Annotated in this window: 45 protein-coding genes (1 of these 45 running past the window's edge); 29 read left to right on the forward strand and 16 right to left on the reverse strand. The window is 72.7% G+C overall.

Annotated features, from left to right (window positions below; all coding sequences use genetic code 11):
- Positions 1–255 precede the first annotated feature (255 nt).
- Positions 256–795, reverse strand: a complete 540-nt coding sequence (locus ABGA98_RS27535) for an NAD(P)H-dependent oxidoreductase (protein WP_347621307.1) — start codon at positions 793–795, stop codon at positions 256–258.
- Between the two features lie 514 nt (positions 796–1,309).
- Here ABGA98_RS27535 and ABGA98_RS27540 point away from each other — a divergent pair.
- Positions 1,310–3,319, forward strand: coding sequence for a zinc ribbon domain-containing protein (locus ABGA98_RS27540; RefSeq protein ID WP_347621308.1), 2,010 nt, complete (start codon positions 1,310–1,312; stop codon positions 3,317–3,319).
- Between the two features lie 25 nt (positions 3,320–3,344).
- On the opposite strand, the gene ABGA98_RS27545 is transcribed toward ABGA98_RS27540, so the two are convergent.
- Positions 3,345–5,309, reverse strand: a complete 1,965-nt coding sequence (locus ABGA98_RS27545; RefSeq protein WP_347621309.1) for an AarF/UbiB family protein — start codon at positions 5,307–5,309, stop codon at positions 3,345–3,347.
- A 57-nt stretch (positions 5,310–5,366) separates the two neighbouring features.
- On the reverse strand, positions 5,367–6,296 hold the full coding sequence (locus ABGA98_RS27550) for an acyl-ACP desaturase (RefSeq protein ID WP_347621310.1): 930 nt from the start codon (positions 6,294–6,296) through the stop codon (positions 5,367–5,369).
- A 77-nt stretch (positions 6,297–6,373) separates the two neighbouring features.
- Between ABGA98_RS27550 and ABGA98_RS27555 the strand changes: the two genes are divergently transcribed.
- Positions 6,374–6,823 (forward strand): NUDIX hydrolase, encoded by a 450-nt coding sequence (locus tag ABGA98_RS27555; protein WP_347621311.1) that lies wholly within the window; start codon positions 6,374–6,376, stop codon positions 6,821–6,823.
- Positions 6,824–6,826: 3 nt separating this feature from the next.
- Here the strand turns inward: ABGA98_RS27555 and ABGA98_RS27560 are convergent, their stop codons facing one another.
- The 3 genes from ABGA98_RS27560 to ABGA98_RS27570 all read right to left on the reverse strand — a co-directional run bounded on the left by ABGA98_RS27560 (position 6,827) and on the right by ABGA98_RS27570 (position 8,810).
- On the reverse strand, positions 6,827–7,249 hold the full coding sequence (locus ABGA98_RS27560) for a hypothetical protein (protein WP_347621312.1): 423 nt from the start codon (positions 7,247–7,249) through the stop codon (positions 6,827–6,829).
- 114 nt (positions 7,250–7,363) lie between these two features.
- Positions 7,364–7,987, reverse strand: a complete 624-nt coding sequence (locus ABGA98_RS27565; protein WP_347621313.1) for a hypothetical protein — start codon at positions 7,985–7,987, stop codon at positions 7,364–7,366.
- A gap of 43 nt (positions 7,988–8,030) precedes the next feature.
- Positions 8,031–8,810 (reverse strand): HAD-IIA family hydrolase, encoded by a 780-nt coding sequence (locus tag ABGA98_RS27570; RefSeq protein ID WP_347621314.1) that lies wholly within the window; start codon positions 8,808–8,810, stop codon positions 8,031–8,033.
- A gap of 110 nt (positions 8,811–8,920) precedes the next feature.
- Here ABGA98_RS27570 and ABGA98_RS27575 point away from each other — a divergent pair, with 110 nt between their 5' ends.
- The 8 genes from ABGA98_RS27575 (at position 8,921) to ABGA98_RS27610 (ending at position 17,872) form a co-directional block, all read left to right on the forward strand.
- Positions 8,921–10,117: a M20 family metallopeptidase gene (locus ABGA98_RS27575; protein ID WP_347621315.1), complete on the forward strand. Its 1,197-nt coding sequence runs from the start codon at positions 8,921–8,923 to the stop codon at positions 10,115–10,117.
- A 1-nt stretch (position 10,118) separates the two neighbouring features.
- Positions 10,119–11,087: a zinc-binding alcohol dehydrogenase family protein gene (locus ABGA98_RS27580; RefSeq protein WP_347621316.1), complete on the forward strand. Its 969-nt coding sequence runs from the start codon at positions 10,119–10,121 to the stop codon at positions 11,085–11,087.
- A gap of 162 nt (positions 11,088–11,249) precedes the next feature.
- Entirely contained in the window at positions 11,250–13,070 is a 1,821-nt protein-coding gene (locus tag ABGA98_RS27585) for an ABC transporter substrate-binding protein (RefSeq protein ID WP_347621317.1), read from the forward strand.
- 12 nt (positions 13,071–13,082) lie between these two features.
- Positions 13,083–14,093, forward strand: coding sequence for an ABC transporter permease (locus ABGA98_RS27590; protein WP_347621318.1), 1,011 nt, complete (start codon positions 13,083–13,085; stop codon positions 14,091–14,093).
- Positions 14,090–14,989 carry an ABC transporter permease gene (locus ABGA98_RS27595; protein WP_347621319.1) on the forward strand — a complete coding sequence of 300 codons (900 nt, stop codon included), beginning with the start codon at positions 14,090–14,092 and terminating at the stop codon, positions 14,987–14,989. Before ABGA98_RS27590 ends, ABGA98_RS27595 begins: the two co-directional genes overlap by 4 nt.
- A 2-nt stretch (positions 14,990–14,991) precedes the next feature.
- Positions 14,992–15,990 carry an ABC transporter ATP-binding protein gene (locus tag ABGA98_RS27600; protein WP_347621320.1) on the forward strand — a complete coding sequence of 333 codons (999 nt, stop codon included), beginning with the start codon at positions 14,992–14,994 and terminating at the stop codon, positions 15,988–15,990.
- A complete protein-coding gene (locus ABGA98_RS27605) occupies positions 15,987–16,997 on the forward strand; it encodes an ABC transporter ATP-binding protein (RefSeq protein ID WP_347621321.1) in 1,011 nt (336 codons plus the stop codon). The genes ABGA98_RS27600 and ABGA98_RS27605 overlap by 4 nt, the downstream gene beginning before the upstream one ends.
- Before the next feature lie 11 nt (positions 16,998–17,008).
- Positions 17,009–17,872, forward strand: coding sequence for a GNAT family N-acetyltransferase (locus ABGA98_RS27610; RefSeq protein WP_347621322.1), 864 nt, complete (start codon positions 17,009–17,011; stop codon positions 17,870–17,872).
- A gap of 68 nt (positions 17,873–17,940) precedes the next feature.
- On the opposite strand, the gene ABGA98_RS27615 is transcribed toward ABGA98_RS27610, so the two are convergent.
- On the reverse strand, positions 17,941–19,068 hold the full coding sequence (locus ABGA98_RS27615) for a DUF1343 domain-containing protein (RefSeq protein ID WP_347621323.1): 1,128 nt from the start codon (positions 19,066–19,068) through the stop codon (positions 17,941–17,943).
- Between the two features lie 57 nt (positions 19,069–19,125).
- Here ABGA98_RS27615 and murQ point away from each other — a divergent pair, with 57 nt between their 5' ends.
- From murQ to ABGA98_RS27675, 12 genes are all read left to right on the forward strand, one after another.
- Positions 19,126–20,025: an N-acetylmuramic acid 6-phosphate etherase gene (gene murQ, locus ABGA98_RS27620; protein ID WP_347621324.1), complete on the forward strand. Its 900-nt coding sequence runs from the start codon at positions 19,126–19,128 to the stop codon at positions 20,023–20,025.
- Between the two features lie 35 nt (positions 20,026–20,060).
- Positions 20,061–21,116, forward strand: coding sequence for a serine hydrolase domain-containing protein (locus tag ABGA98_RS27625; RefSeq protein WP_347621325.1), 1,056 nt, complete (start codon positions 20,061–20,063; stop codon positions 21,114–21,116).
- Positions 21,117–21,311: 195 nt separating this feature from the next.
- Positions 21,312–22,613, forward strand: coding sequence for an MFS transporter (locus tag ABGA98_RS27630; protein WP_347621326.1), 1,302 nt, complete (start codon positions 21,312–21,314; stop codon positions 22,611–22,613).
- 2 nt (positions 22,614–22,615) lie between these two features.
- Complete coding sequence (locus tag ABGA98_RS27635) at positions 22,616–22,819, forward strand: MbtH family protein (RefSeq protein WP_347621327.1); 204 nt, start codon at positions 22,616–22,618, stop codon at positions 22,817–22,819.
- A complete protein-coding gene (locus ABGA98_RS27640) occupies positions 22,816–26,355 on the forward strand; it encodes an AMP-binding protein (RefSeq protein ID WP_347621328.1) in 3,540 nt (1,179 codons plus the stop codon). Before ABGA98_RS27635 ends, ABGA98_RS27640 begins: the two co-directional genes overlap by 4 nt.
- Positions 26,356–26,583: 228 nt before the next feature.
- Positions 26,584–27,630, forward strand: a complete 1,047-nt coding sequence (locus ABGA98_RS27645) for a MupA/Atu3671 family FMN-dependent luciferase-like monooxygenase (protein WP_347621329.1) — start codon at positions 26,584–26,586, stop codon at positions 27,628–27,630.
- Entirely contained in the window at positions 27,627–32,345 is a 4,719-nt protein-coding gene (locus ABGA98_RS27650; RefSeq protein WP_347621330.1) for an amino acid adenylation domain-containing protein, read from the forward strand. The genes ABGA98_RS27645 and ABGA98_RS27650 overlap by 4 nt, the downstream gene beginning before the upstream one ends.
- Positions 32,342–36,226 carry an amino acid adenylation domain-containing protein gene (locus ABGA98_RS27655; protein ID WP_347621331.1) on the forward strand — a complete coding sequence of 1,295 codons (3,885 nt, stop codon included), beginning with the start codon at positions 32,342–32,344 and terminating at the stop codon, positions 36,224–36,226. The genes ABGA98_RS27650 and ABGA98_RS27655 overlap by 4 nt, the downstream gene beginning before the upstream one ends.
- Positions 36,226–39,441: an amino acid adenylation domain-containing protein gene (locus ABGA98_RS27660; RefSeq protein WP_347621332.1), complete on the forward strand. Its 3,216-nt coding sequence runs from the start codon at positions 36,226–36,228 to the stop codon at positions 39,439–39,441. The genes ABGA98_RS27655 and ABGA98_RS27660 overlap by 1 nt, the downstream gene beginning before the upstream one ends.
- 3 nt (positions 39,442–39,444) lie before the next feature.
- Complete coding sequence (locus ABGA98_RS27665) at positions 39,445–41,421, forward strand: beta-ketoacyl synthase N-terminal-like domain-containing protein (protein WP_347621333.1); 1,977 nt, start codon at positions 39,445–39,447, stop codon at positions 41,419–41,421.
- Positions 41,418–42,626: a cytochrome P450 gene (locus tag ABGA98_RS27670; RefSeq protein WP_347621334.1), complete on the forward strand. Its 1,209-nt coding sequence runs from the start codon at positions 41,418–41,420 to the stop codon at positions 42,624–42,626. The genes ABGA98_RS27665 and ABGA98_RS27670 overlap by 4 nt, the downstream gene beginning before the upstream one ends.
- Positions 42,627–42,635: 9 nt before the next feature.
- Positions 42,636–43,019, forward strand: a complete 384-nt coding sequence (locus ABGA98_RS27675; protein WP_347621335.1) for a VOC family protein — start codon at positions 42,636–42,638, stop codon at positions 43,017–43,019.
- Here ABGA98_RS27675 and ABGA98_RS27680 read toward each other — a convergent pair.
- Positions 43,016–43,903 carry a TIGR03619 family F420-dependent LLM class oxidoreductase gene (locus ABGA98_RS27680; RefSeq protein ID WP_347621336.1) on the reverse strand — a complete coding sequence of 296 codons (888 nt, stop codon included), beginning with the start codon at positions 43,901–43,903 and terminating at the stop codon, positions 43,016–43,018. The two genes, ABGA98_RS27675 and ABGA98_RS27680, sit on opposite strands and share 4 nt — an antisense overlap.
- Before the next feature lie 18 nt (positions 43,904–43,921).
- Here ABGA98_RS27680 and ABGA98_RS27685 point away from each other — a divergent pair, with 18 nt between their 5' ends.
- The gene (locus ABGA98_RS27685; RefSeq protein ID WP_347621337.1) at positions 43,922–44,779 is read left to right on the forward strand and encodes a phosphotransferase; all 858 of its coding nucleotides are present in this window, start codon (positions 43,922–43,924) and stop codon (positions 44,777–44,779) included.
- Positions 44,780–44,838: 59 nt separating this feature from the next.
- A complete protein-coding gene (locus ABGA98_RS27690) occupies positions 44,839–45,105 on the forward strand; it encodes a zf-TFIIB domain-containing protein (protein WP_347621338.1) in 267 nt (88 codons plus the stop codon).
- A 157-nt stretch (positions 45,106–45,262) separates the two neighbouring features.
- Here ABGA98_RS27690 and ABGA98_RS27695 read toward each other — a convergent pair whose 3' ends face one another.
- The 4 genes from ABGA98_RS27695 to ABGA98_RS27710 form a co-directional block, all read right to left on the reverse strand.
- The gene (locus ABGA98_RS27695) at positions 45,263–46,192 is read right to left on the reverse strand and encodes a ferritin family protein (protein ID WP_347621339.1); all 930 of its coding nucleotides are present in this window, start codon (positions 46,190–46,192) and stop codon (positions 45,263–45,265) included.
- Positions 46,193–46,372: 180 nt separating this feature from the next.
- The gene (locus ABGA98_RS27700) at positions 46,373–47,350 is read right to left on the reverse strand and encodes a hypothetical protein (RefSeq protein WP_347621340.1); all 978 of its coding nucleotides are present in this window, start codon (positions 47,348–47,350) and stop codon (positions 46,373–46,375) included.
- Between the two features lie 37 nt (positions 47,351–47,387).
- On the reverse strand, positions 47,388–49,028 hold the full coding sequence (locus ABGA98_RS27705; RefSeq protein WP_347621341.1) for an ABC-F family ATP-binding cassette domain-containing protein: 1,641 nt from the start codon (positions 49,026–49,028) through the stop codon (positions 47,388–47,390).
- A gap of 240 nt (positions 49,029–49,268) precedes the next feature.
- The gene (locus tag ABGA98_RS27710) at positions 49,269–49,790 is read right to left on the reverse strand and encodes a CGNR zinc finger domain-containing protein (RefSeq protein ID WP_347621342.1); all 522 of its coding nucleotides are present in this window, start codon (positions 49,788–49,790) and stop codon (positions 49,269–49,271) included.
- Positions 49,791–49,815: 25 nt separating this feature from the next.
- Here ABGA98_RS27710 and ABGA98_RS27715 point away from each other — a divergent pair, with 25 nt between their 5' ends.
- The 4 genes from ABGA98_RS27715 (at position 49,816) to ABGA98_RS27730 (ending at position 52,529) form a co-directional block, all read left to right on the forward strand.
- Positions 49,816–49,989, forward strand: coding sequence for a hypothetical protein (locus tag ABGA98_RS27715; protein WP_347621343.1), 174 nt, complete (start codon positions 49,816–49,818; stop codon positions 49,987–49,989).
- Between the two features lie 52 nt (positions 49,990–50,041).
- Entirely contained in the window at positions 50,042–51,811 is a 1,770-nt protein-coding gene (locus ABGA98_RS27720; RefSeq protein WP_347621344.1) for a long-chain fatty acid--CoA ligase, read from the forward strand.
- The gene (locus ABGA98_RS27725; RefSeq protein WP_347621345.1) at positions 51,808–51,999 is read left to right on the forward strand and encodes a hypothetical protein; all 192 of its coding nucleotides are present in this window, start codon (positions 51,808–51,810) and stop codon (positions 51,997–51,999) included. Before ABGA98_RS27720 ends, ABGA98_RS27725 begins: the two co-directional genes overlap by 4 nt.
- An 89-nt stretch (positions 52,000–52,088) precedes the next feature.
- Positions 52,089–52,529 (forward strand): YbaB/EbfC family nucleoid-associated protein, encoded by a 441-nt coding sequence (locus ABGA98_RS27730; protein ID WP_347621346.1) that lies wholly within the window; start codon positions 52,089–52,091, stop codon positions 52,527–52,529.
- 47 nt (positions 52,530–52,576) lie between these two features.
- Here the strand turns inward: ABGA98_RS27730 and ABGA98_RS27735 are convergent, their stop codons facing one another.
- The 4 genes from ABGA98_RS27735 to meaB form a co-directional block, all read right to left on the reverse strand.
- Positions 52,577–53,281, reverse strand: a complete 705-nt coding sequence (locus tag ABGA98_RS27735) for a hypothetical protein (protein ID WP_347621347.1) — start codon at positions 53,279–53,281, stop codon at positions 52,577–52,579.
- Complete coding sequence (locus ABGA98_RS27740) at positions 53,265–53,474, reverse strand: hypothetical protein (protein ID WP_347621348.1); 210 nt, start codon at positions 53,472–53,474, stop codon at positions 53,265–53,267. Before ABGA98_RS27740 ends, ABGA98_RS27735 begins: the two co-directional genes overlap by 17 nt.
- Before the next feature lie 296 nt (positions 53,475–53,770).
- Positions 53,771–54,712, reverse strand: a complete 942-nt coding sequence (locus ABGA98_RS27745; protein ID WP_347621349.1) for an acyltransferase domain-containing protein — start codon at positions 54,710–54,712, stop codon at positions 53,771–53,773.
- A 27-nt stretch (positions 54,713–54,739) separates the two neighbouring features.
- Complete coding sequence (gene meaB / locus ABGA98_RS27750) at positions 54,740–55,699, reverse strand: methylmalonyl Co-A mutase-associated GTPase MeaB (protein WP_347621350.1); 960 nt, start codon at positions 55,697–55,699, stop codon at positions 54,740–54,742.
- A 111-nt stretch (positions 55,700–55,810) separates the two neighbouring features.
- Here meaB and ABGA98_RS27755 point away from each other — a divergent pair, with 111 nt between their 5' ends.
- Positions 55,811–57,671: the 5' portion of a protein kinase gene (locus tag ABGA98_RS27755; RefSeq protein WP_347621351.1), read on the forward strand. It continues 722 nt past the right edge of the window; only the first 1,861 of its 2,583 coding nucleotides appear in the window; it begins with the start codon at positions 55,811–55,813; the stop codon falls past the right edge of the window.

Below are 57,671 nucleotides of genomic sequence, written 5' to 3' on the forward strand. Positions count from 1 at the left end.
GGTCTACAGTGTCGGCCACGGCCATCACGCGATCGTCAGATGTCTTCACAAACTCCGAATGATCACGTGGTGGCCGTCTTCATGCCACCTCCAGGCCCAAGATCGCGAAGTGTCACTGGAGTACTAGGGCGGCCCTCAGGGCGACCCTCAGGGCGACCCTCAGGGCGACCCTCAGGGCGACCCTCAGGGCGACCCTCAGGGCGACCCTCAGGGCGACCCTCAGGGCGACCCTCAGGGCGACCCTCAGGGCGACCCTCAGGGCGACAACGAGAGCACAGGTTCCAGGATCCCGGCGGGGCAGAGTTGACGGATCACCGCGCGCACCTGGTCCCGCAGGGCGGCGGGCCTGAGGCGTCCGTACTCGTCGAAATGGGGGCAGGCGGGGGAGATCACCAGCTCGGCGCCCATGACGACCGCCCCGGCGCTCTGGAGCCGCTTGTAGAGCTCCGCCTGGGCCCACATGGCGCCGCAGGCGCGGGCGCTGGCGCTCATGACCGCGACGTGCTTGCCGGACAGGCCGTCGCGGGCCGCCATCCAGTCCAGCGCGTACGCCAGCTCGGGCGGCAGCAGGCTGTGCTCGGGCGCGGTCAGCAGCACGGCGTCACCGGAGGCCACCAGGCGGGCCAGCGCGCCCGCCGGCGCGGGAACCGGACCTCGGGTGTACGGCGGGATCTCGGCCAGCCCGCGCCACTCCTCGAAGGCGATGCCGGGGGGTAGCTCGGCGCCCGCGGCGACGAGCAGCCGGTTGATAAAGGACCCCTTGTTGAGGCTGGCCGCAATCCCGATGATTTTCACCCTCTGCTCCCAAGGGGTTCCGGTGTTACCGGGAAACTGCCCGATGCCTTGGATGTCCAAGACCATCCCTCGGTCAAGAGCCCCACAGGTTCACTAGTTTGATTAAAGATCTTTAGTGATCGTAGTAGCGTGATCGCTGTGGAACTTCTTCGACTCTCAAGGGCTGCGAAGCGTCTTGGTGTTCATCCCGTGACGCTTCGCCTTTGGGCTGACTCGGGGAAGATTCCGGTGACATGGGTCGGTCGTGAGCGTCGCTTCTCCTCGGTCGATGTCGAGGCGATGAAGGTCACGAGCGGTGCGGATGGTGTTCGCTTGGAGGCCCTGTACGTACGCGTCTCCGGTTCTTCTGGGCAGGAGTCCTCTCTTATCGCGCAGGAAGAGGAGCTGCGGGCCACCTCCAGCGGAGAGATCGTCCGTGTTTCAAGGACCGGTCCTCTGGTCTGCGGGAGGATCGGCCGGGGCTCAACCGGTTGCTGGCGGAGTCCGGGCAGTGCCCCGATGGTGGTCAGGCCCGGTGAGCCGGAAGCTGCCGCTCGCCGAGGGCGAGACCTGCCGTACCGCATGCGCCCGTGGCGTGTTGCGTACGGGAGTGGATGAGAACAGCGGTGAACTGCTCAGCTCCTCGGCGTTGAAGGAGCGTGTTGGCTGGGCTGTTGATCTGGTGTCCGGCATGGTCGTCTCGCTGGTGGAAGCGCACTGGAACGCCACTGATGTGCATGTGCTGGCCTGTGGTCGGGACGCGGGCGGCAGGAAGCTGCCGTCCCATGCCTGGATGGCGTTGCGCCGCCTGGGCTGGAGCGCGGCCGCTCCCGAGGGCGTCACAGTGAATGACCGTATCGTGCGCATGGCGCAGGAGCAGGCCGGGCGTATCCTGCGCTCGGTGACGTGGCGGGCCGACCTCACCTGCGGGGTGCTGGCGACGTGGCCCGCCGATCCGGCCAGGCGCACTGCCAAGGAGTGGGATGCCGTCCGTGAGGTGGTAGCGGGCGGGCGGCATCTGCCGGGAGGCGTCATCACGTCCCGTACCCGGCAGATTGCCGCCTTCGAGCGCAAGCATGGGCGGCTGCCCGCCGACGTGTTCGAGGCAGAGGCAGCGCCGCGCACAGCGCGGATGCTGCTGCTGCCGGCGTGCGACGGGCAGCAGGCCGGCATCGAACGCGGCGACGATCCCACGCGGGCGCTGCTGCGCCTGCAACTCCCCACCCGTCCCGACCCGCGCTCCTACCGGGACTGGACGTGGGTGTCCTGCCCGATCGCGCTGCCGCCCACGATCCCGGCCCGCGCGGTGCTGCACCTGCCCACCCTGCGCATCAGCCGGGGAGAAGTCCGCGCTGATCTCGCCTACACCCACGCGGTGCCCAAGACCCGGCGCACTGGTCACACGGTCGCACTCGGCGTGGACTGGGGCCTGAACACGCTCCTCAGCGCCGGCGCCGCCCGTCTGAACGAGGAGGGACGCCTCACCGCCCTCGGCTCCGGCGCCCAGTTCCGGGCCGCGGGCGTGCTGGCCAAGCAGCATCGGCTGCGCCGCCTGTCCGAACACCTCCACGCTAAAATCGACCACTACCAGCGACTGATCAGCCAAGACGCCGGCCATCCCCTGGCCGCCAGGCACGCGGTCCTGACCGGCGAGATGAGGGCGGTGTCGGAGCGCAGGTCGCACCTCAACCAGGCCCTGGCTTGGTCGGCCGCCCGCTGGGCCGTGGACCAGGCCATCGCGGCCGGTGCCACGGTCATCTACCTGGAAGACCTGCGCTCCATGGAAGCCAGGGGCATGGGCCGCAGCATCAACACGCGCTTGTCCCAGCAGGTACGTGGGCAGATCGCCGACCGTATGCGGCACCTGGCCGCCGAGGTGGGCATCGCCGTGGTCACCGTTCCGGCCCGGGACACCTCCCGGCGCTGCCCGCAGTGCCTGACCGTGTTGCGGCACCGCAAGGCACCCGACCGGCCCACTGCTGCGGGCTGGAAGTGGGCGATCTGCCCCGACCGCGACGGCTGTGGCTGGCAGGGCGACCGCGACATGGGTGCATGGCGGCGGATCGCCGCACGCGGCCTGACCCACCAGGCCACAACCGTGACCGACCGCGCCGGCGGGCAGATGGTCATCCGCAGCGTCGCAGACAAGCTCGAAGCCAAGGCGGTCATCACCCCGGCTGCACCACAGGCCAGCCGAAAGGACCGGTCCAAGACCGGCCCCACCCGGCGACGAACCACACGCCCCGCGCCCAGGCGACGCAGGGCACCCTCCCCCACCGGCTCATCGGGTCGGGCGGGCAAGCGTCCGGAGGGACACGCACCCACGGGCCGGACCCGGCTGCCCCGCGCAGCCCACCGGCACCAGAGCGTGACGACGATCAGCACTCCCTCCCCCAGACTCCGTCCGGAGGGCTCCCCATCCAGCCGGCACCGGCCACGCGGGGCGGCATTGGGCGCGGGCTTCCATCTCCACGCTCACGCCACCCGCCCACGATGGGCAATCCCGCTGCCAGACACCACGTCTGACACAGGATCACTTAGCTGATAAGAGACGCTTTACCGGCGAGGGCTCACAGGCGCTCGTCCGAGGCGCGGGGACGGCGGAAGATCAGCGCGAGCACGCGCAGGACGAGGATGGCCGAGATCACCAGCAGGTTGTAGCCGATGAGCTGGAACAGCGACGTCGTGCCCAGCGCGGCGGGCCCGCCGTCGATGCCGAGGAGGATGACCGCCATGATCCCGGCCGTCGCGCCGAGCACCGTGAGCAGCACCTGGTGCAGCAGGCCGGTGAGGTAGGCGCGGTCGCGGTCGTCGGCGAGCAGGCGCACGTTCATGCTGAACCTGCCGTGCTCCGCCGCGCTGGCGATGCGCTCCACACGGCGCGGGAGGCGGCGCAACATTGGCACCAGCGCGGCCAGCTCCTGGGCGACGGACTCCTTGATCGTCTCGGGGCTCACCTGCTCGGCGAGGTAGCGGCCGGCGAACGCGCGGGCCTCGCCGACGAGGTTGAAGCCCGGCGAGAGGCGGATGAGCGTGCCCTCCAGGGTGGCCAGGGCACGGAAGACGGCGGCCACCTCCGGCGGGATCGACAGCCCGTACGCGGAGACGATCCTGAACAGGTCGGTGAACAGCTGCGCGCTGTCCATGCCGCCGGCCAGGTGCCTGGCCATGAACTGGCCGAGGGCGCGTTCGAGCGCGGCCTCGTCGATGTCCTCGGGCCTCGGCACGACCTCCAGCAGCGCGTCGGTCACGCCCAGGGGATCCTGCCGGTTCATGGCCAGCAGGAACCGTTGCAGGGCGGAGCGCACGCCGGCGTCGAGCCGGCCGACCGAGCCGAAGTCGAGCAGGCCCAGCGTGCCGTCGTCGAGCAGCATGAGGTTGCCGGGATGCGGGTCGGCGTGGAAGACGCCTTCGACGAGGATCTGCCTGAGCAGGCAGTCGAGCAGGTCGCGGGCGAGTCCGGGGCCCTGCTCGCGGGTGGCCGCGGTGACCGGCCTGCCGGACAGGCGCTGCATGACGAGCACGCGTTCGGTGCACAGGGCGCTGATCGGGGCCGGGTAGGTGACGCTGCCGCCGCCTGAGGCGGTGACGGCGGCCATGTTGGCGGCCTCGACCCGGAAGTCCAGCTCCTCGCGGATGGCGGTGGCGAACCCCTCGCCCAGGTCGCGCAGGCCGAGCGAGCGGCCCCATCGGGTCCTGGACTCCAGCGTGACGGCCAGCCGCCGGACGATGTCGAGGTCCTTGGCGACGACCGCGCCGATGTCCGGCCGCTGCACCTTGACCACCACGCTCTGACCGTCGTGCAGCCGGGCGACGTGGACCTGCCCGATGGAGGCGGCGGCCAGCGGCGTCCGGTCGAACTCGGCGAACACCTCGTCGACCGGCCCGCCCAGCTCCGCGGCGAGCACCGGCTCGATCCGCTCCCACGGCGCGGGCGCCACCTGGTCCTGCAGCCGCCCCAGCTCCTCGACGAACTCCGCGGGCAGCAGGTCGCGCCGGGTCGACAGGACCTGGCCGAGCTTGACGAACGTGACCCCGCCGTCCTCCAGCGCCTCGCGCAGCGACCTGGCCAGCCGCATCTTGCCCGAGTGGTCCTCCAGGCGCTCGCCCCGGCCCCGCAGGTAGGGGCCGAGGCCGTGCCTGATGGCGATCCTGGTGATCTGCGAGTAGCGCCTGGCCCGGGAGACGCGGCCGCGCACGGAGCGGGACAACTCCAGCGGGCCCGGCACCGAGCCGGGCGGCACCAGCGCCTCGGCCAGCACCAGGATCACCATCGGGATGAGCACCACGCACATGATGACCAGCAGCAGCAACCCCAGCGCGCCCGGGCCGGGAAGCGTCTCCCGGTCGGCCGGGCCGATGAGCCCGATGATCGGCTCCAGCACCGGCTGCGCCAGCCCGAAGGCGACCAGGGCCGCCAGGAACGTGCGGACCATGCCGAACCTGACGTTCAGCAGCCGTTGCGCCGCCACGGCCAGCGCGATGACCGTCAGGAACGTGAAGAACCAGATGAGCAACTGGGCGGGGAGATCCATGGGGCGCCATCATGCCACCGGCGGGCGGCGCTCCGCGCCGGGGTCAGGTGCGGGAGGTCAGGCGCGGGCGGCGGCGCGGGCGCGGCGCTCCTCCCGGCGTTCGACGAACCTGGCGGCGGTGGCGTCGGTCCTGGCCAGGAACGCCGACAGTTCCTCGCGAGCCTGCTCGCCCTCGGCGTCCAGCCCGGTCTTGTCGAACACGGCCCACTGCTTCAGCACCGGCATGAGCACGTCGTCGAGGTGGAGGCGCAGGTCGTAGATGCCCTCGTGGGCGATGATCATGGCCTTGCGGGCGAAGCCGTCCATCCCGGTGCCCGGCATCTGGAACGTCGTGACGACGTCGGTGACCGAGCGCATGGTCTGGTTGGGGTCGAGCTCGAAGGCGGCCTTGAGCAGGTTGCGGTAGAAGAGCATGTGCAGGTTCTCGTCGGCGGCGATCCTGGCGAGCAGCCGCTCGCAGCCCTCGTCGCCGGAGGCCCTGCCGGTGTTGCGGTGCGAGATGCGGGTGGCCAGCTCCTGGAAGGAGACGTACGCGAGCTGCTGGAGCATGGTGCCGTACGCGGTGGCGAAGCCGTGCTCCATGTGGCGCATGCGGGCCCGCTCGAGGGCGACGGGGTCGACGGCGCGGGTCACGGTGAGGTAGTCGCGCAGCGCGGTGCCGTGGCGGTCCTCCTCCGCGGTCCACCGGTGCACCCAGGTGCCCCAGGCGCCGTCGCGGCCGAACGTGGTGGCGATCTCGTGGTGGTAGCTCGGCAGGTTGTCCTCGGTGAGGAGGTTGACGATGAGTGAGACGCGGGCCGCCTCGGGGATCTTGGAGTCGCCTTCCTGCCACGCCTCGCCCCCGTATATGCCGTCGAAGTCGCGGCCTTCGCTCCACGGGATGTACTCGTGCGGGAACCACTCTTTGGCCATTTTCTCGTGGCGGTCGAGCTCCCCCGCCACCACGGGCTCGAGCTCGTGCAGCAGCTCCGTCTGCGTCATCGCCATAAAAGATCTTCTCCTTCAGGTTACGGTACCGTAGGTTAGGCTACCCGAAGGACATACCGGTCAAATAGGGTGGCCGTATGCGACCGAGTGTCCGGGGCGTCCTTCTCGACGACGACGAGCGGCTGGTGCTCTTCAGGCGTACGGTGCCGGGCCGCGACGTCTACTGGTCGGTGCCGGGCGGCCACGTCGAGCCGGAGGACGCCTCGCTGGTCGACACGTTGCGCCGCGAACTGCTCGAGGAGCTCGGCGCCACCGTCTTCGGCGTGACCCCGCTGACCACCGTGTCGTACGCGTGGAAGGACGCGGTCAAGACACAGCACGTCTTCGGCTGCCGGCTGGCCACGATGGACCCCGGGCTGCGGCACGGGCCGGAGTTCGAGGACCCGTCGCGCGGAGTGTACGAGGTGGTGCGGGTGCCGCTGGAGCGCGAGGAGATCACCACACGCCACCTGGTGCCCGAGGCGGTGGCGGACTATCTGTCGTCCGCCATCACCCGGCTCCCCCGGCTCATCGGCCAGGACGCGTGACCTTCAGTCGTTCTCACGCCGCTTCAGCAGGCGGTCGAGCTTGATGCCCAGATCGGTCATCTCGGACCGCAGGGAGTTGAACTCGTGCTCCAGCCCCGACCGGACCGCCGCGAACTCGTCGGCGACCAGGCCCTCACCCGCCTCCGGACCGGGCGGCCAGGCGCTCACCTCCCGCCGGATGGCCGCGATCTCGGTCTCGACGGCCGCGAACTGCTCGACCACCTCGACCCGGCAGTCCGCGAGCGCGGACTTCACCGCCGCGACGTCCGCCCGCAGGCTCTTGGTCCGGTCGCCGATCTCGCGCAGGAACGCCTCCTGGCGGTCGGGCTCGCCGCGGCGCCCGATCGCCACGGCCCCGCGCCGGACGCCCGTCTCAAGCTCTTCGACACGGAGTTTCAGGTCGAGAATCTCCGCCCGCATGTCCACACACGCCTACCTCTGCCATGACCGGATGGGAACGCGGCCGCCGGTACCGGCGGCCGATTTCTGTCATCATATGGTCACAGCGTGTAGCCGTGTCCGGTGTTCTCCGTAAACGGCTCAGCGCCGGTCCTCGATCTCCCAGAGGTGGTCGATGACGTGCCAGGCGATGCGGCGCAGCGCATAGCGGGGCGGCCAGCCCGTCGTCTGGGGCGGCTCCCACGGGCGTGACAGGACCTCCGCCAGTTCCTCGCGCATCGCGTCGCGGTCGCCGCGGGATCGGTAGGGCCGGTGCCGCACGCCGACCTTCCTGGCGAAGGCGCGCTCGGCGTTCTCCACATGATCGACGATCTTCGTGAGGTCGCGCCCGCCGCCCCGCGGGCCCTTGCGCAGCTCCTCGGGCGAGGCGGCGGCTGTCTCGTCGAACAGGCCCCAGGCCGCCCGCAGCAGGGCGACGCCGCGCTCCGCATCAGGAGCGGGCAGCGGCTCGAGGTCGAGGTCGGGCACCGCGTACGGGACCCCGAAGTCGGTCATGTCGCTGCCCGGCACGCGCCCTGCCACCACCAGGTCGCCCGGCGCGAACTCCAGCCCGGCCCGCGCGGCCACCACGCGGTAGCGGGGCGCGTATTCCAGCAGCCGGTCGAGCGCCGCCTCCTCGCCCTTGGCGATCCGGCACCAGCCGGGCCAGTCGAGCGAGCAGGCGAACACCTTCTTCGGGCCGGTCTCCAGGTAAACGCGGGTCATGACGGGTGAGCCTGCCAGGTGTACCTGTCAGGGAACGTCAGGTTCAGATGAGATCGATGAGGTCGGCCACCGAGTCGACCACCAGGGACGGGCGGTAGGGGAACCGCTCGACCTGGTCGCGCGCGGTGACGCCGGTGAGGACGAGGATCGTGTAGAGCCCCGCCTCCATGCCGCACACGATGTCGGTGTCCATGCGGTCGCCGATCATCGCGGTGGTCTCGCTGTGGCCGCCGATGGCGTTGAGCGCGCTGCGCATCATGCGGGGATTGGGCTTGCCGACGAAGTAGGGGGCGACGCCCGTGGCCTTGGTGATCATGGCCGCCACGGCGCCGCAGGCCGGCAGGGAACCCTCGGTGGAGGGGCCGATCGCGTCGGGGTTGGTGGCGATGAAGCGCGCGCCGCCCTCGACGAGCCGGATGGCGCGGGTGATCTGGGTGAAGCTGTAGGTGCGGGTCTCGCCGAGCACGACGTAGTCGGGGTCGAGGTCGGTGAGCACGTAGCCCACCTCGTGCAGCGCCGTCGTCAGGCCCGCCTCGCCGATCACGTACGCCGTGCCGCCCGCCCGCTGGTCGTCGAGGAACTCCGCGGTGGCCACGGCGGAGGTCCAGATGGACGCGGGGGGCACGTCGAGGCCCGCGGCGCTCAGCCGCACCGACAGGTCGCGCGCCGTGTAGATCGAGTTGTTGGTCAGCACCCGGAAGGGTGTTCCGGACTCGCTGAGCCGTTTGATGAATTCGTCCGCACCGGGGATCGGACGCCCCTCGTGGACGAGCACGCCGTCCATGTCGGACAACCAGAAGTCGATCCGTTTACGCTCGGTCACCGCCCCATCCTACCGATGGAGCCGTACCGGCCTCCTGCCCGCGGGGTGTGGCGAACCGCCACCAGCGTGGCATGACTGGACGCGACGGCACGGACATGAACAATGGCCTCATGTCGTTCACTGAATCCGCGCAGGACATGCGGGATGAAATCGTCCAGCTCAGGCACTCGCTGCACACCACTCCGGAGATCGGTCTCCAGTTGCCCCGCACCCAGGAGAAGGTGCTGGCCGCCCTGGACGGGCTGCCGCTGGAGACCAAGACGGGCACGGCGCTGAGCTCCGTGACCGCGGTGCTGAGAGGCGGGCGGCCGGGCCCCGCCGTGCTGCTGCGCGGCGACATGGACGCGCTGCCGGTGACGGAGAAGAACGACCTGCCGTACGTCTCCCGGCTGGCGGGGCAGATGCACGCGTGCGGGCACGATCTGCACACCGCGATGCTGGTGGGAGCGGCGCGGCTGCTCAGCGCGCGGCGCGACGAGCTGGCCGGGGACGTCGTCTTCATGTTCCAGCCGGGCGAGGAGGGCCACGACGGCGCGAAGCACATGATCGCCGAGGGCGTGCTCGACGCGGCCGGCTCCCGCCCCGTGGCGGCCTACGGCATGCACGTGGTCTCCTCGATGTTGCCGCTGAAGTCGTTCGCCTCGCGGCCGGGCCCGATCATGGCGGCGGCGGACACGTTCTCCGTGACGGTCAGGGGGCGGGGCGGCCACGGCTCGAGCCCGCACCGGTCCCTCGACCCGATCCAGGCGGGCTGCGAGATGGTCGCGGCGTTGCAGTCGATGGTGACCAGGACGTTCGACGTGTTCGACCCCGTGGTCGTGACGGTGGGCAGCTTCCACGGCGGGTCGGCGGACAACATCATCCCCGACGACGCCAGGTTCGACGCGACGGTCCGGACCTTCAGCAAGGAGAACAGGACGCTGGTCAAGCGGCGGCTGGTGGAGGTCGTGGAGGGCATCGCGGCGGCCCACGGGCTGCGGGCCGAGGCGTCGTTCGGGATGGGCTACCCGGTGACGGTGAACGACGAGAGCGAGGCGGACTTCCTCGGCAGGACGGCCGGCGAGCTGTTCGGGCCCGGCCGTTACTTCGTCTCGCCGCAGCCGGTGATGGGCTCGGAGGACTTCTCGTACGTGCTGGACTCCGTGCCAGGGGCGTTCGTCTTCCTGGGGGCGTGCCCGCCCGATCGCGACCCGGCCACGGCCCCCTACAACCACTCGCCCGAGGCGGTCTTCGACGACTCGGTCCTGCCGGACGGGGCCGCGCTCTACGCCACCCTCGCCCACGAGCGGCTCGCCGGGGTCGGCTGACGTGCGCGCCTGGGTGGTGAACCGGCCGGGGCCGATGGCGTCGGGGCCGCTGGAGCTCGTCGAGCGGGAGGTGCCCGAGCCGGGGCCCGGCGAGGTGCTGGTGCGGGTGGAGGCGTGCGGCGTGTGCCGTACGGACCTGCATCTGGCGGAGGGCGACCTCGCGCCGCGGCGGCCCCGCACCACGCCGGGCCACCAGGCGGTCGGCCGGGTCGTCGGCACGGACCGGCGGGTCGGGGTGGCCTGGCTCCGCTCCACCTGCGGGAGGTGCCGTTACTGCGTCAGGGGGATGGAGAACCTCTGCCCCGGCTCCACCTACACCGGGTGGGACGCCGACGGCGGGTTCGCCGACTATCTCGTCGCGCCGTCCGCCTACGTCTATCCCCTGCCGGACGAGCCTCCCGCCGAGTGGCTGGCGCCGCTGCTGTGCGCGGGGATCATCGGCTACCGGGCGCTGGCCCGCGCCGACCTGCCGCAGGGCGGGCGGCTGGGCATCTACGGGTTCGGGGCCTCGGCCCACCTGGCCGCGCAGGCCGCCATCGCGCAGGGGGCCACGGTGCACGCCGTCAGCAGGTCCCCCGCCTCCCGCGAGCTGGCGCTGGAGCTGGGAGCGGCCTCGGCGACGGATGGCCCGCCGCCGGAGCCGCTGGACTCGGCCATCCTGTTCGCGCCGGTGGGCACGCTGGTGCCGCCGGCGCTGGAGGCGCTCGACCGGGGCGGGACGCTGGCCATCGCCGGGATCCACCTGACCGACGTGCCGCCGCTGAACTACGAGCGCCACCTTTTCCAGGAGCGGACCGTGCGCAGCGTGACGGCCAACACCAGGGCCGACGGCCGGGCCTATCTGGAGCTCGCGCTGGCCCACCGGCCGCGGGTGACGACGACTCCCTACCCCTTGGAGGAGGCCGCCAGGGCGCTGGCGGATCTGGCGAACGACCAGGTCAGCGGGGCTGCCGTCTTGGTAATGAACTGACGTTTTACTTGACGGCGCTTAGCTCCACTTCGCACACTGATGAAGGAAAGTTACATTAACCTCACAACCCCTGGAGATTATTGACGCCGGTCTGACGCGATCGTAGTGTCCGGTCAACTCCTGCAGATCCCTCAACAGGCTCGACATCCTCCGGAGCGGCAAATGAAGCGACTGGCAGCGGTAGTGGCGTTGCTGGGCCTTGCCACCGCGACTGCGGCATGCAGTGGTGGCACCACCGACAAGTCAGGCGGCTCGGGCGGTGGTGGCGGCCTGTTCACCACGATCGACGTCAACAGGCCGGGCCTCGACGCGAGCGCCCCCGCCAACCCCTGGCACCCGAAGGGTAACTCCTACCTGGGGTACAACGCGATGAAGCTGGGGTGGGTCAAGAACCACGTGACCGACCCCAACCAGTTCTACCCCGGCATCGCGGAGAAGTGGGAGATCGCGGAGGACAACTCCTCGATCACCCTGCACCTGCAGCCGAACGGCAAGTGGTCCGACGGCAAGCCGGTGACGGCCGAGGACGTCAAGCTCTCCATCGCCATCGCCTACACGCAGGGCAGCACCGCGTTCGCGATCACGCCCGGCGCGGCCGGCGCGGCGGCGGACGTGGAGGTCGTCGACGACAAGACCGTCAAGGTCACCCAGGACATGTCGAACCCGAGCTCGAAGTTCGCCCGCGGCGTCATGGACAGCCTGGTCGTGCCCGCGCACGTATGGAACAGCGTGCTGCCCGCCGACTTCTGGGAGAAGCTGAAGACCTCCAGGGGCACCGGCGACGCCGCCGAGAAGGCGCGCGAGGAGATCCTCGCCGTCGGCCAGAAGGTGCTCGCCTTCAAGCCGCCGCAGGACGTCTCCGCCGGCCCGTTCACGCTGGAGCGGGTCAACCCCGGCGAGGCGCTGCTGCTGAAGAACAAGAACTTCTACAACGCCGCCAACGTCGCGCCCGACCAGGTGAAGTTCCTCAACTACAGCGGCAACGAGCAGATCTGGAACTACCTGACCGCCGGCAAGCTCGACCAGTCCGGCTTCGTCGCCGCCCCGACCGACGTGATGAACCGCATCAAGCAGGCCCCCGGCTCCCACCTGATCAAGGGCTTCTCGCCGGTGGCCGTCGGCATGGCGTTCAACCAGTCGAAGAAGCCGTACGACAACGTGCACGTGCGGCGCGGCCTGGCCTACCTGATCGACCGCCAGCAGGTCACCAAGGTGGCCTCGCCCGAGGGCGGCACGGCGGCCGTGACGACGACCGGCATGCACCAGAAGCCCGCCCAGGAGTGGATCGGCGACGAGCTGTCGAAGCTGGAGCCGTACGCGCACGACGTGGCCAAGGCCGAGACGGAGTTCAAGGAAGCCGGCCTGCAGAAGAAGAACGGCAAGTGGACGCTGGCCGACGGGTCGCCCTGGAAGGTGACCATGCACGCGCCCTCCGGCTTCTCCGACTGGATCTCCGCGCAGGAGAACATCAAGAGCCAGCTCATCGAGAACGGCGTGGACGCCGAGGTCGTCACCGTCGCCGACTACCCGATCTACCTGGAGGAGATCGCGGCCGGCAAGTACGACGTCGGCTTCTGGCTGATGGCGCTCGGCCCGGCGCCGTACGACATCTACCAGCGCCTCTACGGCGCCTCCAACGGCTGGACCAACGTCGCGGGCAAGGTCGAGCACAGCCCCGCCGGCAAGGCCGGCAACTGGATGGGCAGCGCCGAGGAGATCGACGTCGAGGGCGTCGGCACGATCAACCCGGGTGAGCTGACCGGCAAGCTCAACGCGGCCTCCGCCGAGGAGGCCAAGCCGATCATGTCGCAGCTCGCCAAGGCCGCCAACCAGGACCTGCCCGCCATCCAGCTCTGGGACTACGTGAACACGCAGTTCACCAACACCAGCCGCTTCACCGGCTGGCCCGAGCAGGACAGCGACCTGCTGCGCCTGCCGGCCGGGGTCTGGATCCAGCTCGGCCTGGTCAAGAAGAAGCAGTAAGAGAAAGAGCCTATGACGGTCATCGCACGCCGACTCGCGGGCCATCTGGCCCGCGGGATCGTCATGATCCTGGTCGTCGCCACGATCAGTTTCTTCATCGTCAGGAGCATTCCCGGTGACCCGGTCGCCGCGAACGTGCAGAAGCTGATCGAGCAGGGCATGGCGCCCGAGGCGGCCGAGCAGGCGACCCGCGTGTTGTACGGGTTCCAGCCCACGGGCTCGCTCTGGGAGCAGTACACCGACTACATGGCGGGCCTGCTCACCTTCGACCTGGGCCAGTCGGTGACCCACGCCGGCGCCCCGGTCACCGAGGTGCTCGGCGAGGCGGCCAAGTGGACCGTGCTCCCGGTGCTGGCGGGCACGCTGCTGAGCTTCCTCGTCGGCATCATCCTGGGCGTCTACGCGGCCATCAAGCGCACGGGCAAGCTCGGCGACGTCCTGGCCGTCTCGGGGTCGCTGCTGCACGGGGTGCCGCAGTACGTGCTGGGCCTGCTGCTCAGCGCGATCTTCGCGACGCTCATCCCGATCCTGCCCGCCGACGGCCCGGTGGACATCCTCTACGAGCCCGGGTTCAACGCCGGCTACATCGGCTCGCTGGCCGAGCACGCGGTGCTACCGGTGGTGACGTACGCGCTGGCCGCGTACGGCGGGTGGATCCTGGCGATGAAGTCGAGCGTGGTGACCGTGCTGGGCGACGACTTCATCCTGGCCGCCGAGCTGCGCGGGATGAAGCGCTCGATCATCTTCAGGTACATCGCGCGCAACGCGATCCTGCCGCTGTTCACGATCCTCGCGCTGTCGCTGGGGCTGCTGCTCGGCGGCGCGGTGTTCATCGAGCGCATCTTCAACTATCCGGGGCTCGGGCTGCTGCTCCTCGACAGCATCACCATGCGCGACTACGCGCTGATGAGCGGGGCGTTCCTGCTGATCACGGCGGCCATCATCGTGGCCAACATTCTCGCGGACCTGTTCTACAGCGTGATCGACCCGCGGGTCCGCAGCGGTGAGGAGGCCGGCGCATGAGTGTGCTGCTGGAGAGCACGTCGACGAGCGCCGCCATGCGGCGCAACTTCTGGTCGGGCGTGTGGCGCGTCATGAAGCGCAAGCCCAGCCGCCTGGTGGGCGTCGTGCTGATGGCCGGGTTCGTCTTCATGGGCCTGTTCGGGCCGCTGTTCTACCCCGACCCGCTGCCCCGCGACCCCGCCATGCTCACCAGGCCGCCGAGCTGGGAGCACTGGCTCGGCACCGACGACCAGGGCAGGGACGTGATCGCCCTGGTGGTCACCGGCTCCCGGTACGTCCTGCTGGCGGCCCTCGTCACCGCCGTCATCACGGTCGTGCTGGGCACCGCCATCGGGCTGTTCTCCGGCTTCAAGCGGGGCCGCTGGGACACCGTGCTCATGCGGCTCACCGACATGAAGCTGACCATCCCCGGCCTGCCGCTGCTGCTGGTGTTGTCGACGGTGTGGAAGTTCAACAGCGCCGTGCAGATGGGCCTGGTGCTGGGGCTGCTCAGCTGGGGCGGCGTGGCGCGGGCCGTGCGGGCGCAGACCCTGTCGCTGCGCGAGCGCGGCTTCATCGAGGCGGCGCGCGGGCTCGGGCTGTCCACCACGCACATCGTGGGCAAGGAACTGCTGCCGAGCATGGCCCCGTACATCGCGATGAACATGCTCATCGCGATCACCGGCGGCGTCTACTCGCAGGTCGGGCTCTTCTTCCTGGGCGTGTTGCCGTACGAGTCGAACAACTGGGGCCAGATGCTCAACACGGCCGTGTTCCGCTCGGGGGCGTTGACCGTGCCGAGCGCGCTCGGCTTCCTGCTGGGGCCGCTGCTGGCGATCCTGCTGCTGACGCTGGCCATCGTGCTCGTGGTCGACGCCATGGACGAGATCTTCAACCCCCGGCTGCGTGAGGAGTGACCGTGACGAGGACTGCGCCGGGAGTGCGCATCGACGGCCTCACGGTCGTCTACAAGACACCCGCGGGCGAGCTGCCCGCGGTCAGGGACGTGGACCTGACGCTGGAGCCCGGCACCATCACCGGCATCGTCGGAGAGTCCGGCTCGGGCAAGTCCACGCTGGCGCTGTCGCTGCTGAACGCGGTGCAGCCGCCTGGCCGGATCTCGGCGGGCAGCGTCGAGATCGACGGGCTCGGCGACGTGGTGGGCCTGCGGAACGAGCAGCTGCGCAAGGCGCGTGGCAAGCACATCGGCTACGTCTTCCAGGCCGCCCAGAACTCACTCAACCCGCTCAAGACCGTCGGCAAGCAACTGCTCGACCTGGGCCGCTCGCACGGCGTGGACGACCTGCGCGCCCTCGTGCGCGAGGCCAAGGAGCTGCTCGGCCGGATGGGCATGGACGGCGCCAGGGTGCTCGACTCGCACCAGCACGAGCTGTCCGGCGGCATGCGCCAGCGGGTCGGCATCATGCTCGCGCTGGTGCTCAACGCGCACCTGGTGGTGCTGGACGAGCCGACGACCGCGCTCGACATGATCACCCAGGCGAACATCCTGAAGATCGTCCGTGAGGTGCACGCGGAGCGCGGCCTGACGACGCTCGTCATCACGCACGACATCGGCGTGGTGGCCGAGGTCGCCGACCGGCTGGCCGTCATGTACGGCGGCCGGCTCGTCGAGCAGGGCCCGACCAGGGAGGTGCTGGGCGCGCCGCGGCACCCCTACACCAGGGGCCTGATCAGGGCCATCCCCCGGCTCGTCGGCGACATCGACGAGGCCCAGGCGCTGCCGGGACGGCCGCCGACGCTGGCCACGGTGCCGGACGAGGGCTGCGTGTTCAGGGAGCGCTGCCCGCTGCGCATGGACGTGTGCGACACCATGGACCCCGAGGCCCGTACCGACGACGGGGCCGGCGGGCCGAGGACGGTGGCCTGCCACGCCGTGACCGTGAAGGAGCACGCATGATCACCGGGACCGGCATCGTCAAGACGTTCAAGCAGCGCGGCAAGGTGCTCGGCGCCCGCGAGGTGCAGGCGCTGCGCGGCGTCGACTTCGCGATCCCGAAGGGCGGCGCGGCCTCGTTCATCGGCGAGTCCGGATGCGGCAAGACGACGCTGGGGCGCATCATCGCGGGGCTGGAGACGTACGACGCGGGCGACGTCGTGATCGGCGAGGTGCCGATGTCGCCGCTCAAGCCGAAGCAGCGCCAGCCGCACTTCCGCAAGATCCAGATGATCCACCAGGACCCCTACTCCGCGCTCAACCCGACCAGGACGGTCCACCAGACGCTGCACGCGCCGCTCAGCCTGCGGGCCAGGCAGACCGGGCGGTCCAGGGCGTGGATGGAGGAGCGGGCGGCCGAGGTGCTGTCGCTGGTGGGGCTCGATCCGGGCTCGGTGTTGTCGCGCTACCCGCACCAGCTGTCCGGCGGCATGCGGCAGCGGGTCGTCATCGCCAGGGCGCTGACCGTCGACCCCGAGATGCTCGTCGCGGACGAGGCCGTCTCGATGATCGACGTGTCACTGCGGCTCGGCATCCTGGCGCTGCTGAAGGACCTGCGCGAGCGGCTGGGCGTGAGCGTGCTGTTCATCACGCACGACGTGGCCACCGCCCGCTACATCGGCGGCGACGGCGAGCTGTACGTCATCTACCGCGGCCAGGTCGTCGAGCGCGGCCCGGTGGACACGATCATCGCCGACCCGGTGCACCCGTACACGCAGTCGCTGCTGTCGGCCATCCCGGTGCTGCACGGCCTGGAGCGGCCGGGCGAGCAGCCGGTGGAGCCGCTGGAGTCGCTGGACGAGAGCCAGGCCGACGAGGGCTGCCTGTTCGCCCGCCGCTGCCCGTTCCGCGGCGAGCGGTGCGAGGATGAGCGGCCGCTGCTGCGGCTGACCGGGGGCGTTCCGCAGGAGCACGCGTGCTTCTTCCCCGAGCGCCGCAGCGTGATCGCCCGGCCTATGAGCGAGGTGTGATGGCGCCCGTCGTGCGTGTAGCCCCGTGGTCCTCAGGTTCGTCCGCCGGGCTCGCCGAGGCGGCCGAGGTCGCCACCGCGGCGCTGACGCTGGACACCGCGGAGGCCGAGGCCCTGATCGGCTACCTTTCGCGGCCCCCCGCCGAGCGGAAGTGGACGGCGCTGACCACGGACGGCGGGGTCGTGATGACCTCGATGTCGGCCACGGACCCGGCCGGGCACATCGATCTGCTGGCCGTGCACCCGTCGGCGCGGGGCCAGGGGCGGGGGCGTGCGCTGGTGCGGGCCGCCGAGGAGTGGCTGGCCGGGCAGGGCGCCCGGCAGGTGCGCTTCTCCGGCAACACGCCGTGCTACGCCTGGCCGGGCATCGACGTGCGCTACACCGCCGCCGCCTGCCTCGCCGAGCGCCTCGGGTACGAGAACTACTCCGTCGCCTGGAACATGACGGCCGACCTGAGCATGGACCTGTCCGTGGAGGACGACCTCGAACGGCTGGCGCGGCAGGGCGTGAGCGTGCGCGCGGCCGGCGGCGACCGCGAGCGGGTCACGGCGTTCGTGCGCGAGCACTTCAACGAGTCGTGGGCCTGGGAGGCGGCGCACGCCGCCGACGTGCACTACGGCGAGCGTGACGGCCGGATCTTGGGCTTCGCCGCATGGGGGGCGCGGCCCGGGTGGTTCGGGCCCACGGGCACCGCGCCGGACGCGCGCGGCCTGGGCCTCGGGCGGGTGCTGCTGCACAGGTGCCTGGCCGACCAGCGGGCCGCCGGGCAGGCCGAATCCCAGATCGGGTGGGTCGGGCCGTTGCGGTTCTACTCGCGCGCCGTCGGCGCGCGAGCGGAACGCGTCTTCTGGCTCTACCGGCGCGATCTGGCGTGATGGCCCGCGGCCGTGGACATCTCGACATCCAAGGGGGGCCGTCGCACACGGCCCCCGCAGGCGCGCGTTCAGCCCTCCGCGGGGCCGCCGTAGAGCAGTGGGCCCTCGGGGTGGGCCGGGGGCGGGCACAGCTCGCGGGGGTCCTCGCCGGCCTCCATGGTGCGGGTCAGCGCGTCGGAGCCCCACAGGTGGTCCATGAACAGGTCGGGGCCCCACCAGCGCAGGTCGCCGGGGTAGAGGGTGCGGGCCACGTGCAACATCGACAGTCCCGTCAGCACCGGCCGGAACGCGTGGCGGTCATGCACGTGGAGCTGGACCCCGCGGACGGGCGTGCCGGCGTGCTTGTGGAACGTGGGCGTGAACCACGTCTCGCGGAAGCGCACGCCCGGCAGGCCGAGCCCGGCCAGCGCGGGGGCGAACCGCCCGTCCACGTACGGCGCCCCGACCAGCTCGAACGGCCTGGTGGTGCCGCGCCCCTCGGAGAAGTCGGTGCCCTCGAACAGGCCGGTGCCCGGGTAGACGAGCGCGGTGTCCACGGTCGGCATGTTGACCGACGGCATCACCCAGGGCAGCCCGGTATCGGCGTACGTCATGTCGCGCCGCCAGCCCTCCATCTCGATCACGTGCAGGTCCAGGTCGAACCCGAACAGCACGGCCAGCTCCCCCACGGTCCTGCCGTGCCGCACGGGCAGCGGGAACCGCCCCACGAAGCTGGCGAACGCCGGGTCGAGCAGCGGGCCCTCCTCCACGGTGCCGCCGAGCGGGTTGGGCCGGTCCAGCACCACGAACCGCAGGCCGAGCCGGGCGGCGGACTCCATGAGGTCGTACATGGTCCAGACGTAGGTGTAGAAGCGGGCACCGACGTCGGCGATGTCGAAGACCAGGGTGTCCACCCCGGAGGCGGCGACGACGCGGTCCAGCGCCTCGCCCGAGAGCTTGTGGGTGTCGTACACCGGCAGCCCGGTCCTCTCGTCCACCGTGTCGCCCTCGCTGCCGGCCGCCTGCGCGGTGCCGCGCATGCCGTGCTCGGGTCCGAACACGGCGGTGAGGCCGGCGCCCGCGGCCATGAGCGCGTCGGGGGTGGGGGTCAGGTCGGGGAGGATTCCGGTGGGGTTCGTGATCAGGCCGAGGCGGGTTCCCCCTGCGAGCGAGGGGGTCGTGGCCAGCCGTTCTGCTCCGGTGCGTACGTGGGTCATGAACCCATTGTCTGAAAGATATTTACAAGAGAGAAGTAAAGGGTGGAAATTAGCGTCATGATTGATCCGCTACCCGAGCTGTCCACCGAGCAGAGCGATCCCCGCTACAGCCAGATCGACCGGCTGCCCACCGAGGAGATCGCCCGACTGATGAACCAGGCCGACACGGCCGTGCCCGCCGCCGTGGCGGCGGCCATCCCGGCCATCTCGGCCGCCATCGACGCCATCGCGGCGCGGATGGCCGAGGGCGGCCGGCTGCTGTACGTCGGCGCGGGAACGTCGGGACGGCTGGCGGTGCTCGACGCCAGCGAGTGCCCGCCCACGTTCGGCACCGACCCTTCGCTGGTGCAGGGGATCATCGCCGGCGGGCCCGAGGCGCTGACCCGGTCCGTCGAGGGTGCGGAGGACGACGCGGAGGCCGGGGCCGCCGCCATCAAGGCCCTGGAGGCCGGGCCGCTGGACTCGGTGCTGGGCGTCTCCGCCAGCGGCCGGGCCCCTTTCGTGCTGGGCGCGCTGGCGGAGGCGGCCGGTCGCGGCGCGCTCACCGCCGCCCTGTCGTGCAACGCGGACGCGCCGCTGTCGGCCGCCGCCGAGCACGCGATCGAGGTGGTCGTGGGGCCCGAGGTGGTGACCGGCTCGACCCGCCTCAAGGCCGGGACGGCCCAGAAGCTCGTGCTGAACATGATCTCCACGATCTCCATGGTCAGGCTCGGCCGCACGTACGGCAACGAGATGATCGAGATGTCGGCGATGAACAACAAGCTGGCCGGGCGGGCGCTGCGCATGGTCAGGGACATCACCGGAGCCGACCGGGAGACGGCCGTGGCGGCGCTGGACGCGGCCGGCGGCCAGGCGAAGATCGCCGTGCTGATGATCCAGCACGGGCTCGACGCCGAGGCGGCCCGCGCGCTGCTGGAGTCGCACGGCGAGCGTCTCAGCGACGCGCTGAGCGGCTGAGGCCGCCACACCACCACGGGGATGAGGGGACGGGGATGAACGACCGGCTGGACACGATCCTGGCCGACGGGGTGTCGCGCGTGTGCTCGGCGGCGGTCGCGCTGATCGCCGTGAACGGCTCCGTGGCCGCCGCCTCGGCGGCCGGCGAGCTCGTACGGTACGCGGACGCGGACGGGACGCCGGCCGGGGAGCGCCCGCCGGCACTCCGCGACTCGATCTTCGACCTTGCCTCGATCAGCAAGCTGTTCACCACGGTCGTGCTGCTCTCGCTGGCCGAGGATGGCCGGCTGGACCTGGACGAGCCCGTGGCGCGCCACATCCCCGTGCGCGACGGGCGGATCACCCTGCGCCACCTGCTCACCCACACGGCGGGCCTGCCGCCGACCCGCCGCATCGACCGGGAGCTGCCCGGCGCGTACGCCGCCGCGCGGATGGCCGCGATGCTGGAGACGCCGATCGTCCATCCGGTCGGCGGGCCCTACCTCTACAGCGACGTCGGCATGGTCATGGCGGGCCGGATCGCGGAGCTGGCCGGCGGCGCGCCGCTGGACGCGCTGGTCCGCGCCCGCATCACCGAGGTGCTCGGCCTGGCCGGCACCGGCTACCGCCCCGCCTCTTCCGCGAGGGTCGCGGCGACCGAGTGGAAACCGGAGCGTTCCGGGCCCGGCTGCGTACGGGGCGAGGTGCACGACGAGACCGCCTACGCGCTGGGCGGCGTGGCGGGGCACGCGGGGCTGTTCGCGACGGCCGGGGACCTGCTCGCCTTCGGCGAGGCGCTGCGGCTCGGCGGCGGCCCGATGCTGAGCCGGGAGAGCGTGGCGGAGATGACGCGCGACCAGGGTGCCGAGGGCGCCCCCTTCCGCCATGGGCTGGGGGTGCGGCTGGGCGATCCGTCCATCGTGGGACCGCTGGACGGCGCGTACGGGCATTCGGGTTTCACCGGCACCTCGCTCGTCGTCGATCCCGCTCGCCGGCTGACCGTGGTGCTGCTGACGAACGCCGTGCACCCGGTGCGCGGCCGCGACGGCATTGGCGAATTGCGCCACGCGGTCGCCGCCGAAGCGCTCCGCGCGGCTGACCTCGCCCTTTGACAGGACGTAATTACAAAACCACAAAAAGCGTATTGCCCCACCCAAAACGGTGTGTGAAGGTACACGTGAGGTGGCTGTGAACGGTAGGCCACCTCAGGGTTCCTTTCATCAGAAGGGCCTCGGGCACACATGGGTGAACCTCCATCGTCCCAACAACCGTCGCAACAGAACCGATTTATCCAGCGATTCTCTGGAATGGGTAGATTCAGCCTGGTTTGGAGTGGCCAGGTCGTCACCCTCATCGGGAATTCCGTTCTCCGCTTCTCCCTGGTCATCCAGGCATGGACGGTCGACCACCAGGTCACCCAGGTGGTGGCGCTGTCGCTCTGCGCGCTGCTGCCCCAGATGTTGCTGAGCCCCACCGCGGGCGCCATCGTCGACCGCTTCCGCAAGCGCACCGCCCTGCAGCTGGCCGACCTCGGCGGGCTCGTGGCCGTCTCCGCCATGACGGCCGTCTATTTCCTCGGCGACCTGCACCTGTGGCAGGTCTACGTCACCGTCGCGCTGCTGGGCGCCGCCGCGGCCTTCCAGTTTCCCGCCCTGTCGTCGGCCGTGCCGCTGCTGGTGGGCAAGGAGCAGTTGCAGCGGGCCAACGGCCTGCTCGCCACCGCCAAGAGCGTCGCCGACGTGGGCGGGCCCGCGCTGGCCGGGCTGCTCGTGGTGACGGGCGGCCTCGGCGTGGTGCTCTGGATCGACCTGCTGAGCTTCGCGGTCGCGCTGCTCACCGTACGCCTGGTGCGCATGGACGGCGACCAGCCCGGCGAGGCCGGGACGCGCAAACGCCTCGGCGCCGACTCGCTGGAAGGGCTGCGCTACCTGTTCGCCCAGCCCAGCCTGCGCGGGCTCATCCTGGTGTTCTTCACGGTCAACCTGGTGATGGTCTTCGGGTTCGCCGTGGTGCAGCCGATGATCCTGGCCAGGACCGGCAGCGACGTCTCCGCGCTGGCCAGTGTGAACGCCGGCATCGGCGCCGGCGGCATCGCGGGCGGCCTGCTGCTGGCCGCGTGGGGCGGGCCGAAGAACCGGGTGCTCGGCATGATGCTCGGCGTCGTCGGCATGTGCGTGAGCGCGCAGATCGCGACGGCCGTGGTGCACGGCGTGGTCGCCTGGACCGCGGCCATGCTCGTCGGCGCGATGATCATGCCGATCGTCAACGGCTCGATGCAGTCGATCATCCAGACCAAGGTGCCGAAGGACCGGCAGGGGCGGGTGTTCGGCGCCGTCATGTTCGTCTCGCAGATCTCCTCGCCGGTCGCGATGGCCTTCTCCGGGCCACTCGCCGACCAGGTCTTCGAACCGCAGGCCGCGGCCGGCACCGGCCTGGCCGGGCTGCTGCGGCCCCTCGTCGGGACCGGGCCCGGCAGCGGCATGGCGGCGATGTTGTTCATCGCCGGCCTGCTCGGGGCCGGCGCCGCCCTGTGGGGGCTGGCCCGCCGCGCCGTACGCCACATCGACGTCCTGACCCCCGACCTCGAGCAGCAACCCGCGGGAGGCTGACCATGACCACCAACCCCTTCGAGGACGAGAACGGCTCCTACCTGGTGCTGGTGAACGACGAGAACCAGCACTCGCTCTGGCCGGCCGGCATCGACGTGCCCGCGGGCTGGCGGGTGGCGCTTGAGGAGAGCCCGCGCTCCGCGTGCCTGTCCTACATCGAGACGCACTGGACGGACATGCGCCCGGCGAGCCTCACCCGGTCATGACGAAGGGCGTCCCGAACGGATCTCCAGGCGGCGTGCACGAGGTCTTCGCGCGGCAGGCGGCGCGGACCCCCGGCAGGACGGCGCTCATCGGCGCGGGCGGGCGGCTGACCTACGCCGAGCTGGACGCGCGCGCCTCGGCGCTCGCCGCGCGGCTCGGGGCGGATCCTGGTGTGCGGCCGGGCCGCCTGGTCGGGGTGCGCATGGAACGCGGCGCCGAGTTCGTCGTCGCGCTGCTGGCCGTGCTGAAGGCCGGCGCCGGATACCTGGTGCTCGATCCGGACTTCCCCGAGGAACGGCTGCGCGCCGTGGTGGCCGACGCGGGCGCCGCCGCCGTCCTCACCTCCTCCGGGCTCGAACCCCTGCCGTACGACGCCCGCCACGACGGCGTCGCCTGCGTCATGTACACCTCGGGCTCCACCGGCAGGCCCAAGGGCGTCGCCGCCCCGCACCGGGCGATCGTGGCCACGGTGACGGGCCAGGACTACGCGCCGTTCGACGCCGTGTGGCTGCAGTGCTCGCCGGTGTCGTGGGACGCGTTCGCCCTGGAGTTGTGGGGGCCGCTGCTGTCCGGCGGCACCTGCGTGCTGCACCCGGGGCAGCGGCCCGACCCGATGGTGATGGCCCGGCTGGCCGCCGAACACCAGGTGACCTGCATGTACCTGTCGAGCAGCCTGTTCAACGTGATCGTGGACGAGTACCCCGGCGCGCTCGCCGGCGTGCGGCACCTGATCGTCGGCGGCGAGGCGCCGTCGCCCGCGCACGTCGGGCGCGCCCTCGAACGCCATCCCGGACTGCGGGTGAGCAACGGCTACGGGCCGGTCGAAGGCATGATTTTCATGACCACGCACCCGATCACCCCAGGCGACGGGCCCGTGCCCATCGGCACGCCGCTGCGGGGCAAGCGGGTGCACGTCCTGGACGCGCGGCTGCGGCCGGTGGCGGACGGGGAGGTCGGCGAGCTGTACGCGGCCGGTGAGGGGCTGGCCCTGGGCTATCTGGGACGGCCGGGGGCGAGCGCCGAGCGGTTCGTGGCCGACCCGTTCGGCGCGCCGGGCGAGCGCATGTACCGCACGGGCGACCTGGTACGGCGCCGCGCGGGAACGCTGGAGTACGTGGGCCGGGCCGACGAGCAGGTCAAGATCCGCGGGTTCCGCGTCGAGCCGGACGAGGTGGCCTCCGTGCTGGCCGCTCACCCGGCCGCCGCCCGGGTGAGCGTGGTGGCCAGGGAGGACACGCCCGGCGAGCGGCGGCTGGTCGCGTACGTGGTGCCGCGCCCCGGGCACGCGGTGGACGGCGAGGCGCTGCGGGCCCACGCGGCGGCGGCGTTGCCCGCCTTCATGGTGCCGTCGGCGTTCGTGGTGCTGGAGGCGTTGCCGCTGACCGCCACCGGCAAGCTGGACCGGGCCGCGCTGCCCGCGCCCTCGTACGCGCCGGCCGGCCCGCCTGAGGGCGAGGGGCCGCGCGAGGAGGTGGAGCGGCGGTTGTGCGAGCTGTTCGCCGAGGTCCTTGGGGTGCCGGACGTGGGGGTGAGCGACGACTTCTTCAGGCTGGGCGGCGACTCGCTGACGGTGGCCAGGCTCCTCAGCAGGATCCACGCCGAGCTGGGCGTGGAGGTGGGCGTCAGAACCCTGTTCGAAGGGCCGACGGTGGCCGCGGTCGCCGCTCACGTCCGGGACCTCCGCCACGACCCGGCGAACGGCTCCGGCAACCCCCTCTCCGACGATCCGGGGAACGCCGTGGCGGGCGGCTTCGCGAGCGGCCCGGCGAGCAACCCGGGGAACCCCCCGCAGGCCGACGGCGCGCTGCCGCTGTCGTTCGCGCAGCGCCGCCTGTGGTTCCTCGACCAGATCGACGCGGGCGTGGCCTACAACATGCCCATGCTGGTACGGCTCAGCGGCACCGTGGACGTGACGGCCCTGCGCGGAGCCCTGGAGGACGTGGTGGCGAGGCACGAGCCGCTCCGTACGATCTTCGCCGTGCACGACGGGGAGCCCGCCCATAGGGTGCTGCCCGCGGACCGGGCCAGGCCCGGATTCAGCGCCGTCGAAGTAACGCCGGACGAGCTGGACGCGCGGGTGGCCGAGGCGGCGAGGCACCGCTTCGACCTGGGCGCCGAGCTGCCGATCCATTCGGTGTTGTTCACGACGGGGCCGGACGAGCACGCGCTGCTGCTGGTCATGCACCACATCGCCACCGACGGGTGGTCGCTGCCGCCGTTCATGCGCGACCTGTCACGGGCCTACCGGGAGCGGCTGGCCGGCCGGACCGCCGCGTTCCCTCCCCTGCCGATCCGGTACGCCGACCACGCGGTGCGGCACCGTGCGCGGGTGGACGCGCTGCCGGCCGCCGAGCTCGGCTACTGGCGCGAGGCGCTGGCGGATCTGCCCGGCCCCCTCGCCCTTCCCCGCAGGCCGCGGACGCGGGGTGCGGAGACGGCGGGCGCGGCGGGCACGGTGCGGGCGTGGATCGGCCCCGCCCTGCACCGGCGGCTGGTCGAGCTGGGCAGGGAACGCGGGGCGACGCTGTTCATGGTCCTGCAGGCGGGCCTGGCCGTGGTGCTCGAACGGGCGGGCGCGGGCACCGACCTGCCCATCGGCGCGCCGGTCGCGGGGCGGTCCTGCGACGAGGTGGGCGAGCTGGTCGGGTTCTTCGTCAACCTGCTCGTCCTGCGTACCGACCTGTCGGGTGATCCGTCCGCCGGCGAGCTGGTGTCGCGGGTGCGGGAGACGGACCTGGAGGCGTTCTCGCACCAGGAGGTGCCGTTCGAGCGGGTCGTGCAGGAGCTCGGCCCGGTACGGCGCCCCGGGCGGCATCCCCTCGTCGACGTGGTGCTGGCGCTGCAGAACAACGTGCGGGCCGAACTGTCGCTGCCCGGCGCCGAGACGCGGGTCGAGGTGGTCAGGACCGGGGCGGCCCGGTTCGAGCTGCTGGTGGACATGACCGACGACTACCGGGACGGCCGAGCGCCCGCCGGCATCGCCGTGACCGTCGAGTACCGCCTGGACGCCTTCGCCGAGCCGGTGATGGAGTGGCTGGCGGACGCGCTGGTGCGGGCGCTGGAGTCCATGGCCGCCGACCCCGGCGTACCGGTCTCTGCCATCGACTTGCCCCCCGTACCCGACATATCCCCCACCCCCACCTCTCCCGGCCCGGCCTCACAGGCCGAACGGGTCCCAGGAGCCGGACCGGGCTCCGGAACCGACCCGTCGCCAGGAACCGGCGGGGTTTCCGGAACCGATCAGGGGCCGGGAGGAGGGCGGGCGCGGGTGCCGCGTACCGATGTGGAGCGGCGGATCGCGGCGGTCTGGGCAGACGTGCTCGGCGTCCCGCGGATCGGGCTCGACGACGGATTCTTCGCGCTCGGCGGCAACTCGCTGCAGGCCGTACGGGTTGCCGCGCGGCTGACGGCACAGGGCCTGCCCGCCACCGCGAGCCACCTCTTCAACGCCCCCACCATCGCCGAACTGGCGACCCACCTGGCCGCCGACACCCCGGCCATCCCCCGCCTGCCCAGAATCCCGCGCACCCGCCCCTGAGGAGAAGCGCACCGTGACTCCTCCGCTCCCTGAAGAAAGCGGCTTCTCGCCCCGCTTACGCGGGAGACGACGGCCAAGCCCTGACCGATGCCCGAAAGCACAAGCACAATCCTATCCGCAGGAGGCGACGGTGTCTGAGGTTCTGCCCTTGAACGCTCGGGCCTCGGCGGCCCGCCCGCTCCCGATTCCCCCATCGTCTGAAGGCGACAGTCCTCTCAGGAGGCTCTGATGGACCTCAGCGTGATGTTCTTCGGCGCGGACGACGCGAGCACCGTCGGCCACGCCACGAAATACGATGACATCCTGGCGATCACGAAGGCCGCCGACCGGCTCGGCTTCATCGCCGTCTGGACCCCCGAGCGGCACTTCCAGCAGGTCGGGCAGGTCTTCCCCAACCCCGCTCTGCTCAGCGCCGCCCTGGCCGTGGCCACGGAGCGCATCCACGTGCGGGCGGGCAGCCTCGTGCTCCCGCTGCACCACCCGTTGCGCGTCGCCGAGGACTGGGCCGTCGTCGACAACCTGTCGCGCGGCCGGGCCGGCGTCTCGGTGGCGACCGGCTGGCACTCGAAGGACTTCGTGCTCGCCCCCGGCGCGTACGAGGACCGCAGGGAGCGCGCCTTCCGCGACCTTGCCCTGCTGCGGCGGTTGTGGGCGGGCGAGGCCGTGGAGTTCGCCGACGGCGCGGGCGAGCCCGTGACGGTGACGTCGCAGCCGCGCCCGTACTCCGATCACCTGCCGCTGTGGACCACGACCTCGGGCAGCCCCGCGACGTGGGAGGCGGCCGGGCGGACGCGGACGAACATCCTCGGCGCCACCATCGGCCAGACCCGCGAGGAGCTGGCCGGGAAGATCCGCGCCTACCGGGACGCCTACGACCAGGCCCCTGAGCAGCCCGGCTCCCCGCCCAGGGGCACCGTCACGCTCATGGCCCACACCTACGTGGGCGAGACGGACGAGCACGCCAGGCAACGGGCGGGCGGCCCGCTCAAGGACTACCTCAGGTCGTACGTGGCGCAGACCGCGGCGAACAAGGGAGGCGCGGGCCGGGCGGCGGCGCTGAGCGACGAGCAGCTCGGCACGCTCGCCGAGTTCGCCTTCCAGCGCTATCTGGCCTGGGGCAGCCTGCTCGGCTCCGCCGAGACGTGCCGCAAGAGCCTGACCGACCTGGCCGACCTGGGCTGCGACGAGGTGGCCTGCTTCGTCGACTTCGGGCTCGGCGTGAACGAGGTGCTGGCCGGGCTGGAACGGCTCGCGGAGCTGCGGGAGGACGTGTGACATCGACGGTGACATCAGCAGGGGGACACGCGAGACCCGCGTCACGGGGCAGCAGCGCGGAGCGGTTCGCCGCGCTCGACGGGAAGCGCCGGGTGGAGTTGCTGCGGCGGCTCGTCGCGGCGGGCAGGCTGGAGGCGATCCCCGACGTCGTGCCCCCGCGCGACCCCTCCGTGCCGGTGCGGCTCAGCCCGGCGCAGGAGGATCTGTGGGTGTTCGAGTCGCTCTATCCGGACACGGCGGCGCTCAACCTGTGCTGCTCGTACCACTTCGACACGCCCGTGGACCCCGCCGATCTGGAGGCGGCGCTGACCATCGTGCAGGACCACCACGACAGCCTGCGCATGCGGATCAGGGGCGAGGTGGGCGACCTGCGGGTGGAGTTCCCGCCGGCGGGGCCGTTCGAGCTGGAGCGGCTCGACCTGCGCGGCACGGGCGTCGGCCTGCGGGAGGCGCTGCACGCGTTCAGCCGCCGTACGTTCGACCTCGACGGCGGGCGGCTGATCAGGGGCCAGTTCATCACCGTGGACGGCACGCGCTCCACGCTGGTGCTGGCGCTGCACCACATCGCGACCGACTGGTGGTCGTTCGACGTGCTGCACGGCGAGCTGACCGAGGCCTACCGCGCCGTGCGCGACCGCACCTCGGACCGGTCCGGGCCGCGCCCGCGCCGCCCCGTGATCCAGTACGCCGACTTCGCCGGCTGGCAGCGTGAGCTGGAGGCGGCGGGGGTGTTCGACGCCCAGCTCGCCTGGTGGCAGCGCTACCTGGCGGACCCGCCCCGGCCGCTCACCGTCGGCTCGGCGACCCCCGGCGGCGAGTTCGGCGTCGAGCAGATCGCCTTCCGCATCGGACGGGACACCGAGGCCGCCGTGCGCGCGCTCGCGAAGGAGCGCGGCGCCACCGTGTACGGGGTGCTGATGACGGCGTTCGCCGTGTTCGCGCACCGGATGACCGGCGAGCGCGACCTGATCACGGGCACCCCCATGGCCAACAGGTCCGCCAAGGGTCTGGACCGCGTCATCGGCTACGTCATGAACTCCGTCCCGATCCGCTGGCGCTTCGGCGAGGACACCACGTTCGCGCAGTCGCTGTCTGGTTTCACCGCCGGCTTCCCCGAGGTGACGGCGCACGCCGACGTCCCCGTGGGCAGGATCGTGCGGGCGGTCGACCCCGTGCGGGTGGCCGGGCGGTCGCCGCTGTTCCAGTGGGTGTTCATGCACCTGCCCCGCCAGGAGAGCGTGGCCCGGCTGCGGGAGATCGCCGACCCCGAACGGGTGCACACCGGCGGGGAGCACGACCTGATCGGCATCGTGCGCGACGCCGACGACGGGTTCGAGGCGAGCCTGGAGGTGCGCACCGACCTGTACGCGCCCGAGGTCGTCCGGGCCTGGGCGGAGGCGTTCACGACGCTGCTCGGCTCGCTGGTGGCGGACCCGGACGCGCCGGTGTCGGCGGCCGACCTGGTACCTCCCGGCGAGCTCCCGCTGACCCCCGCGTCCCCCGCCGAAGACAGCGCGGACGACACAGCGGACGACACAGCGGGCGGCACGACGGACGGCACGACGGACGGCACAGCGGGCGGCCGTGGCGCGGAGCCGCCGTTCACGAGCCTGCCCGAACTGGTGGCCGGGCAGGCGGCGCGCAGGCCCGGCGCGGTCGCCGTCGAGTCGGACGGCGAGCGGCTCACCTACCGGGAGCTGCTGGAGCGGGCCGACGGCCTGGCGGGCGCGCTGCGCGAGCGGGGGGCGGGGCCCGAGCGGGTGGTGGCGCTGGCGCTCGGCCGTTCGGTGGACCTGGTGGTGGCGATCCTGGCGGTGCAGCGGGCGGGGGCCGCGTACCTGCCGCTCGACCTCGACCATCCGCTCGAACGGCTCGCGTACCAGATCGAGGACGCGGGCGCGAGGCTGCTGGTCGCCGAACCGGGCGCGCTGCCGGAACTGGCGATCGAGCGCCTGTCGCCGGCGCCAGGCGGACCGCCGCCCTCGACCCCGGCGCACGACGCGGGGCCGCTGCCGGCGGTCCGGGCGCACGACGCGGCCTGGGTGATGTACACCTCCGGCTCCACCGGCCGCCCCAAGGGGGTCGTGGTCGGCCATGCGGGCGTCGCGAGCCTGACCCGCACCCTGGTGAGCGCGTTCGGGCTCGACACCTCCAGCCGCGTGCTGCAGCTGGGCTCGCCGGCCTTCGACATCTCGGTGGCCGAGCTGTGCATGGCGTTCGGCTCGGGCGGCACGCTGGTCGTCCCGCCCGCGGGTCCGCTGATCGGCGCGGACCTGGGCCGCGTGTTGCGGGAGCGGCGGGTCACGTTCGCGCTGGTCCCGCCGGCGGTGCTGGCGACCGTGCCGCCCGGCGACTACCCCGACCTGCGGGGGCTGGCCTCGGGCGCCGACGTGTGCCCGGCGGAGCTGGTGTCGGCGTGGGCGGGCGTGCGGTTCTGGAACGCGTACGGGCCGACGGAGACCACGGTCGCCGCCAGCGTCAGCGACCCGCTCACCCCCGGCGGCGGCCTCCCCCCGATCGGCCGTCCTCTCACCGGCCACCGCCTGTACGTCCTGGACGCCCGGCTGCGGCCGGCGCCCGTGGGGGTGCCCGGCGAGCTGTACGTCGCGGGCCCCGGCGTGGCCAGGGGCTATCTCGGCCGGCCCGGGCTGACCGCCGAACGGTTCGTCGCGGACCCGTACGGCCCGCCAGGTGAGCGCATGTACCGCACCGGGGACCTGGCGCACCGGCGCGCCGACGGCCAGGTGCAGTTCCTGGGCCGGGCGGACGACCAGGTGAAGGTACGCGGCCACCGGATCGAGCCGGCCGAGATCGAGGCGGTGCTCGCCGGGCACGAGTCCGTCTCCGGGGCGGCGGTCGCGCCGCGTGACGGCCGCCTCGTCGGCTATCTCGTGCCCCGCGAGGGCCGCTCGTGCGACACCGCGGACGTCCTGGCCCGCGCCGTGGCGGCGCTGCCCGCGCCGATGGTGCCGAGCGACCTGGTGGTGCTGGACGCGCTGCCGCTCACCCCGCAGGGCAAGCTGGACCGGGCCGCGCTGCCCGCTCCGCCCGCGGCGGGGCTCTCCGGGCGTCCGTCGCGCGAACCGGCCACGGACCGTGAGGCGGCGCTCTGCGCCCTCTTCGCCGAACTGCTCGGCGTGCCCGGGGCGGGGGCGGAGGACGACTTCTTCCGGATGGGCGGCGACAGCATCACGGCGATCCAGCTCGTCAGCCGGGCCAGGGCGAAGGGACTCGGGCTCACGCCGCGCGAGGTGTTCGTCGCCAGGACCCCGGCCGCGCTGGCGGCCGTCGCCCGGGCCGGCGTACGCGCCGTCACCGACTCCCCCGCCGGCCGGTTCCCGATCACGCCGATCATGCACTGGTGGCGCGAGCACGGAGGCCCGCTCGGCACGTTCACGCAGTCGCTGGCCGTGCCCGTGCCCGCGGGGGTGGACGAGGAGCGGATCAGGGCGGCGCTGCGCACGCTGACGGCCAGGCACGCGGCGCTGCGCACGCGCCTGCTGCGCCACACGGCCCAGGACGTGGACGCGGGCGCGGGCGCGGGCGCGGAGTGGGAGCTGGAGGTCCTGCCCCCGGAGGAGGCGCCGGAGGTCCCGTTCAGCCGCGTGGCCGCCGGGCCGGGCCAGGGCCCGTCCGGTCCGGCCCGCGACGCGCCCGGCGCGGACCCGCACGCCGCGTCCCGGCCGGACGCGGGTGCGGCGCTCGATCCCGGGAGCGGGCGGATGCTGGCCGCCGTCTGGCACGCACCCGACCGGCTGGTCGTCACCGCGCACCACTTCGCCGTGGACGGCGTCTCCTGGCGCCTGCTCGGCCCCGAGCTGGAGGCGCTGCTGCGCTCGCCCGGCTCCGGCGGGCCGGCGCGGGGCACGTCGTTCGCCCGCTGGGCCCGCCTGCTGGCCGCCGAGGCGGAACGTCCCGGGAGGGTGGCGGAGCTGCCCTTCTGGGAGGAGATGGCGGCGGGCGGCGCGACCCTCCTGCCGCTGGGGTGGAAGGGACGCGGCGGCCCGCGCACGACCCTCACCACCCGGCTCCCCGCCGACCTCACCGAGCAGGTCCTCACCCACCTGCCCGCCGCCTTCCACTGCGGGCCGGACGAGGTCCTGCTGACCGCCCTCGCCCTCGCCGTGGCGCGCTGGCGCGGCGGCACGGAGGTGCTCGTCGACGTCGAGGGGCACGGCAGGGACGCCTTCACCGACGACGCCGACGTCTCCACCACCGTCGGCTGGTTCACCACCCAGCACCCGGTGCGGCTGGACGCCGCGGGAGAGCCCGCCGCCGCGCTCAAGCGGATCAAGGAACGGCTGCGCGCCATCCCGTCGGGCGGGCTCGGCTACGGGCTGCTGCGCCACCTCAACCGGGACACCGCGCCGAGGCTCGCCGCCCTGCCCGCCGCCGACCTGCGCTTCAACTACCTGGGCAGGTTCGACGGCGAGCTGGCCGGCATGCCGGAGGCGCCGATGGCGTACGCGGTGGAGCTGGACGCCGTCGCCCAGCCGGGCCAGGACGGCGCCCGGCTGGTGGCGAGCTGGTCCTACGCGGCCGGCGCGATCAGCGCGGAGCGCGCCGGGGAGCTGGCCGGGCTCTGGTCAGGCGCGCTCGCCGAGCTGGCCGGGCGGGCGAGCGAGGGCGGCGCGACGAGCTCGGACTTCCCGCTCGTCGAGCTGACGCAGAGCCAGGTCGAGGCGCTCGAAGCGGACCTGGACGGCGACTGGTGAGCCGCGCGCTGGCCGACGTGCTGCCGCTCTCCCCCGCGCAGGAGGGCCTGCTCTTCCACGCCCTGTACGGCGGCGACGACGCGTACGTCGTCCAGGCCAGGTTCGCCGTCGACGAGCCGGCGGACCCGCCCCGGCTGCGGGCGGCCGTGGAGACCCTGCTCGGCCGCCACCCCAATCTGCGCGCCTGCTTCCGCCACAAGGGACTGGACCGGCCGGTGCAGCTCGTCCCGCACCGGGTGCACCTGCCGTGGACCGAGGTGGACCCGCCGTCGGACGCCGAGCTGGAACGCATCCTGGAGGCCGACCTGCTGCGCCCGTTCGACGTGACCCGGCCGCCGCTGGTCCGCGCCACCCTGGTGCGCCGGCGGGAGCTGGTGCTGACCCTGCACCACCTCCTGGTGGACGGCTGGTCGATGCCGATCCTGGCGAGCGAGCTGGCCGCCCTCTACACGGGGGCGGGCACGCTGCCGCCCGCGCCGCCGTACCGGGACTATCTGGCCTGGCTGCGGGCCCAGGACGGCGAGCGGGCGGCGCGGGCCTGGCGGGACGCGCTCGCGGACCTGCCGGGGCCGACCCTGCTGCGGCCCGGCGCGAGCCCGGCCGACGGCGCGGCGAGCATGCGGCAGGGGACGGTGGAGACCGAGCTGACGGCGGAGCTGAGCGAGGCGCTGCGCCGGCGGGCGCGCCGGTCGGGCGTGACCGTCAACACGCTGGCGCAGGCGGCGTGGGGGCTGGTGCTGGCGCGGCTGACCGGGCGCTCGGACGTGGTCTTCGGCACGGTGGTGTCGGGCCGCCCGCCGGAGCTGGCGGGCGTGGAGTCGATGGTGGGGCTGTTCGTCAACACGCTGCCGGTCCGGGTCAGGACGGGCGAGCCCCGCCTGCTGGAGCGCCTGCAGGACGAGCAGGCCCGGCTCTCGGCCTTCCACCACGTACGGCTCGCCGACGTGCGGCGCGGCGCCGGCGAGCTGTTCGACACGCTGCTGGCCTTCGAGAACTACCCTCGCGACGGCCTGGCCTCCTCCGGCGTCCGCCTGACCGAGGTGCGCGACGCCACCCACTACCCGCTCACCGTCACGGTCGTGGCCGGCGAGCGGCTGTGGCTGCGGCTCGGCCACCGCGCCGACCTGGTCGGCCGCGCCGAGACCGAGGCCGTCGCGGCCCGCCTGACCCGGGCGTTCGAGAGGGTGGCCGAGGGCTCGGAGGGCGGCGACGTGCTTCCCGGGGCGGAGACGCGCCGGCTTCTCGTCACCTGGAACGGCGCCACGCGGGCGCCGGCGGGCGGATCGGTGCCCGAGCGGTTCGCGGCGCAGGCGGCCCGCACGCCGGACGCCGTGGCCGTCGAGCACGGCGGGCTCACCCTCACCTACGCCGAGCTGGACGCCCGTTCCGGCCAGGTCGCGGCCGGGCTCGACGTGGCCCGGGAGGCGCCGGTCGCGGTGCTCATGGACCGCTCGCCTGACCTGGTGGTCGCCCAGCTGGCGGTGCTGAAGGCGGGCGGCTGCTACGTCCCGCTGGATCCGGGGCAGCCGCGCGACCGCCTCGACCGGCTCATCGCCGACAGCGGCGCCCGCACCGTGCTGACCAGCCCGCTGACCGTGGAGGGCGACGGAGACGGGGACGGTGTCCCGCCGAAACCCGTGCACCCCGCCTCGGCCGCCTACGTCATGTACACCTCCGGCTCCACCGGCGCCCCCAAGGGCGTCGTCGTCACCCACGGGAACATCGCCGAGCTGGCCGCCGACCGGCGCTTCGCCGCGCACCGGCGGGTGCTGCTGCACAGCCCGCACACGTTCGACGCGGCCACGTACGAGGTGTGGGCGCCGCTGCTGAACGGCGGCACCGTCGTCATCGCCCCGCCGGGCCCGCTCCATCCCGACACGATCCTGCACGGCCGGCTGGACGCGGTGTGGCTGACGGCCGAGCTGTTCCGCACCGTGGCCGACCTCGCGCCCGCGGCGCTGGCCGCGGCGGGCGAGGTGTGGGCGGGGGGCGACGTGCTGCCGCCGGACGCGGTCCGCCGGGCGGCGCGGCACGGCGCGCGGGTCGTCAACGGGTACGGCCCGACGGAGACGACGACGTTCGCCACCGCCCATCCCGCGGGGAGCGGCCCAGGGAGCGGACCGGTGCCGATCGGCCGGCCACTGGACAACACGCGCGTGTACGTCCTGGACGCGCGCCTGCGCCCGGCCCCGACCGGCGTCGTCGGCGAGCTGTACATCGCGGGGACGGGCCTGGCCCGCGGCTACCTCGGCCGGCCCGGGCTGACGGCGGAGCGCTTCGTGGCGGACCCGTTCGCGAGCGGCGGGCGGATGTACCGGACGGGGGACCTCGCGCGGTGGACGTTCGGCGGGGAGCTGGAGTTCGCCGGACGGGCCGACGGCCAGCTGAAGATCCGCGGCCACCGGATCGAGCCCGGCGAGGTGGAGTCCGTCCTGGAGAGCTCGCCGGACGTGACCCGCGCGGTCGTCGCCGCCGCCGACGCGCCCGGAGGCGGCCGGCGGCTGGTCGCGTACGTGGTGCCCGGCGGATCGCTGGAGCGGGTGCGCGCGCACGCCGCCGCCCGGCTGCCCAGGTACCTGCTCCCCGCCCAGTACGTGCCGCTCGACCGCCTGCCGCTCACCCCCCACGGCAAGGTCGACCGCGCCGCCCTGCCCGCCGTTCCGCTTCCCGGGCCGCTTCCCGGGCCGCTTCCCGGGCCGCTTCCCGGGCCGCTTCCCGGGCCGCTTCCCGGGCCGCTTGACGGGCCGCTTCCCGGGCCGCTTGACGGGCCGCTTCCCGGGCCGCCCGCCGCCCGTCAGGACGCCGGTACCCGGCCCGCCGCGAGCCCGCACGACCCCGCCGAGCCGCGCTCCGCGCGCGAGAAGCAGTTGTGCGGCCTGTTCGCCGAGGTGCTCGGGCTGCCGGAGGCGGGCGCGGACACCGACTTCTTCGCCTCCGGCGGGGACTCGCTGCTGGCCATGCGGCTCACCGCCGCGATCGAGTCCGCGACCGGCGTCCGCACCTCCATCGCCGCCCTGTTCGAGGCCCCCACGCCCGCCGAGCTCGCCATCCGCCTCGACGCGCGCTCCGATCGGGCCCCGGCCGAGCTGGACCTGTCGCCGCTGCTGACGCTGCGGGCCGAGGGCGAGCGGGCGCCGCTGTTCTGCGTGCACCCCGGCCGGGGCATCGGCTGGTCGTACACCGCGCTGCTCCCCCACCTCCCGAGGGACCGGCCGGTGCACGCGCTGCAGTCGCCGGTGCTCGGTGACGGCGCCTGGCGGCTGCCCGGCACCATGCGGGAGCTGGCCGACGACTACCTGGCGCGGCTGCTGGCGGTCCGGCCGGAGGGGCCGTACCTGCTGCTCGGGCACTCGTTCGGCGGGCTGCTCGCGTACGAGATGGCCGCCCGGCTGCGGGAGGACGGCCGGCAGGTGGGGCTGGTCGCCTCGCTGGACGCGGTCCCCTGGCCGCCGGGCGTGGAGCCCGACCCTGACGAGGTCGAGCAGGAGGCGCTGACCATCCTGCTGCGCACCCGCACGCTGCACCCCTACGCGCAGCCGGGGCGGCTGGAGCGGGAGCGGGTGTTCGCCGCCGTGCGCGGCAGCGAGGGCCCGCTGTCGGGGCTGCCCGGCGAGCACCTGCCGGCGGTGGCCGCCACGGTGGCCGGGCATCTGCGGCTGGCCGTCACCTACCGGCCGCCCCCCTATGACGGGACGGTGCTGCTGTTCTCGGCCACCGCCCAGCCCGGCGGCGCCGACTCGGCGGTCAAGGCTGAACGCTGGAGCGGCTCCGCCCGCCACGTGCGGGTCCACGACCTGGAATGCGGGCACAGCGACCTGCTCAGGCCCGGCCCCGCCGCCGAGATCGCCGCAGTCATCGAGCCGATCCTCCGGGAGTCGTGATGGAGACGTACGAGTTCCCCGTGTCGCCGGCGCAGGCCAGAATGCTGGTGCTCGACCAGCTCAACCCCGGCACCGCCCAGTACAACGTGCCCGTTGCCTTCACCGTGCGCGGGCGCCTCGACGTCGAGGCGTTCCGCGCGGCCCTGGACGCGGTGGTCGCCGCGCACGAGTCGCTGCGCACGGTGTTCCAGCCGCACGACGGCGGCTACCTGCAGGTCGTCGCGGAGGAGGGGAAGGCCGCGCTGCGCGTCGAGCGGGACGTGCCCGCGGCGCAGGCGCACGCGCGCCTGCGGGCCGAGGCGGCGGCGCCGTTCGACGTCGAGGCGGGGCCGCTGCTGCGGTGCGTGGTGTACGTCCTCGGCGACGAGCACCACCTCGTGCTGCTGACCGTCCACCACCTGGTGTGCGACGGCTGGTCGCTGCGGCTGCTGCTGGAGGAGCTCTCCGGCGCCTACCGGCGGCTCACCTCCCCCGGCGGGTCCCCGGCGCACGCCGCGCCGGCCGAGCCCGCGCCGCAGTACCCGGACTACGCCGTCTGGCAGCGGGAGCGGCTGCACGCCCTGGACGAGTCCGTCGCGTTCTGGGCGGAGACGCTCAAGGACGCCCCCACGACGCTCGCCCTGCCCGCCGACAGGCCCCGCCCCGCCGTGCAGTCGGCGGCCGGCGGCGTCGTACGCGTCCCGCTGCCCCCCGGCACGCGCGAGCGGCTGGCCGAGGTCGCCGCCGAGCGGAACGCGACGCCGTACATGGTGATGTTCGCGGCGTTCGCCACGTTCCTGGCGAGGATCAGCGGCCAGCGGGACCTGGTCATCGCCGTCCCGGTGGCCGGCCGCGACCACCCGGACGTCCAGGGCATGATCGGCCTGCTGGTCAACACGCTCGCCGTCCGTGCCGACCTGTCGGACGACCCCGTGTTCCTCGACCTGCTCGGCCAGGTGCGCGAGCGCCTCCTCGCGGCCCGGCCGCACCACGAGGCCCCGTTCGAGGCCGTGGTGCAGGCCCTCGCCCCCGGCAGGGAGCTGAGCCACGACCCGCTCGTCCAGGTGATGCTGGCCTACGACGACGACACCCGGCTGGCCCTCGACCTGCCCGGCGCCACCGCTGAGCGCGTCGAGCTGCTGCTGGACGACGCCAAGTTCGACCTGCTCATGAACATCGAGCGGCGGGCCGGCGAGCTGGCCGCCCACCTCGTCTACCGGGCCGACCTGTTCGACCGGGAGACCGTACGCCACTGGGCACGCGCCTTCGCGACGCTGCTCGACGCCCTGCTCGGCGAACCCGGCCAGCCCGTGAGCACCGCCGGCCTCCTCCCCGCGGCGGACCGCCGCCTGATCGTCGAGGGGTGGAACCGCACGGCCGCCCCCACCGGCACCCGCCTGGTCCCCGACCTGGTGGCCGAACGGGCCACGGAACGCCCCGGCGCCACGGCGCTCGTCTGCGGCGCCACCGCGCTCACGTACCGGGAGGTGCTGGAGCGCGCCGACCGGCTGGCCGGCCGGCTGCGCGCGGCGGGCGTCGGGCCGGAGATCCCCGTGGGGCTCTGCCTGCCCAGAGGCGCGGACATGGTGGTGGCGGCGCTCGCCGTGCTGCGCGCGGGAGGCGCGTACGTGCCCCTCGACCCCGGGCATCCGGCGGCCCGGCTGAGGTTCATGATCGGCGACGCGGGGGTGCGGCTGCTGATCGCGACCGAGCCCGTGGACCTCGGCGTGCCCGTGGCCGCCCCGGACGGCGACGACCCCCTCCCCCCGGTCGGGCCGGTGCGCGCGGCGCGGCCCGAACCCGCGAACACGGCCTACATCCTCTACACCTCCGGCTCCACCGGCACCCCCAAGGGCGTCGCCGTCGAGCACCGGGCCCTGCTGAACCTGGCCGCCGCCGTACGCCACCAGTTCCCCGTGACCGGCGACGACCGGGTGCTGCAGTACGTGTCGTTCGGGTTCGACGTGGCCGTGTCCGACGTGTTCTTCTCCCTCGTCGCGGGGGCGGAACTGCACATCGCGGCCGAGTGCGAGCGGCTCGGCGAGGACCTGTACGCCCGCCTGCGCGACTCCCGCATCACCTACGCCTTCCTGCCGCCGTCGGCCGCCATGTCGCTGCCCTGCCCGCCGGGCGCCCGCGAGACGGCGCTGCCGGACCTGCGCACGCTGGCCGTCGGCGGCGAGGCGTGCCCGGCCGAGCTGGTGCAGCGCTGGGCCACGCCGCGGCGCCGGATCGTGGACGCGTACGGGCCGAGCGAGACCACCGTCTACGCGACCACGGCCGACCTGTCGCCGGGGCGGCCCGTGGTGATCGGGCGCCCGGTGGCCAACGGGCGGGCGTACGTGCTGGACGAGCGGCTGCGTCCCGTGCCCGTGGGAGTGACCGGGGAGATCTACCTGGCGGGATCGGGGATGGCCAGGGGTTACGCCAACCGGCCCGGGCTGACCGCGGAGCGCTTCGTCGCCGACCCGTACGGGCCGCCGGGCGAGCGCATGTACCGCACGGGCGACCTCGGCCGGTACGACGCCGACGGGGTGCTGTCCTACCTCGGCCGGGTCGACACGCAGGTCAAGCTACGCGGCTTCCGCGTGGAGCTGGGCGAGATCGAGACCGTCCTCGCGGCGCACCCCGGGGTGTCGGTGGCGGCGGCGTCCGCGCGCGGTGACCGGCTGGCGGTGTACGTGGTGGCGGACGGCGAGCCGCCACCCGCCGCGCGGCTGCGGGCGTGGCTCGGCGAGCGGCTGCCGGGCTACATGGTGCCCGACTCGGTCGTCCTCCTGCCGGAGTTGCCCGTCAACAGGTCCGGCAAGGTGGACCGGTCGCTGCTGCCCGAGCCGCCGCCGGCCCGCCCCGACCTGGGCCGCCCCTATGTCGCCCCGGCCACGGACACCGAGCGGCTGCTGGCGGAGGTGTGGGCGGAGGCGCTCGGCCTGGAGCGGGTCGGCACGCACGACAACTTCTTCGACCTGGGCGGCAACTCGATCAGGCTGCTGGCCGTCCTGGCGGCGCTGCGCGAGCGCGGCAGGGACGGCGGGCTCAAGCTGGTCGACCTCTTCCGGCATCCGACGGTCGCCGCCCTTGCCGACCGGCTGGACCGCCCCGCCGGTTCCCCCGCCGGTTCTCCGGCCGATTCTCCGGCTGGTTCTCCGGCCGGGGCGGACGTCGGCGCGGCGAGACTGCGCGGCCGGAGCAGGCGCGAACGGCTTGCCGCGCGCAGGAACGCACAGAGAGGGTAACGAATGACCGACGCACCTGCTGTGGCCATCGTGGGGATGAGCGGCCGCTTCCCCGGAGCCCGCGACGTGGCCGGCTTCTGGGCCAACCTGCGCGACGGCGTCTGCTCGATCGCCGACTTCGACGAGGAGGAGCTGCTGGCCGACGGCGTGCCCGCCGACGAGCTGCGCCATCCCGGCTACGTGCCGTCCAAGGGCTTCCTGGCGGACGCGGACCGGTTCGAGCACGAGCTGTTCGGATTCGGCGCGGCGGAGGCGCGGGCCCTGGATCCGCAGCTGCGGCAGCTGCTGGAGACGGCCTGGTCGGCGCTGGAGGACGCCGGGTACGACCCGCGCGCGGCCCCCGACAGGACCGGCGTGTACGTGGGCGGCGAGCCCAGCGACCACGCGCTCGCCGCGCAGCTCGATCCGGGACTGCGGGCCCGGCTCGGGCCCCTGCAGGTGCGGATGTTCACCGACAGGGAGTTCATGGCCGGGTGGCTGTCGTACCGGCTGAACCTGACCGGGCCCAGCATGACCGTGCAGACGGCCTGCTCGACGTCGCTGGCCACCGTGCACATGGCGGTCCAGGCGCTGCTGCTCAGCGAGTGCGACCTGGCGCTGGCCGGCGGCGTGTCGATCGACTCGCCGTACAGGCGGGGATACCTGTACGAGCCCGGCGGCATCTTCTCTCCCGACGGGCGGTGCCGGCCCTTCGACGAGAAGGCGGCGGGCACCGTCGGCGGCAACGGCGTCGGGCTGGTGGTGCTGAAACGCCTGGAGGACGCCCTGGCCGACGGCGACGCGATCCACGCGGTCGTCCGCGGCACGGCGCTCAGCAACGACGGCGCCGGGCGGGTGGGGTTCACCGCGCCCGGCGTGGACGGGCAGACGACCGCCATCGTCGAGGCGTGGGCGGCGGCCGGTCTCGAACCCGCGGACGCGCAGTTCCTCGAGGCGCACGGCACCGGGACGGACCTCGGCGACCGGATCGAGGTGGCGGCCGCCGCCGCGGCGTTCGCCGGCGCGTCCGGGTGCGCGATCGGCTCGGTGAAGTCCAACGTCGGCCACCTGAACGCGGCCGCGGGCGTCACCGGGCTGATCAAGGCCGCGCTGATGCTCCGGCACCGCACGATGGTCCCCACGGTGAACGTCACCCGCCCCCACCCCGACCTCGACCTCGACTCCACCCCCTTCCACCTGCTCACCACCACCACGGAGTGGGCCCCTCCCGCGACCGGCCCGCGCCTCGCCGGAGTCTCGTCCCTCGGCATCGGCGGCACGAACGTCCACGTCGTCCTGTCAGAACCCCCCGCCCCGGCCCCTGCGCGTGGGCAAGGCGGGCCGCCCCTGGTGCTGCCGCTGTCGGCCCGCACCCCTGCCCAGCTGGCCACGGCGGCGGGCCGGCTGGCGGAGGCGCTGCGCGCGCCCGGCGCACCCTCGCCGGCCGACGTCGCCCACACCCTGGCCACGGGCCGTGCCGCCCTGGACGCCCGCGCCTACGTGGTCGCCACGACCCTCGACGAAGCCGCCGCCGCGCTGGAGGCGCTCGCCGCGCGCGGGGAGGCGACGGGCGGCGGTGGTTCCGCGCCGGGTGACGCGTGGGTGCGGGGCGGGGACGTCGCCTGGCCGCAGACGGGCGGGCGGCGGGTCCACCTGCCCACGTACCCGTTCGCGGGCGAGCACCACGGCGCGCTCACCGTCGGCGCCCCGCCACCTCCCGAACCCGAACAGCCGCAGGAGATGAAGGCCGCGGTGACCGAGCTGTTCCTGACCACCCTGGACCTGCCCAGCAGGGAGGAGCTGACCAGGACGTACTTCGCCGTCGGCGGCGACTCCCTGACCGCCGTCTTCCTGGCCGGCGAGCTGCGCGACCGCTTCGGCCTGGAGGCGCCCATCGAGCTGTTCCTGGAGGAGCTGCCGCTGGAGGAGCTCATCTCCCGCGTCCTGAGCGACCCGGACGACGACCCGCTCGGCGACCTGCTGGACGAGCTCGAATCATGAGGCCCAGCCCGGACCCGGCCGGGATCGACGCGCTCGACCTGCTCGATCCCGCGCTGCACGCCGCCCACGACCTCACCCCCGTGTGGCGCTGGCTGCGCGCCCACGACCCGGTGCGCAGGCACGGGCGGTTCTGGAGCGTGACCCGCCACGCCGACGTGCTGCGCGTCGTACGCGACCCGGACACGTTCAGCTCGCTCCAGGGCAACATGTTGCGGACCCTCCTTCGCGGGCACGATCCCGGCGCGGGCAAGATGCTGGTCGTCACGGACGGGACCGGGCACGCCCGCCTGCGCCGCCTGCTGGCGCCCGGCTTCGGCCCGCGCGCGCTCGGCCCGGTCACGCGCTCGATCGAGGAGGCCACCCGCGACCTGCTCGGTGCGCTCGTACGGCGCGGCGGCGGCGACTTCGTGGCGGAGGTGGCCGCCCAGGTGCCCCTGCGTGCCATCTGCGAGTTGCTCGGCGTCCCCGAGGAGGACCGGCAGCGCGTGCTGGAACTGACCGGCGAGGCCATGCTGGGCGAGACCCCGTCCGGACAGCAGGCCGGACAGCAGGCCGGGAGCGCGCCGCCGGCGGCGATGATCGCCCAGAGCGAGATCCTGCTCTACTACACGCGCCTGGCCGCCCGGCGCAGGCGGGCGCCGGGCGACGACGTGATCAGCCTGCTCGTCGGCAGCGACCTGACCGAGGAGGAGGTGCTGCTCAACTGCTACAACCTCATCATCGGCGGCGACGAGACGGCCCGTCTGGCGATGGCCGGCGGGCTGCTGGCGCTGGCCACGTACGACAAGGAGTGGGCGCGCCTGCGCGAGGACCCCGCGCTCGTCGACCCGGCCGTCGAGGAGATCCTGCGCTGGACCACCCCGGCCGCCCACGTCGGGAGGATCGCCACGCGGGACGCGGAGCTGGCCGGGCGGCAGGTCGCGGCCGATGACGTGGTGGCGCTGTGGACGGTGTCCGCCAACCGTGACGAGGCCGTCTTCGACGACCCGGACCGGTTCGACGTCGGCAGGACGCCGAACCGGCACCTCACGTTCGGTCACGGCCCGCACTTCTGCCTGGGCGCCCAGCTCGCCCGGGCCGAGATCCGCGCGCTGCTGACCGAGCTGCGGGCGAGCGTGTCGGCGATCACGGTGACGGGCCCGGTGAGCTGGTTGCCGTCGAACTTCGTCAACGGCGTCGGCACGCTCCCCGTGGCGCTGGCGTAGCCTGCGATTATGGCTGTCCACCTGAACCACACCATCGTCGCGGCGAAGGACAGAGACGCGACCGCCGCGTTCCTGGCCGACGTCCTGGGGCTGGAGCCGCCACCGGTCTACGGCCCGTTCCGCGTCGTCTCGCTCGGCAACGACGTCTCGCTCGACGTCGTCCAGGCGGACGGGCCCGTGCGTCCGCAGCACTACGCGTTCCTGGTCGGCGAGGAGGAGTTCGACCTGATCAAGGGGCGCATCGAGGAGCGCGGGCTGACCTACTGGGCCGACCCTCACCACCGGCGGCCGGGCGAGATCAACACCAACGACGGCGGCCGCGGCCTCTACTGGGAAGACCCCAACGGCCACAACCTGGAGATCATCACGGTGCCCTACGGCGGCGGAGCCTAGGGCGCCAGCGCCTCCAGGGCCTCCTCGGCCCGGCGCATCGCCTCGTCGGGCTCGGCTGTGACGATCTCGCGGTCGAAGTTGAGGTCGTGGAAGACGTCCGTCACGCCGCGGGCCGCCAGGCCGGCCACATCGGCTCTGATCTTGTCGTACGTGCCCGTCAGCGGACGGTCCTCGTCACCGGGCCGGACCTGGGTGACGCCCCGGCACACGAACCGGAATGCGGTCGCCTCGCGCCCCGACGCCGCCAGCTCCGCCTTGATCAGCTCCACTCTGCCCGCGATGCCGGACAGGTCCTCCCTGCTGGAGCTGACCCACCCGTCGGCCAGCCGGGCGGCGCGGCGCAGCGCGACCTCGGCGGTGCCGCCGAGCAGCAGGCGTGGCGGCGCGGGCACCGGCTTGGGGTCGATGTGGGCGGGCGGCACCCGGTAGAACTCCCCGTCGTGCTCGACCACGTCGTCGCGCCACGCCTTGCGCAGCACCTCGACGAACTCCTCGCCCCTGCGGCCGCGCCGCTCCATGCCGGCGCCCGCCGCCGTGAACTCCTCGGGCAGCCAGCCCAGCCCGATCCCGGCGGTGAGCCGTCCGCCCGCGACCGTCTGCAGCGTGGCCAGCTGCTTGGCCAGCAGCACCGGCGGCACGTAGGCGTTGACCACGGCGACGCCCAGGCCGATCCCGCCCGTCACGCCCGACAGGTGTGCCAGCGTGATCAGCGGGTCGTGCACGGCGCGGTAGGTCGGCCCCATCGGGTGCCCCACCGGATAGAGCAGCCGCTGGTACGTCCACAGCTCGTGGTAGCCGAGCTCCTCCGCCCGCGTGGCGACGCGGCGCATGTTGGCCGGGGTGGCCCACGACCCTGACTGGGGGACTGCGAAACCCACTCTCATGCCCCCTAGTCTGTACTGGTGAGTCTGGAGGCGGAGCTGGCGGGCGTCGCCGGGGCGTACGGCGGCACGGGCACGCCCGAGCTGCACCCGACCCGCACCGATGTCGTGGTGTTACGCAGGGGCGAGGTCGTGGTGAAGGCTCACTCGGCGCGTGACGACGCCGGGGCGTTGCGGCCGAGGTTACGGGCCGCCGCCTCGGCCGCGGTGAGCGGCGTGATGCTGGCCCCGCTGGAGCCCGAGGTGCTGACGGTGGCCGGGCGGGCGGTGACGGTGTGGCCCGCTGGGCGGCCCGTCGCGCACGACGACGATCCGGGCTGCGCCCCGTGGGAGGAGGGGGCCAGGCTGCTGGCCAGGCTGCACGCCGTCCCCCTGACGCTGCTGCCGGTCCTGCCCGCGGCCGGTGGGCCCGCGAGGGCCGCCCGCGCGGTGGGGCGCATGTCCGGGGACGGCCCGGTCGCGCGGCTCGTCAGGCGGGCGTTCATGCGCCTGCCCGCGACCGACCCGCAGCCGGGGCTGCTCACGCACGGCGACTGGCATCTGGGCCAGCTGGTCGACCGCGACGGGTGGCTGCTCATCGACGTCGACGATCTCGGCGTCGGCGACCCGGCGTGGGATCTGGCCAGGCCGGCCGCGTGGTACGCCGCAGGCCTGCTCGACCCGGACGTCTGGGCCCGGTTCCTGGGGGCCTACCAGGCCTCCGGCGGACCTGCGCTGGGCCAGGGCGACGACCCGTGGCAGCGGCTCGACGTACCGGCCAGGGCGCTCACCATCCAGCTGGCCGCCGTCGCGGTGGTCAACGCCGAACGCGAGAGCCGGGAACTGGACGAGGTGGAGCATTCGTTGATCGAGGCGTGCAACAGAATCGTCCGGGCGTGACGGGGTTGCGCGCGGTAGGTTTCACCCTGGAGACCTCAGAGCCAAGGAGAGCGACTCAGATGCATTGCCCTAAGTGCCACGGAAACATGCGGACCTATGAGCGCAACGGTGTCCACATCGAGCAGTGCGACAACTGCCGCGGGATCTTCCTCGACTACGGCGAGCTCGAGACGCTGTCCCGGATGGAATCGCAGTATCACTCGGCTCCCCCGCCCGCCCCCGGCCCCGGCCCCGCGTGGGGCGCACCGCACGGCGGCCACGGCGGCCACTACGGACACAAGGGTCACCGCAAGGGCAGCTGGGTGGGCATGCTCTTCTCGAGCTGATCCGGTCACACCTCGAGAGCACGACGGCCGCGCACCAGGCAAAGGTGCGCGGCCTTCTCCGTCGCCTCCGGCAGGTCCTGAGGTGCGCGGCTCGAAATGCCGGCGTCACGAGGCGTGCGGCCGAGTGCGACCCGGCGCCCGCGGAGGCGCCTGTGGCTCACGCACCTGACCGGCGGTGCCCCACCTCGGCGAACCTGCGCGCGTGCGCCAGTTCGTCACGGCCGGTCTCCGCCAGCAGCGCCGCGGCTTCATGGTCGCCGGCCGAAGCGGCCTCGCGGGCGAAGTGCGGGTACATCTGGCGGCCTTCGCGGATCTCGCCCTTGATCGAGGTACGCAGGTTCGTCGCCGTGTCGCGGACGAGGCCGGCGAGCGTCGCCTCCTCGGCGAAGTGCTCGGTCAGCTCGACCTGCGCGGTGCGCCAGAACAACATCGCCAGCCGGGGCTGCCCGGACTCCTTGGCCTGCCGGGCATAGAAGGTGTACTTCGCGTAGGCCAGCGCCTCACCGCGCATCGCCGTCTCAAGGTTGCGCAGCGTCCGCCGCGACGACACCCTGGGCCCTCCGGCCGGGATGCTCACCGGCTCGGCGGTCACGTCCGTCGGGATCGTCGCGCCGGACGACGGGTGGGTGATGGCCCGCAGTGCCTGGACGAACGTGGCGCGATGGTCGGCCTCGTCCTCGGCGATCTCCGCGAAGCGCTCAGCCGCCTCCGTGTCACCGTCCTGCCTGGCCTGCGCGGCGAACTGCCGGTACATCGTGGTCGCCTCGTACGACTCACCGGAGATGGCATCGCGCAGGTTGGCGGCGTTGTCGCCGACCAGCCCGGTCAGCTCCCCCTGCTCGGCGAAGTGCTCGTTCAGCTCGACGTCGGCGGTCTGCTCGTACACCCTGCGCACCTGCCGGAGGTGTTCCCGCCCCGCCTGTACGGCATAGGCCCGGTACGAGGCGTACGCGAACGCCTCACCCTCCATGGCCTCCCGCACGTTCTCCCGTGTCGACGGATGGAGATCCTCGTGCTCCGAGGCGTACGCCGCCGCGATCGCCCCGCCCGGCGCGACGACGGCGGCCGCCGCGCTGAGCGCCGTCACCCTCGCCTTCCATCTGCCGAAACCTCTGCCTCCCATGTGCTCCCCCGCTCAATGGCTTGTTCGCTCCCGTGGACCCCAGGAGTCATATCCCGCCACAGCCGTCCGGACCTTCGCCTCGCGTAAGAGCAGGCCCAAAAGATGGGGACGAAGAATCTCCGGGCCCGGCGCCACGGGGAGAGCTCAGCCGGGGAAGTCGTCCGGGTCCACCGGGGAGGTGCGGGCGTTGCCGCCGGAGATGGCGTGCAGGGTGACCCGCCAGTCGTGCCAGCGGATCTGCGTGGCGGTGTAGGTCGTCCTGAACTTCACCGTCTTCTGGAACCTCTCGAAGCTGCACTCGCGGGTGAACGCCTTGCGCTTGCCGTCCCAGTCGACGCCGTGCGTGAAATAGATCCGGTACGTGCCGTCGCGCACGCCCCGCACCTTGTACGTCGCGTTCTTGCGCACGTAGACGCTGAACGCCTTGCTGCCGCCCCGCACGGCGGTGATCACCGCGTCGCGGCCGCCGCCGTTGTCGATCTCCAGTGAGCCGCGGCCGTTGAGCGTGCCCTTGCGCACGTACGAGCCGTTGCGCAGCCTCCTGTTCTGCTTCTTCCCGGCCGTCACGCCGACGACGTCGGCCTTGTAGTCTCCGGCGCTCTCCAGGGCCTTTCCGGCCTCGTCGAGCTGGTCCAGCGCGTCGTCGAGGTCGGTGAGCACGGCCGAGGAGGTGCACAGGTCCCTGTCGCCGACCTTGTCGCCGGTGGAGGCCAGCGCGGACGCGACGGCGCGCAGGCCGGCGACGTAGGCGTCGTGCTGGGCGCGCACGGACTCGGGCGGGGTGAGGCCGGCCAGCTCGTCGGCGCCCCCGCTCAGCGCTGATTCGGCGCGGCCGAGCCGCTGGTCCAGCGCTTTGAGACCGCGCGCGCCCTCCAGCGCGTCGAGCGCGTCGCGGATCGGCTTGCGCTCGCTGCCGAGCTCGTCCTTGTACGCCTCGGGGGTGAGGGCGGTCGCGCTGGGGGCAGGCGTGGCGCCGCTGACCGAGGGGGCGCCGCCCTGGCCGCCGGCCACGCCGGTGACCTTCGACTCACCCCCCGTGGGCGAGGGCGGACCGGCCGAGCACGCGCCGAGTGTGAGGGTTGTCAGGGCGAGAACGCAGGGGATCAACCGCGGTGCTGCCACCTGCCACACTATCGCCCGGTTGATCCCCGGCCGTCAATCATGTTTCGGCCAGTCCGGCCTCCCTGTCCTGGTGCAGCCAGCGGGTGATCCCGAGCGTCTCCAGGAACGGCATGTCGTGGCTCGCCACGATGAGCGCGCCCCGGTAGGCCGACAGCGCCTGCGCGAGCTGACCGACGCTGGCCATGTCGAGGTTGTTGGTCGGCTCGTCGAGCAGGAGCAGCTGCGGCGGCGGCTCGGCCGACAGCAGCGCGGCCAGCGTCGCGCGGAAGCGCTCGCCGCCCGACAGCGTCCCGGCCGCCTGGTTGGCCCGGTCGCCCCTGAACAGGAAGCGCGCCAGGCGGGCGCGCACCTCGTTCACCGAGGCGGAGGGGGCGGCGGCGCGCACGTTGTCCACCACGCTCAGCGAGTCGTCCAGCAGGTCCAGCCGCTGCGGCAGGTAGCGGACGGGCACGTGGGCGCCGTGCGCCAGGATCCGCCTGAGCAGCGTGGTCTTGCCCGAGCCGTTCGGCCCGAGCAGCGCGATGCGCTCCGGCCCGCGCACGACCAGGGTCTCCAGCACGGCCGTGCGGACCTCCTCGGCGCCATCCTCAGCGCCGTTTCCAGGGCCGTCCTCTCGCGTGGCGGGTGCGCCCCCTGGGAGCGGGTCCAGCGGGAGGGTCAGGACCGTCCGGCCGGCCGGCACCTCGGTGCCCGGCAGCTCGATGCGGATCTCCGCGTCGTCGCGCACCGACTGCTCGGCCTCGGTCAGCCGCTCGCGGGCCTCCTCCAGCTTCTCCAGGTGCAGGGAGCGCTGCTTGCCCGCGCTCACCTGGGCCTTGCGTTTGAGCCCGTTCGCGACGATCTTCGGCACCTTCTTGTTCTCGAACGCCTTCCTGCCCGTGCGCAGGCCCCTGTCGATCCTGGTGCGGGCTTCGATGAGCTCGCGCTGCTGCCGTCTCACCTCGCCTTCCGCGGTGCGCACCGTACGTTCGGCGGCCTCCTGCTCGGCCGCGACCTGCTCCTCGTAGGCGCTCAGGTTGCCGCCGTACATGCGCACGGCGCCGTCGCGCAGCTCGGCGATCTGATCGACGAGGTCGAGCAGCGCCCGGTCGTGGCTGACGAGCAACAGCACGCCCTGCCAGGCGGACACGGCGGCGTAGAGCCGCTGCCTGGCGTCGAGGTCGAGGTTGTTGGTGGGCTCGTCGAGCAGCAGCACGTCGGGCCGTTTCAGCAGCTGGGCGGCGAGCGCGACCATGACGGCCTCGCCGCCGGACAGGGTGCCGACCGTGCGGTCCAGGCCGATGTGGCCGAGGCCGAGGCGGTCGAGCTCGGCCCGCGCGCGTTCCTCGACGTCCCAGTCGTCGCCGACCGCGGTGAAGTGCTCCTCGGCGACGTCTCCGCTCTCGATGGCGTGCAGCGCCGCCCGCGTCGCGCTGATCTCCAGCAGGTCGGACACGGTACGGCCGGCGGCGAGCGGCACGCTCTGCGGCAGGTGTCCCACCTCGCCCGAGACGGAGACTGACCCGGACCGCGGGACCAGCTCGCCGGCGATGATCTTGATCAGGGTGGACTTGCCCGATCCGTTGAGCCCGATGAGCCCCGTGCGCCCCGCGGGAAACGCGGCGTCGAGCCCGTCGAGCACCTTGCCGCCGTCCGGCCAGGCGAAGGAGACATGATCGAGGACAAGAGAGTAAGACATGAGGCGGCTCCCATCACAAACGTCGAAATGTCGTGACGTGGCGGGAAATCACCGCATAGACGCGCAACCCAGGGGAACTCGTACGGAGTCCGTGATCGAGGCGAGGATGTCGCCGAGGTCAGGTGTGCGCGCAGGCCCAGGACAGGGCGGAACGGCGCGGTGCCCGCGACCTCAGATCCTCACGTCGGCTGCCCCCACAGATCGGCGATAAGACGACCGGAAGTGTATGCGACGTGCAGATCACCTGGCAAGGCCGCGTGCCCGATGCGCCGCGACGTTCACCCTGTTGGCGCAGGCCGGCGAGCAGAACCGGCGGCGCCCGTTGCGCGAGGTGTCGATGTAGACGACACCGCAGCCGTCCCTGTCGCACCGCCCCAGCCGCCGGCCGCCGGCGAACGACATGGCCATGGCCAGGCCGCCGGCCGTGGTGTCCCTCGCCCTGGCCACGATGTCGGCGTCCACCGAGAAGAAGTGCAGGTGGGGCTCGCGGCCGTCGTGGGCGCTCACGTACGGCTTGGACGCGGTCACGTCGAGCAGCTCGTTGACCAGCCTGATCTGGGTGTCCTGGTCGAGCTCCCCGAACACCGGGCGGAGCCGTCGTGCCCACTCCCGCAGCTCCCCCGCCTGTGCCGGGGTGACGGCGGCGCGCAGCAGGCGGTGCTCGGTGAGGATCGCCTCGACCGCCGCCGGGCTGAAGTCGGTGGCGTTGACCAGCGCCGCCGCGAGAGCCGCCCCGTTGCCGCCGTAAGCGTTGAAATGCATAAGGCCATTACATCAGGTTGGAATCATGCACTCCGCGGATCAGCACGACCCTCTCGCCCTGACCCTCGTCTCCTCTCACCGCACGTCCGAGGGCCAGGTCTCCTACCTGAGGTGCGCCTGCGGCGTCTGGGAGGTGCGGACCTCACGCATGGTCGCGACCGCCGCTCCCGGAGGACGGTCGATCGGGACCATCGACTGAGACGCCGCCGTGGTCCTAGAGTCGGCCCCACACACCCTCCAGGAGGTCAGGCATGTCCAGCATTCCGTCCTTGCTGCGCGACAGGATCGCGGCGACTCCGGACGCCGAGGCGTACCGGGTGCCCTCCGATGAAGGCTGGAGCTCGCTGTCATGGCGGGAGGTGGGCGAGCGGGTCCGCGGCCTGGCCCTGGGGCTGGCCCGGCTCGGCGCCGGGCCGGGCACGCGCGTGTCGATCCTCTGCTCCACCCGGCTCGAATGGATCCTGGCCGACCTGGCGGTGTTGTCCACGGGGGCGGCCACGACGACGATCTACCCGTCCAACACGGCCGCCGAGTCGGCCTTCGTCATCACCGACTCGGGCAGCACGATCGTCATCGCCGAGAACGACGAGCAGGTCGCCAAGATCAGGTCCGTGCGGAAGGAACTGCCCGACGTCACCCACGTCGTGGTGATCGACGGCTCGCCGGGCGACGACGGCTGGGTGATCACCCTCGGTTCGCTCGGCGAGGACCCCGCGGGCGGCGACTACGACGCCATGGTCGACGCCATCGCCCAGGACGACCTGGCCACGCTCATCTACACCTCGGGCACCACCGGCCGGCCCAAGGGCGTGGAGCTGACCCACGACAACTGGCTCTACGCGGCCGGCGCCGTGCGCGAGATCGAGCTGATCTCCGAGGCCGACCTGCACTTCCTGTGGCTGCCGCTGTCGCACTCGTTCGGCAAGCTGCTGGAGGTCGTGATGATCGACGCCGGCGTGCCCACCGCGATCGACGGCCGTCTCGACAAGATCGCCGACAACCTGGGCGCGCTGCGGCCGACGGTCATGGCGGCCGCGCCGCGCATCTTCGAGAAGATCCACAACACGGTCGTGGCCAACGTGCGGCGCGAGGGCGGCGCGAAGCTGGCCATCTTCACCTGGGCGAAGCGGACGGGCATCAGGGTCGCGCGGGCCCGCCAGCGCGGTGTCTCCGTCCCGATCACCACGAGGATCGAGTACGCCCTGGCCGACCGCCTGGTCTTCGCCAAGCTCCGCGAACGGTTCGGCGGCCGGATCCGCTTCTTCATCTCGGGCGCCGCCCCTCTGTCGCAGGACATCGCCGAGTTCTTCGACGCGGCCGGCCTGACGATCCTCGAGGGGTACGGCCTGACCGAGTCGTCGGCCGGCAGCTTCCTCAACCGGCCCGAGTCGGTGCGGTTCGGGACGGTCGGGCAGCCGTTCCCCGGCACCGAGGTGCGCATCGCCGACGACGGCGAGATCCTGATCGGCGGGCGCGGCATCATGCGCGGCTACCACGGCCTGCCGGAGGAGACGGCGGCGGCCCTGCGGGACGGCTGGCTGCACACGGGCGACATCGGCGAGCTCGACGAGGCCGGGCGGCTGGTCATCACCGACCGCAAGAAGGAGCTGATCAAGACCTCGGGCGGGAAGTACGTGGCGCCGACCTACCTGGAGGGCCGGATCAAGGCGGCCTGCCCGTACGCGTCCCACGTGTTCGTGCACGGCGACCGGCGCAACTACGTGACGGCGCTGGTCACCCTCGACATGGACGTCGTCAGGCCGTGGGCGCAGGCCGAGTCGCTGCCCTCGGACCCGCGCGAGCTGTGCGAGCACCCGCGCATGCGCGCGGAGGTCGAGAAGGCGATCGATCAGGTCAACGCCGGCGAGGCGAGCTACGCGACGGTCAAGAAGTTCGCGATCCTCGCGGGGGACTTCACCGTCGAGACGGGCGAGCTGACCCCCAGCCTCAAGATCAGGCGCAAGGTGGTGGAGGAGCTCCACGGCGACGTCCTCGACTCCTTCTACGCCTCATCGGCGTGATCTCCCACCGCCCCGTGTACGGCATGCCCGCGGGCGCGGCCCACTCGGCGTACCCGGAGAAGTCGACCAGCGGCCGCAGCAGGAGGAAGACGAGCAGCGGGATGCCCAGCCGTATGAGCCGGTCGCGCATGAAGGCGCGGCCGCCCTTGCGGTCGTGGGAGCGGGGGGTGAAGAAGCCCAACATGTAGCACACCTGCGAAGATCATGCCTGGATGGCGTAACAGAAGCGACTTGTGCTATTACCGTCTGTTGAAACCGCACACAACGGAGGAAACCGGTGGAAAGCCCGCTTGGCAGCTTCGCGAACATCGACGTCGAGGCGTTCCTGCGCGATTCCCAGCAGCGCGCGACCAGATTCGCCACTGCGCAGAAGGAGGCCGCGGCGGTGGTCGGCCGGGCCACGGCGGCCAACGGTCACATCGTGGTCGAATGCACCGCGCAGGGCGGCGTGACCCGGCTCGACATCGATCCGAGGGCGAAGCGGATGAGCGTCAAGGAGATGTCCGAAGCGATTCTCGCCGCCATCCGTGACGCCGACGCCGACCTCCAGCGCCAGTTCTCCACGATCATGGGCGAGTCGTTCGGTGGCCTGGACCCCGCCATGGCCGACCCGGACACGGCACTGGCGAAGGTCGCCGAAGCGCAGCAGGCGTTCGACAGCATGATGAGCGACGCCATGGGCGAGCTGGATCGCCTGCGGAGGAAACTCGGCCACTGAAGGAGCCTTCGCGGGACGGGGCCCATCCCCGCCCCGCCGGGGAGGGATCAGACGTCGGCGGTGCTGCCGCCTTCCTGTCGCCCCGCCCCGTATGACGGCTTGAGGCCGTCGGTGAGGGTGAACTCGGCAGCGACGGCGCCGGCGGCCGCCAAGCCGACACCCATCGCGGAACGGGCGAGGAAACGCTGCATCTGCCTGACCCTTCCCTCGATGCCCGCCGCCACCGTATCCATGACGAGGCGGCCGTACAGGCGCCCTCCCGGCCCCATGAGCAAGCTCTTGGCCGTAGTCGTCGCCCCCACGCTCGCCGCGAGGAGGCTGAGGTAGATCCCGAACGTCTGCAGGTTGGCCACCCACCTGAGTATGGTCGACAGGGTTCGGGCGGAGTCGGACGCGGTGTCCGACGCCAGAACGTAGCCGTCCATCCGCTCCCCGTAGAGTTCGCGCTCCGGCGCCTGCCAGCTCGCGTGCGAGACGCTGTCGTGCTGCTGCTGCGCCGTTCGGCCCGCGGCGTACAAGCCGCCGCCGAAGGAGCTCCAGCCGTCGGCCGCCCTGTGTACCACCTGGGGGTCGGTCGGCACCGTCAGCCCGTACGTGAGCACCGTCCTCTCCAGGTGCGGGAAGACGCAAGCACTGAACACCAACATGGCGAGGGTGAGGTACTGCAGGTTCTTGAGGTCGCCGCCCTCGTCGCCGGGCTGCCACGGGCTGGGGGTCCCGCCGGGGACGGGGATCTTAAATCCTTCGGACATGCTCTTCGTTCCTGGTTTCCGCGATCTCGATGTTGCCGGCGACCGAGTGCAGCCCTTCCCTGCGCTGGTGCAGTCCGGCGATGGCGTTGGTGACCGTGCTCTCGGCGTAGCCGACGATCTTGTCGTGTTCGAGCGCGAACGGGAAGCCGAGCACGCCCATGGCGAACGGCCCCATGCGCATGTTCGGGGGCATGCGACCGGCCTCTTGCAGATGTGACACCGGAGAGGTGCCGTCGCTGTCGTCAGTGAGAGCGTCGCCCAGCGCCCTGATCGCCGGTAAATGATGGATACGTGATACTTCGTCCCCTACCACACCTGCTCCAATTACATGGATGTATGACTTGGGAGGCAATAGTAACGAGGTGTTGCGAAAGGTGCACGCAGGGCAGCGGTGGCAGGCTCATCGCTGGTTGAGGCCGTCGCGATCCGCCACGTCGATGCGCCGGCCCGGGCAGCGTCCATGACGCCGTTCGCGCCGCCTGACCGGCGTCAGAAACGCAGCCAGCCGATGCGGCCGTACCAGGTGCCGCCGGAGGCGAGGTGATCGGCGACGGCCCTCTCCAGGCGTGTGCGGCGCGGCAGGCGGGCCGGGTCGCCGGGGTCCGCGCCGAACACGAACGGCACCGTCTCAGCGCCGTCGAACCTGTGGAGCGGGTGGAAGCGCCGCTGGAAGGCGATGATGTTGGAATCGGCCGGCAGGTGGCGGGCGAGCTGCTCGTCCAGCAACCACGACCCGCACGTCATGACCTGGTAGTCCTCCTGCGGGAAGTGCCGGGGGAAGAACCGCCTGGCCCGATCGAACGACGCGTCGCACGCCTCGGGCGTGAGCGGGCCGTAGAGGTCGGGGACGTGCACCCCGAGCGCCAGCCGCCGCGGCCCCACCGCGATGCCCGCCTCCTCGATGGCCGCGGCGGTCCGCTGCCCCGTCGTGCCCCGGTTGAACTGGAGCCTGCCCAGGGCGTACAGGATGCCGCGGGCGTGCAGCATGAACCAGTGGGGCGCGTGCAGGCCGCCGGTGCCGTGGCGCTTGCGGTGCACGGCCATGTTGCGCCCCAGGTCGGCGAACGTCGCCCAGGACACCTCCTCCGGGATGCCCAGCTCGCGGTGGTAGCGGCGGGTGTGCGGGAGGGCGGCGAGGAAGACGTACACGTAGAAGTACGGCCCCAGCTCGGGCAGGGGGTGGAACCGCGGCGGGTCGTCCAGGTCACCCATCGTGGACACCAGCGAGTGCGCGCACCGCTCGGCCAGCCACCACTGCGGGCTGCCCGGCTCGGGGCGGGCGGCGAGCACGGCGTTGATGTCTTCGTGCGGCACGGCGAGGCGCAGCAGCTCGGACGGCAGGTCATCGGGGAGAGCGAGGTCGATGCCGCCCAGGGACTCGAGGTGGGCGAGCCAGCCGGGGTGGGCACTCAGCAGGGCCTTGACATCCATCCTGGTCACCCTAACCACCGCCGGAGATCACGGACGTTTGAACACCGACAGCAGGCGGTCGGCCGCGAGCGCGGGGGTGAGGTCGCCCGCGAGGACGTCACGCTCCACCTCCTCGGTGATCGCCGCGACGCCCGGATCGTGGCGCAGCTCCGCCAGCAACCGGTCCTGCACCAGGGTCCAGGTCCACCGCACCAGCTGCCGGCGGCGCTTGGCGGGCAGGTCGATCGCCTGCTCGTGAGCCAGGACCTGCCGCCAGAGCTTGTCCAGCCCGTCACCGGTCAGGCCGCTGCAGGTCAGCACGGGCGGCGGCGTCGAGTCGGAGCGGAGCATGCGCAGCGCTCCCACCAGCTCGCGCGCGGCCTTCCTGGCCGGCAGCTCGTGGTCGCCGTCGGCCTTGTTGACCGCGATCACGTCTGCCAGCTCCAGCACGCCCTTCTTGATCCCCTGGAGCTGGTCGCCGGTCCGTGCCAGCGTGAGCAGCAGGAACGTGTCGACCATGTCGGCCACGGCGGTCTCCGACTGGCCGACCCCGACCGTCTCGACCAGCACGACGTCGAACCCGGCCGCCTCCACGACCACCATGGCCTCCCTGGTGGCCTTGGCGACGCCGCCGAGGGTGCCGGACGTGGGCGAGGGGCGGATGAAGGCGGAGGGGTCGACGGACAGGCGGGCCATGCGGGTCTTGTCGCCGAGAATGCTGCCGCCCGTCCTGGTGGAGGAGGGGTCCACGGCCAGCACCGCCACCTTGTGACCCTGCTCGGTGAGCATGGTGCCGAAGGCGTCGATGAACGTCGACTTGCCCACGCCGGGCACGCCGGAGACGCCCACCCTGCGCGCGTGACCGGACTGCGGGGTCAGCTCGACGAGCAGGTGCTGGGCCAGGGCCATGTGGTCGGCTCTGGTCGACTCGACGAGCGTGATCGCCCGGCCGATCCACGTACGCGAGCCGGCGCGTACGCCGCGGGCGTAGTCCTCCAGCGAGTGCACCCCACTTACCCCTTTCTTCCCAGTTGATCAGCCTAATGTCTTACAAGGCTTGACATTTGCCAGTAGGGTGCTGGAGTTCTGATCTCAGCCGTCACAGGAGTCACTCCCCTCATGCCCAACGTCGAACCCCTTCACGAGGGCGACCCGGCAGCGGTGGGGCCGTACCGGCTGGTCGGGCGGCTCGGCGCGGGCGGCCACGGCGTCGTCTACCTCGGCCAGGCACGCAACGGAACCCCCGTCGCCGTCAAGGCGCTGCGCGAGGGGATCGTCATGGGCGGCCGGCTGGTCAAGGACATCGCCACCGCGCGCATGGTCGAGCCCTTCTGCGTCGCGCGCGTGCTCGACGCGTCGACCAGCGGCAGGGCGTACATCGTGGCCGAGTACGTGGACGGGCCCTCGCTCCAGCAGGCCGGCCGGCACGCCGGCGTGGAGCTGCAGCGACTCGCCGTGGCGACCGCGACCGCGCTGGACGCGATCCACCAGGCGGGCGTGCTCCACGGGGACTTCAAGCCGGCCAACGTGCTGCTCGGGCCCGAAGGGCCGCAGGTGGTGGACTTCGGCATCGCGGCGGCACTCGGGTCGGGCATGAAGGCGACGAGCACCATCGTGGGCACGCCCGCGTACATGGCCCCCGAGCAGCTCGCGGGCCAGCCGGTGGGCGCGCCCGCGGACGTGTTCGCGTGGGGGTCGGTGATCGTGTTCGCGGCCACGGGGGTGCCGCCGTTCGGGGACGACTCGCTGCCCGTGGTGATCAACCGCATCGTGAACGACGAGCCGCAGCTCGGCGAGCTGCCGCGGCCGCTGCGCGAGGTCGTGCCGGCGTGCCTGGCCAAGGATCCGGCGGCCCGTCCCTCGATGCGCGACGTCCTGCTCCACCTGACCGCGCCCCAGCGCAAGGGCACGCCCCCCGCACAGAGCACCCCTTCCGCCGAAGCCGCACCCCCCGCGCGGGGCCCCGCCTCCCACCAGGGCGCCGCCTCCCCTCGCGGCGCCGGCTCCACGTCCTCCGGCTCCGGGCAGGGCACGCGCTCTCCGGAGACGGAGGAGTCGCAGCAGGCGCCCGCGTACGACGCGCCGTACCAGACGCCGGAGCATCAGACCGCCGGCCAACCGGCCAGGAACGACACCCCCGACTGGCTCTGGGAGCAGACACCGGAGCCGGCTTCCACCGAGCCCGCGGCGGGGCCCGACGGCGAACAGCCCGCGCACCACGCTCCCGGAGCCCTCCCGGACACGCCCGGTCAGGGAGCCTGGCCCGATACGCCCGGCCAGCCTGGGTTCGAGACACCCGGCCAGCCTGGGTTCGAGACACCCGGCCAGTCCGGGCGCGACATGCCCGGCCGGCCTGCGTACGATACGCCTGATCGGCTCCGGCCGGAGCCGGGCGACTCCGCGGCCTGGCAGCAGACCGCCGACCAGACTCTCGATCAGGAAGCGTCCCCGCCGCTCGGCGGCACCGCCGGTGAGCCGCCGCCCCTCGGCAGGATCGTCGGCGAGCCCCTGCCGAGGCGCAGGACCAGGCCGCCGCAGCAGGGCGCGGCTCCCGGTGATCCCGCCTTCCACCAGGGCCCCGGGCAGGCCGCGTACCCGTCGCCTGATCACCGGCCGGGCGGTGGCCCGCACGGGCCGGGCCGCGAGGTCCAGGACCCGCAGGGAGACCCGGGACAGGAAGGCCCTGCGCACGGAAGTCCCGCGCAAGGAGGTCCGGCGCAGGATGGCTCGCCGCTCCAGGCGCTGTTCGATCTGTCGTCGCCGGTCGAGTCCACGCCCGGGCACGGCACGCAGCAGGCGTTCGGGCAGGGCGCGCCGCACGGCTCCCCGGCCGGGTTCGGAGCACAGTCCGGGCACGGGACCTACGAAGCACCGTCCGGGCACGGGACCTACGAGCCACAGACCGGACACGGGACGCAGGACGAGGGGCAGGACCGGTACGGCGGGCAGGTGCCCGAGGTGCCGACGTGGTCGGAGCCGC

This window comes from Nonomuraea sp. B1E8 (assembly GCF_039871515.1).
Taxonomy (GTDB): domain Bacteria; phylum Actinomycetota; class Actinomycetes; order Streptosporangiales; family Streptosporangiaceae; genus Nonomuraea.

Excerpts from the sequence above, each read along its gene's own strand:
- ABGA98_RS27545 (WP_347621309.1), bottom strand. The coding sequence starts at position 5,309 with ATGGATCTCCCCGCCCAGTTGCTCATCTGGTTCTTCACGTTCCTGACG.
- ABGA98_RS27550 (WP_347621310.1), bottom strand. The coding sequence starts at position 6,296 with ATGGCGATGACGCAGACGGAGCTGCTGCACGAGCTCGAGCCCGTGGTG.
- ABGA98_RS27555 (WP_347621311.1), top strand. The coding sequence starts at position 6,374 with ATGCGACCGAGTGTCCGGGGCGTCCTTCTCGACGACGACGAGCGGCTG.
- ABGA98_RS27565 (WP_347621313.1), bottom strand. The coding sequence starts at position 7,987 with ATGACCCGCGTTTACCTGGAGACCGGCCCGAAGAAGGTGTTCGCCTGC.
- ABGA98_RS27575 (WP_347621315.1), top strand. The coding sequence starts at position 8,921 with ATGTCGTTCACTGAATCCGCGCAGGACATGCGGGATGAAATCGTCCAG.
- ABGA98_RS27585 (WP_347621317.1), top strand. The coding sequence starts at position 11,250 with ATGAAGCGACTGGCAGCGGTAGTGGCGTTGCTGGGCCTTGCCACCGCG.
- ABGA98_RS27590 (WP_347621318.1), top strand. The coding sequence starts at position 13,083 with ATGACGGTCATCGCACGCCGACTCGCGGGCCATCTGGCCCGCGGGATC.
- ABGA98_RS27595 (WP_347621319.1), top strand. The coding sequence starts at position 14,090 with ATGAGTGTGCTGCTGGAGAGCACGTCGACGAGCGCCGCCATGCGGCGC.
- ABGA98_RS27605 (WP_347621321.1), top strand. The coding sequence starts at position 15,987 with ATGATCACCGGGACCGGCATCGTCAAGACGTTCAAGCAGCGCGGCAAG.
- ABGA98_RS27615 (WP_347621323.1), bottom strand. The coding sequence starts at position 19,068 with ATGACCCACGTACGCACCGGAGCAGAACGGCTGGCCACGACCCCCTCG.
- murQ (WP_347621324.1), top strand. The coding sequence starts at position 19,126 with ATGATTGATCCGCTACCCGAGCTGTCCACCGAGCAGAGCGATCCCCGC.
- ABGA98_RS27625 (WP_347621325.1), top strand. The coding sequence starts at position 20,061 with ATGAACGACCGGCTGGACACGATCCTGGCCGACGGGGTGTCGCGCGTG.
- ABGA98_RS27630 (WP_347621326.1), top strand. The coding sequence starts at position 21,312 with ATGGGTAGATTCAGCCTGGTTTGGAGTGGCCAGGTCGTCACCCTCATC.
- ABGA98_RS27635 (WP_347621327.1), top strand. The coding sequence starts at position 22,616 with ATGACCACCAACCCCTTCGAGGACGAGAACGGCTCCTACCTGGTGCTG.
- ABGA98_RS27640 (WP_347621328.1), top strand. The coding sequence starts at position 22,816 with ATGACGAAGGGCGTCCCGAACGGATCTCCAGGCGGCGTGCACGAGGTC.
- ABGA98_RS27645 (WP_347621329.1), top strand. The coding sequence starts at position 26,584 with ATGGACCTCAGCGTGATGTTCTTCGGCGCGGACGACGCGAGCACCGTC.
- ABGA98_RS27660 (WP_347621332.1), top strand. The coding sequence starts at position 36,226 with ATGGAGACGTACGAGTTCCCCGTGTCGCCGGCGCAGGCCAGAATGCTG.
- ABGA98_RS27665 (WP_347621333.1), top strand. The coding sequence starts at position 39,445 with ATGACCGACGCACCTGCTGTGGCCATCGTGGGGATGAGCGGCCGCTTC.
- ABGA98_RS27670 (WP_347621334.1), top strand. The coding sequence starts at position 41,418 with ATGAGGCCCAGCCCGGACCCGGCCGGGATCGACGCGCTCGACCTGCTC.
- ABGA98_RS27675 (WP_347621335.1), top strand. The coding sequence starts at position 42,636 with ATGGCTGTCCACCTGAACCACACCATCGTCGCGGCGAAGGACAGAGAC.
- ABGA98_RS27680 (WP_347621336.1), bottom strand. The coding sequence starts at position 43,903 with ATGAGAGTGGGTTTCGCAGTCCCCCAGTCAGGGTCGTGGGCCACCCCG.
- ABGA98_RS27690 (WP_347621338.1), top strand. The coding sequence starts at position 44,839 with ATGCATTGCCCTAAGTGCCACGGAAACATGCGGACCTATGAGCGCAAC.
- ABGA98_RS27705 (WP_347621341.1), bottom strand. The coding sequence starts at position 49,028 with ATGTCTTACTCTCTTGTCCTCGATCATGTCTCCTTCGCCTGGCCGGAC.
- ABGA98_RS27710 (WP_347621342.1), bottom strand. The coding sequence starts at position 49,790 with ATGCATTTCAACGCTTACGGCGGCAACGGGGCGGCTCTCGCGGCGGCG.
- ABGA98_RS27715 (WP_347621343.1), top strand. The coding sequence starts at position 49,816 with ATGCACTCCGCGGATCAGCACGACCCTCTCGCCCTGACCCTCGTCTCC.
- ABGA98_RS27720 (WP_347621344.1), top strand. The coding sequence starts at position 50,042 with ATGTCCAGCATTCCGTCCTTGCTGCGCGACAGGATCGCGGCGACTCCG.
- ABGA98_RS27735 (WP_347621347.1), bottom strand. The coding sequence starts at position 53,281 with ATGTCCGAAGGATTTAAGATCCCCGTCCCCGGCGGGACCCCCAGCCCG.
- ABGA98_RS27740 (WP_347621348.1), bottom strand. The coding sequence starts at position 53,474 with ATGCCCCCGAACATGCGCATGGGGCCGTTCGCCATGGGCGTGCTCGGC.
- ABGA98_RS27745 (WP_347621349.1), bottom strand. The coding sequence starts at position 54,712 with ATGGATGTCAAGGCCCTGCTGAGTGCCCACCCCGGCTGGCTCGCCCAC.